The 57,671-nt window shown below is 64.9% G+C and carries 49 protein-coding genes (2 of these 49 only partly in view); 16 read left to right on the forward strand and 33 right to left on the reverse strand.

Annotated features, from left to right (window positions below; all coding sequences use genetic code 11):
• The 21 genes from fabG to BLV04_RS15155 all read right to left on the reverse strand — a co-directional run.
• Positions 1-437, reverse strand: the 5' portion of a protein-coding gene (gene fabG / locus BLV04_RS15055) for a 3-oxoacyl-ACP reductase FabG (RefSeq protein ID WP_093033793.1). It extends 304 nt beyond the left edge of the window; 437 of the gene's 741 nt are visible here — the first part of the coding sequence; it begins with the start codon at positions 435-437; its stop codon lies beyond the left edge, outside the window.
• Entirely contained in the window at positions 424-1,374 is a 951-nt protein-coding gene (fabD, locus tag BLV04_RS15060) for an ACP S-malonyltransferase (RefSeq protein WP_093033796.1), read from the reverse strand. The genes fabG and fabD overlap by 14 nt, the downstream gene beginning before the upstream one ends.
• Positions 1,375-1,420: 46 nt before the next feature.
• Positions 1,421-2,377: a beta-ketoacyl-ACP synthase III gene (locus BLV04_RS15065; RefSeq protein ID WP_093033799.1), complete on the reverse strand. Its 957-nt coding sequence runs from the start codon at positions 2,375-2,377 to the stop codon at positions 1,421-1,423.
• On the reverse strand, positions 2,377-3,405 hold the full coding sequence (plsX, locus tag BLV04_RS15070) for a phosphate acyltransferase PlsX (protein ID WP_093033802.1): 1,029 nt from the start codon (positions 3,403-3,405) through the stop codon (positions 2,377-2,379). Before plsX ends, BLV04_RS15065 begins: the two co-directional genes overlap by 1 nt.
• Positions 3,406-3,467: 62 nt before the next feature.
• Positions 3,468-3,644 carry a 50S ribosomal protein L32 gene (gene rpmF / locus BLV04_RS15075; RefSeq protein ID WP_007194663.1) on the reverse strand — a complete coding sequence of 59 codons (177 nt, stop codon included), beginning with the start codon at positions 3,642-3,644 and terminating at the stop codon, positions 3,468-3,470.
• Positions 3,645-3,792: 148 nt separating this feature from the next.
• Positions 3,793-4,404: a YceD family protein gene (locus BLV04_RS15080; protein ID WP_093033805.1), complete on the reverse strand. Its 612-nt coding sequence runs from the start codon at positions 4,402-4,404 to the stop codon at positions 3,793-3,795.
• Between the two features lie 176 nt (positions 4,405-4,580).
• Positions 4,581-5,714, reverse strand: coding sequence for a sodium ion-translocating decarboxylase subunit beta (locus tag BLV04_RS15085; RefSeq protein ID WP_093033808.1), 1,134 nt, complete (start codon positions 5,712-5,714; stop codon positions 4,581-4,583).
• A 5-nt stretch (positions 5,715-5,719) separates the two neighbouring features.
• Complete coding sequence (gene oadA, locus BLV04_RS15090) at positions 5,720-7,501, reverse strand: sodium-extruding oxaloacetate decarboxylase subunit alpha (protein ID WP_093033811.1); 1,782 nt, start codon at positions 7,499-7,501, stop codon at positions 5,720-5,722.
• A 183-nt stretch (positions 7,502-7,684) separates the two neighbouring features.
• Positions 7,685-7,945, reverse strand: a complete 261-nt coding sequence (locus BLV04_RS15095; RefSeq protein ID WP_093033814.1) for an OadG family protein — start codon at positions 7,943-7,945, stop codon at positions 7,685-7,687.
• 15 nt (positions 7,946-7,960) lie between these two features.
• Positions 7,961-9,256, reverse strand: a complete 1,296-nt coding sequence (locus BLV04_RS15100) for an adenylosuccinate synthase (RefSeq protein ID WP_093033816.1) — start codon at positions 9,254-9,256, stop codon at positions 7,961-7,963.
• Between the two features lie 10 nt (positions 9,257-9,266).
• Positions 9,267-10,451, reverse strand: a complete 1,185-nt coding sequence (locus BLV04_RS15105; protein WP_093033818.1) for an ATP phosphoribosyltransferase regulatory subunit — start codon at positions 10,449-10,451, stop codon at positions 9,267-9,269.
• 55 nt (positions 10,452-10,506) lie between these two features.
• Entirely contained in the window at positions 10,507-10,689 is a 183-nt protein-coding gene (locus tag BLV04_RS15110) for a DUF2065 domain-containing protein (protein ID WP_245731913.1), read from the reverse strand.
• A gap of 238 nt (positions 10,690-10,927) precedes the next feature.
• The gene (gene hflC, locus BLV04_RS15115) at positions 10,928-11,797 is read right to left on the reverse strand and encodes a protease modulator HflC (RefSeq protein WP_093033824.1); all 870 of its coding nucleotides are present in this window, start codon (positions 11,795-11,797) and stop codon (positions 10,928-10,930) included.
• Positions 11,797-12,954, reverse strand: coding sequence for an FtsH protease activity modulator HflK (gene hflK / locus BLV04_RS15120; protein WP_093033826.1), 1,158 nt, complete (start codon positions 12,952-12,954; stop codon positions 11,797-11,799). The genes hflC and hflK overlap by 1 nt, the downstream gene beginning before the upstream one ends.
• A gap of 479 nt (positions 12,955-13,433) precedes the next feature.
• Positions 13,434-14,720 (reverse strand): ribosome rescue GTPase HflX, encoded by a 1,287-nt coding sequence (gene hflX / locus BLV04_RS15125; RefSeq protein WP_093033829.1) that lies wholly within the window; start codon positions 14,718-14,720, stop codon positions 13,434-13,436.
• Positions 14,721-14,779: 59 nt separating this feature from the next.
• Positions 14,780-15,031 carry an RNA chaperone Hfq gene (hfq, locus tag BLV04_RS15130; protein ID WP_007194652.1) on the reverse strand — a complete coding sequence of 84 codons (252 nt, stop codon included), beginning with the start codon at positions 15,029-15,031 and terminating at the stop codon, positions 14,780-14,782.
• Positions 15,032-15,628: 597 nt separating this feature from the next.
• A complete protein-coding gene (gene miaA / locus BLV04_RS15135; protein WP_093034004.1) occupies positions 15,629-16,552 on the reverse strand; it encodes a tRNA (adenosine(37)-N6)-dimethylallyltransferase MiaA in 924 nt (307 codons plus the stop codon).
• Between the two features lie 105 nt (positions 16,553-16,657).
• Entirely contained in the window at positions 16,658-18,499 is a 1,842-nt protein-coding gene (gene mutL, locus BLV04_RS15140; protein ID WP_093034007.1) for a DNA mismatch repair endonuclease MutL, read from the reverse strand.
• 229 nt (positions 18,500-18,728) lie between these two features.
• Positions 18,729-20,087, reverse strand: a complete 1,359-nt coding sequence (locus tag BLV04_RS15145) for an N-acetylmuramoyl-L-alanine amidase (protein ID WP_371828646.1) — start codon at positions 20,085-20,087, stop codon at positions 18,729-18,731.
• Between the two features lie 85 nt (positions 20,088-20,172).
• Positions 20,173-20,682: a tRNA (adenosine(37)-N6)-threonylcarbamoyltransferase complex ATPase subunit type 1 TsaE gene (tsaE, locus tag BLV04_RS15150; protein ID WP_175534648.1), complete on the reverse strand. Its 510-nt coding sequence runs from the start codon at positions 20,680-20,682 to the stop codon at positions 20,173-20,175.
• Positions 20,679-22,226 carry an NAD(P)H-hydrate dehydratase gene (locus BLV04_RS15155; RefSeq protein WP_093033834.1) on the reverse strand — a complete coding sequence of 516 codons (1,548 nt, stop codon included), beginning with the start codon at positions 22,224-22,226 and terminating at the stop codon, positions 20,679-20,681. The genes tsaE and BLV04_RS15155 overlap by 4 nt, the downstream gene beginning before the upstream one ends.
• Before the next feature lie 134 nt (positions 22,227-22,360).
• Between BLV04_RS15155 and queG the strand changes: the two genes are divergently transcribed.
• Positions 22,361-23,407 (forward strand): tRNA epoxyqueuosine(34) reductase QueG, encoded by a 1,047-nt coding sequence (queG, locus tag BLV04_RS15160; RefSeq protein ID WP_093033837.1) that lies wholly within the window; start codon positions 22,361-22,363, stop codon positions 23,405-23,407.
• A 187-nt stretch (positions 23,408-23,594) separates the two neighbouring features.
• Here the strand turns inward: queG and orn are convergent, their stop codons facing one another.
• Complete coding sequence (gene orn, locus BLV04_RS15165; RefSeq protein WP_093033841.1) at positions 23,595-24,143, reverse strand: oligoribonuclease; 549 nt, start codon at positions 24,141-24,143, stop codon at positions 23,595-23,597.
• A gap of 142 nt (positions 24,144-24,285) precedes the next feature.
• Between orn and BLV04_RS15170 the strand changes: the two genes are divergently transcribed.
• From BLV04_RS15170 to BLV04_RS15180, 3 genes are all read left to right on the forward strand, one after another.
• Positions 24,286-24,609 (forward strand): c-type cytochrome, encoded by a 324-nt coding sequence (locus BLV04_RS15170; protein WP_093033844.1) that lies wholly within the window; start codon positions 24,286-24,288, stop codon positions 24,607-24,609.
• Positions 24,610-24,613: 4 nt separating this feature from the next.
• A complete protein-coding gene (rsgA, locus tag BLV04_RS15175; RefSeq protein WP_093033847.1) occupies positions 24,614-25,627 on the forward strand; it encodes a ribosome small subunit-dependent GTPase A in 1,014 nt (337 codons plus the stop codon).
• A gap of 227 nt (positions 25,628-25,854) precedes the next feature.
• On the forward strand, positions 25,855-26,334 hold the full coding sequence (locus tag BLV04_RS15180; RefSeq protein WP_093033849.1) for an EVE domain-containing protein: 480 nt from the start codon (positions 25,855-25,857) through the stop codon (positions 26,332-26,334).
• A 150-nt stretch (positions 26,335-26,484) separates the two neighbouring features.
• Here BLV04_RS15180 and BLV04_RS15185 read toward each other — a convergent pair whose 3' ends face one another.
• The 4 genes from BLV04_RS15185 to BLV04_RS15200 all read right to left on the reverse strand — a co-directional run bounded on the left by BLV04_RS15185 (position 26,485) and on the right by BLV04_RS15200 (position 32,363).
• A complete protein-coding gene (locus BLV04_RS15185) occupies positions 26,485-26,841 on the reverse strand; it encodes a hypothetical protein (protein ID WP_093033851.1) in 357 nt (118 codons plus the stop codon).
• Between the two features lie 230 nt (positions 26,842-27,071).
• On the reverse strand, positions 27,072-28,370 hold the full coding sequence (bioA, locus tag BLV04_RS15190) for an adenosylmethionine--8-amino-7-oxononanoate transaminase (RefSeq protein ID WP_093033853.1): 1,299 nt from the start codon (positions 28,368-28,370) through the stop codon (positions 27,072-27,074).
• A 118-nt stretch (positions 28,371-28,488) separates the two neighbouring features.
• Positions 28,489-29,922, reverse strand: a complete 1,434-nt coding sequence (locus BLV04_RS15195; protein ID WP_093033858.1) for a GTPase/DUF3482 domain-containing protein — start codon at positions 29,920-29,922, stop codon at positions 28,489-28,491.
• Positions 29,922-32,363: a DUF2868 domain-containing protein gene (locus BLV04_RS15200; RefSeq protein ID WP_093033861.1), complete on the reverse strand. Its 2,442-nt coding sequence runs from the start codon at positions 32,361-32,363 to the stop codon at positions 29,922-29,924. Before BLV04_RS15200 ends, BLV04_RS15195 begins: the two co-directional genes overlap by 1 nt.
• Before the next feature lie 369 nt (positions 32,364-32,732).
• On the opposite strand from BLV04_RS15200, the gene BLV04_RS15205 reads away from it, so the two are divergent.
• From BLV04_RS15205 to BLV04_RS15250, 10 genes are all read left to right on the forward strand, one after another.
• On the forward strand, positions 32,733-33,104 hold the full coding sequence (locus BLV04_RS15205) for a hypothetical protein (protein ID WP_093033864.1): 372 nt from the start codon (positions 32,733-32,735) through the stop codon (positions 33,102-33,104).
• Between the two features lie 248 nt (positions 33,105-33,352).
• Positions 33,353-35,443 (forward strand): glycogen debranching protein GlgX, encoded by a 2,091-nt coding sequence (glgX, locus tag BLV04_RS15210; protein ID WP_093033867.1) that lies wholly within the window; start codon positions 33,353-33,355, stop codon positions 35,441-35,443.
• Between the two features lie 120 nt (positions 35,444-35,563).
• Positions 35,564-36,583, forward strand: a complete 1,020-nt coding sequence (gnd, locus tag BLV04_RS15215; RefSeq protein ID WP_093033870.1) for a phosphogluconate dehydrogenase (NAD(+)-dependent, decarboxylating) — start codon at positions 35,564-35,566, stop codon at positions 36,581-36,583.
• Positions 36,584-36,746: 163 nt separating this feature from the next.
• Entirely contained in the window at positions 36,747-38,237 is a 1,491-nt protein-coding gene (gene zwf, locus BLV04_RS15220; protein ID WP_093033872.1) for a glucose-6-phosphate dehydrogenase, read from the forward strand.
• Positions 38,224-38,421, forward strand: coding sequence for a CPXCG motif-containing cysteine-rich protein (locus BLV04_RS15225; protein WP_093033875.1), 198 nt, complete (start codon positions 38,224-38,226; stop codon positions 38,419-38,421). The genes zwf and BLV04_RS15225 overlap by 14 nt, the downstream gene beginning before the upstream one ends.
• 376 nt (positions 38,422-38,797) lie before the next feature.
• A complete protein-coding gene (locus BLV04_RS15230; protein ID WP_093033877.1) occupies positions 38,798-39,736 on the forward strand; it encodes an ABC transporter ATP-binding protein in 939 nt (312 codons plus the stop codon).
• Positions 39,729-42,665: a Gldg family protein gene (locus BLV04_RS15235; protein ID WP_093033880.1), complete on the forward strand. Its 2,937-nt coding sequence runs from the start codon at positions 39,729-39,731 to the stop codon at positions 42,663-42,665. Before BLV04_RS15230 ends, BLV04_RS15235 begins: the two co-directional genes overlap by 8 nt.
• A gap of 223 nt (positions 42,666-42,888) precedes the next feature.
• The gene (locus tag BLV04_RS15240) at positions 42,889-43,944 is read left to right on the forward strand and encodes a DUF4340 domain-containing protein (RefSeq protein WP_093033883.1); all 1,056 of its coding nucleotides are present in this window, start codon (positions 42,889-42,891) and stop codon (positions 43,942-43,944) included.
• A gap of 272 nt (positions 43,945-44,216) precedes the next feature.
• Positions 44,217-45,740: a fused MFS/spermidine synthase gene (locus tag BLV04_RS15245; RefSeq protein ID WP_093033886.1), complete on the forward strand. Its 1,524-nt coding sequence runs from the start codon at positions 44,217-44,219 to the stop codon at positions 45,738-45,740.
• Positions 45,741-45,867: 127 nt separating this feature from the next.
• Positions 45,868-46,365 carry a hypothetical protein gene (locus BLV04_RS15250; RefSeq protein ID WP_093033889.1) on the forward strand — a complete coding sequence of 166 codons (498 nt, stop codon included), beginning with the start codon at positions 45,868-45,870 and terminating at the stop codon, positions 46,363-46,365.
• 39 nt (positions 46,366-46,404) lie between these two features.
• Here BLV04_RS15250 and BLV04_RS15255 read toward each other — a convergent pair whose 3' ends face one another.
• The 6 genes from BLV04_RS15255 to BLV04_RS15280 all read right to left on the reverse strand — a co-directional run bounded on the left by BLV04_RS15255 (position 46,405) and on the right by BLV04_RS15280 (position 52,859).
• The gene (locus BLV04_RS15255; protein WP_093033892.1) at positions 46,405-47,721 is read right to left on the reverse strand and encodes a homoserine dehydrogenase; all 1,317 of its coding nucleotides are present in this window, start codon (positions 47,719-47,721) and stop codon (positions 46,405-46,407) included.
• 59 nt (positions 47,722-47,780) lie between these two features.
• A complete protein-coding gene (gene alaC, locus BLV04_RS15260; RefSeq protein ID WP_093033895.1) occupies positions 47,781-48,983 on the reverse strand; it encodes an alanine transaminase in 1,203 nt (400 codons plus the stop codon).
• Positions 48,984-49,060: 77 nt separating this feature from the next.
• Positions 49,061-49,681, reverse strand: a complete 621-nt coding sequence (locus BLV04_RS15265) for a thioredoxin family protein (protein WP_093033898.1) — start codon at positions 49,679-49,681, stop codon at positions 49,061-49,063.
• Between the two features lie 78 nt (positions 49,682-49,759).
• Entirely contained in the window at positions 49,760-51,940 is a 2,181-nt protein-coding gene (locus BLV04_RS15270; RefSeq protein ID WP_093033901.1) for a protein-disulfide reductase DsbD family protein, read from the reverse strand.
• On the reverse strand, positions 51,940-52,350 hold the full coding sequence (locus BLV04_RS15275; protein ID WP_093033903.1) for a hypothetical protein: 411 nt from the start codon (positions 52,348-52,350) through the stop codon (positions 51,940-51,942). Before BLV04_RS15275 ends, BLV04_RS15270 begins: the two co-directional genes overlap by 1 nt.
• Entirely contained in the window at positions 52,347-52,859 is a 513-nt protein-coding gene (locus BLV04_RS15280; RefSeq protein ID WP_093034013.1) for an MOSC domain-containing protein, read from the reverse strand. The genes BLV04_RS15275 and BLV04_RS15280 overlap by 4 nt, the downstream gene beginning before the upstream one ends.
• Before the next feature lie 199 nt (positions 52,860-53,058).
• On the opposite strand from BLV04_RS15280, the gene BLV04_RS15285 reads away from it, so the two are divergent.
• Positions 53,059-53,940, forward strand: a complete 882-nt coding sequence (locus BLV04_RS15285; protein WP_093033906.1) for a DUF6279 family lipoprotein — start codon at positions 53,059-53,061, stop codon at positions 53,938-53,940.
• Positions 53,941-54,148: 208 nt separating this feature from the next.
• Here the strand turns inward: BLV04_RS15285 and BLV04_RS15290 are convergent, their stop codons facing one another.
• Positions 54,149-56,575 (reverse strand): penicillin-binding protein 1A, encoded by a 2,427-nt coding sequence (locus BLV04_RS15290; protein WP_245731909.1) that lies wholly within the window; start codon positions 56,573-56,575, stop codon positions 54,149-54,151.
• Positions 56,576-57,135: 560 nt separating this feature from the next.
• Between BLV04_RS15290 and BLV04_RS15295 the strand changes: the two genes are divergently transcribed.
• A protein-coding gene (locus BLV04_RS15295; RefSeq protein WP_093033909.1) for an efflux RND transporter periplasmic adaptor subunit crosses the window boundary here: on the forward strand, positions 57,136-57,671 show its 5' portion. 490 nt of this gene lie beyond the right edge of the window; the window shows 536 of its 1,026 coding nt (coding positions 1-536); it begins with the start codon at positions 57,136-57,138; the stop codon falls past the right edge of the window.

Here is a 57,671-nt window from a genome sequence, read left to right on the forward strand (position 1 = left end):
CCCATGGCGCCGACGACGGAAGCGATGTTGATGATTCGGCCTTTGCGTGCCTTCGTCATCGAACGCAGACATGCCTTGGTGACACGGTAGAGCGAGCTGAGATTGGTCTCGATGACCGAATCCCACTCCTCGTCCTTCATCCGCATCAGGAGGTTGTCGCGTGTAATTCCCGCGTTGTTCACGAGAATCCCCGGCGCACCGAGGCGCTCGGTGATCTCCGCGACGGCGGCCTCGACCGACGCCGGATCGGCCACGTCGAGCACGATCCCGATACCCCGGTAACCCGCCTCGTTGAGCGCCTCCTCGATCGAGCGCGCGCCGGGAGCCGTCGTGGCGGTACCGGCAACGGCGGCACCCTGCTCGGCCAGGGCCATGGCGATGGCCCGACCGATTCCCCTCGAGGCACCCGTGACGAGCGCGATTTCATCTCTCAGCATTGTCTATCGCCTCCAGTGCCGCTTCGAGTGACTTCGGGTCGAAGACCGGCAGTGTCGTCAGATTGTCGTCGATACGTTTGTTCAGGCCGGTCAGCACCTTGCCCGGGCCGCACTCGATCGCGATCCGAATACCTTCGGCGGCAACGGCACGCACCGTCTCCACCCAACGCACCGGGCGATAGAGCTGCTGGGCCAGTTGATCGCGCAGCGCGGCACTGTCGGCGGCGCTCTGCACGCTGGCGTTGTGCAGTACCGCGACCTCCGGGACTCGGATCTCGATCGTGGCCAACTGCTCGGCGAGGCGATCCGCCGCGGGGCGCATCAGGGCACAATGCGAGGGAACGCTGACCGGCAGGGTCAGGGCTCGTTTCGCACCGGCGCCCTTGGCCGCGCCGATCGCACGGTCCACCGCGGCGGCCTCGCCTGCGATCACCACCTGACCGGGCGAGTTGAAATTGACGGCCTCGAGCACGGCGCCTTGCGCCTGCTCGGCGCAGAGTGCAATGACCTCGGCGTCGCCCAGACCCAGCACGGCCGCCATCGCACCCTCTCCGGCCGGAACCGCTTCCTGCATGAAGCGCGCACGTTCGGCCGCCAAACGCACGCCGTCGGCAAAGCTCAGCGCGCCGGCAGCCACCAAGGCCGAATACTCGCCAAGGCTATGACCGGCCATCATGCTCGCGGGCGGCCCGCCGGCCTGAAGCCACGCACGCCAGACCGCAATGCCGGCGCTCAGCATGACGGGTTGGGTGTTCCTGGTGAGATCGAGATCTTCTTTCGGACCCTCGTGGACCAAACGCCAAAGGTCGAAACCCAAGGCGTCCGAGGCTTCATCGAAGGTCCTGCGGACCTCCGGATAGGACTCGGCGAGTGCGTCGAGCATCCCGATCGACTGGGAGCCCTGACCGGGAAAGAAAGCGGCAATCATGTGTGTCATCCGTATCGGCAGGGACCCGGCAGCAAACCAATCAGCAACAAAGCAATCAGTAACGAACCAAGACGGAACCCCAGGTGAAACCGCCTCCGAAGGCTTCCATCAGGAGGAGCTCGCCACGCTGAATACGCCCGTCGCGCACCGCTTGATCGAAGGCCAGCGGAATGGATGCGGCCGAGGTGTTGCCGTGCTCCGAAACCGTCACGACGACACGCTCCATCGGCAGATCCAGCTTACGCGCGGTCGCCTGAATGATACGGATATTCGCCTGGTGCGGGATCAACCAGTCGATGTCCGACTTGGCCAGACCGGCCGCATCGAGGGTCTCGTCGACGATGCGTCCGAGCGTGGTAACCGCTACCCGGAAGACCTCGTTGCCCTTCATTTCCATGAATCGGGCATCGGGGTGCCCGTTGCCGAGGCCGCCCGGGACCTGAAGCAGATCCTTGTAGGCACCGTCGGCATGCAGATGCGTGGAAATGATGCCCGGCTCGTCCGCCGCCTCCAAGACCACCGCCCCTGCGCCGTCTCCGAAGAGCACGCAGGTCCCGCGGTCCTCCCAGTTGAGGATGCGCGAAAGTGTCTCGGCCCCGACCACCAGCGCCCGTTTCGCCGCGCCGGTTCGGATGAATTTATCGGCAACCCCGACGGCGTAGACAAAACCCGTGCAGACCGCCTGAAGATCGAATGCCGGACAGCCGTGCACGCCGAGACGCTGCTGCAGAAGACAGGCGGTGCTCGGGAAGAATTGGTCCGGCGTGGTCGTGGCGACAATGATCAGATCGATGTCGGACGGCTGGAGACCGGATGCATCGAGCGCTCGGCGGGCAGCCGCTTCGGCGAGATCGCAACAGGTCTCGCCCTCGGAAACCAAATGGCGCTTCTCGATACCGGTGCGCTCGAAGATCCAGGTCGCCGTGGTGTCGACGATCGACTCGAGATCGGCATTCGTCACCGTCCGGGCCGGGAGGTGGCTCCCGGTCCCCAGGATGCGCGAGTAAATCATCAGGCGATCGCCTTGTATTGTCCGCTGTCGAGATGTCGGCCGACTTGCTCGCCGATCCGCTTGGGGATGTTCGCGTGAATCTCTTTCAGCGCGATGTGGATCGCGTTCTCGAACGCCATCTCGTCCGCACCTCCGTGGCTCTTGATCACGATTCCGCGCAGGCCGAGAAGACTGGCACCGTTGTAGCGGCGCGGGTCCATCGTGCGACGAAACTGCTTGAGAATCGGCATCGCGGCAAGCCCGGCAAGCCGGCTGAACCAGGTCCGCTTGAACTGTGTGCTCAAGGAATGCCGGACGAACTTGGCTACCCCTTCACTACATTTGAGGGCCACGTTCCCGACGAATCCGTCCGCCACGACCACGTCGATATCGTCGAGAAAGATCCCGTCGCCCTCGATGTAGCCGACATAGTTCAAGCCGCTGCGCAGCAGCAGCTCGTTGGCCTGCTTGACCTGCTCGTTGCCCTTGATCTCTTCCTGTCCGATGTTCAGGAGCGCCACGCGCGGTGCAGCGACGCCTTCGACGGCCGTCACCAACTCGCTGCCCATCACGGCAAACTGGAAGAGATGCTCGGCCGTGCAATCCACGTTCGCACCCAGGTCGAGCATGTGGGTATGCCCGTGCAGAGAGGGTACGGCGGTGATGATCGCCGGGCGATCGACACTCGGCAGTGTCTTGAGGACGAAACGCGCGGTCGCCATCAGGGCTCCGGTGTTGCCGGCGCTGACGCAGGCGTCGGCGTCGCCGCTTTTCACCAGGTCGATGGCCACACGCATCGAGGAATCCTTTTTTCCCCTCAGCGCCTTGGAAGGCGACTCGTCCATCCCGACCTCCTGAGTCGTCGGACGAATCGTCAGCCGGGTTCGATCGGCGTTTCCGAGGTGCTCGGCGATCTTAGCCTCGTCGCCGACAAGGATTAGATCAACGCGCTCGGAGGCTGCGAGAAAACGCAGCGCGGCCGCCACCACGATACCCGGGCCATGATCACCGCCCATGGCGTCAAGCGCGATTGTCGAGACAGATCCCATCCCGAGTATGTTCGAGCTGCGGCTGTGCGCTGGCTTGAGAGCTCCAAGGCGACCGCGTGCGATCACTCAGAGCGATCCAGAACCTTACGGCCGCGATAGAAACCGTCCGGCGTCACATGGTGGCGAAGATGGGTCTCGCCACTAGTGGGATCCACCGACAAGGTCGGCTTGCTCAGGGCGTCATGGGAGCGACGCATGCCGCGCTTGGACGGGGTTTTTCGATTTTGTTGAACGGCCATCTTTGATCTCCGAATGAAGCGCGGCCGCCGCTTGAGCGGGAGCGCAATCTGTTTTTAAGTCCATCAATAGCGTTGGGTGCCGCACCCAGGCTCCGCGTACGGTTCGACCGTTACCTCCCCTTGGGCCATGCCAATGTACGCTATGGTCTCATGTCTGCGGCGGTCGCTTGAGTGCCGCGAGAATCTCGAAGGGCCGGCGTCTCGCACCCGACCCCGCTGCCTCGTCTCCCGGCGATGCTGCCGCCTCGCCAGGCTCGATCGGCCCCGCCGCGCAGTCCCCGAGAGGATGGCGCGGGATCGCAGGAAACGCCAACAGAAGCTCGTCCTCGACGAGATCCATGGGATTGAGCCGCTCATCGGCGACTATCCAAGGGTCGAGATCCTCGGGCAAGTCGCGCGCGTCTTCCTCCCGGCGAATCAGCGCCAACGCAATCGGAGCATCAACCGGAACCCCGACCTCGTCGAGGCAGCGCTGGCAACGCAACCGTAAGGTCGCTCGCACGCGCCCCGTCACAATGCACCGACCCTTTTGATCCCGAGCGAACAGCAGCTCATAGCTCACCACGTCGGCGATCGCGGAACCTTCGAGTGCCGAGCCGGCCTCCGGCCGAGCACGGTCCAGACCTTCCATGGCGGCAGCAAGCCGCGGCATCTCGCTCAACAACACATCGCCGTTGAAGGCTAGGTCACGGCGACATGCCCGCCAGGGGTCGATCAGTTCAAGAGGTGCGCCCGACATAAGCGCGCAAAAGTAGCGCATAAAGGATCGCAGCGTCAACCTAAACCGTGCCGCGCGATCCGGCAGGCCGCGGTTGCGCTGATCCTGGGCCCGGCAGACGAACGACCGGCAGCCGGGGCAAGTCGTCGGACGACCGCGGTGTCGAGGCCGTCAATCCCTCGAGGGAAATACGAGGCGATCGGCTGTCGGATCGAGCGCTACGGACCCACGAGGGCGAGCAAGACGCCGGCGGCGACCGCCGAGCCGATCACACCGGCAACATTCGGACCCATGGCATGCATCAGCAGGAAATTGTGGTGGTTTTCTTCCAGCCCGACCTTGTTCACGACCCGCGCAGCCATGGGGACCGCCGAGACGCCCGCCGCACCGATCAAAGGGTTCACCTTCCCTCCGCTGAGACGACACATGATCTTGCCCATGATGACTCCCGCGGCAGTCCCGATGCTGAAGGCAATGGCACCTAGCACCAGAATCCCCAGCGTCTGCGTCGTGAGAAAGAGCTCGCCCGAGAGCTTGGAGCCGATCGCCAAACCCAAGAGGATGGTGACGACGTTGATGATCTCGTTCTGAGCCGCCCGACTAAGGCGCTCCACGACGCCGCTTTCGCGCAGAAGATTGCCCAAGGTGAGCATGCCGATCAGCGGGGCTGCCGAGGGCAACAGCAAGGCGCAGAGAAAGAGCACGGCGAAGGGAAAGAGGATCCGCTCCAAGCGCGAGACGGGGCGCAGCTGCTCCATCACGACACTGCGCTCTGCCTTGGTCGTCAGCGCACGCATGATCGGCGGCTGAATGATCGGGACCAGCGCCATGTAGGAGTAGGCAGCCACCGCGATCGCGCCGAGGAGATCGGGCGCAAGGCGCGAAGCCAAAAAGATGGCTGTCGGCCCGTCCGCCCCGCCGATGATGCCGATGGCGGCGGCATCGGCCAGACTGAAGTTGAATCCGGGCAGCAGGTTCAGAGCGAGCGCACCAATTAGGGTCGCAAAGATCCCGAACTGCGCCGCCGCGCCGAGGAGCAGTGTCGAGGGCCTGGCGATCAGGGCGCTGAAATCGGTCAAGGCGCCGACGCCGAGGAAGATGAGCAGGGGGAAGACGCCGGTCTCGACTCCGACGTGATAGATCATCCCGATCATCCCCTCCGGTCCGGCCATGCCCGCGATCGGGATGTTCGAGAGGATCGCACCGAAGCCGATGGGCAGCAGCAGGAGCGGCTCGAAGCGTTTGGCGATCGCCAGGTAAATGAGACCGATCCCGACTAGGAGCATGAGCAGCTCGCGCCAGGTGATGTTGGCGATGCCGGTGGACTGCCAGAGGGTGAGAAGGGCCTCCATACCGCTCAGCCCAGGGTCAGTAGCGTCTGGCCGACTTGGAGGCTATCGCCTTCCTTGACCGACACGACAAGCACGGTGCCGCCTTCCGGGGAGCGGACCTCGGTCTCCATCTTCATCGCCTCGAGCAGCATGATCAGGTCTCCGGAGGCGATGACCTGCCCCGGTTTGACCTTGACCGCCACCACGGTCCCGGCGAGCGGGGCCGGCACGCTCCGGCCGGCGACGGGGGGCGGCAAAGCGACGCTCGGCACGCCGGCGACCTGCTGGACCGCGCCTTCCGGGGAGACCATGACATGGTAGCTATGGCCGTCGACCTCCACCCGATAGCGCTCGGCGACGGCGGCGGCCGCAACCGGCGCAGTCTCGACGACGGCCGGGCTGACGGGATCTTTCCACGGCGGTGGCTCGAAGGCACTCGGATTCCCGCGATGTTCAAGGAACTTGAGCCCGACCTGAGGAAACAGAGCATAGGTCAGGACATCGTCCACGACATCCGAGGCAAGCGTGATGGAGCGCTCCTCGGCCAGGCGCTGAAGCTCCCCCGTGAGCACATCGAGCTCAGGCGTGAGATTATCGGCCGGACGGCAGGTGATCGGCATCTCGCCTTCGGCCAAGACGCGCTGTTGGAGCTCGAGGTTCACCGGGGCCGGCGTGACACCGTACTCGCCTTTGAGGACGCCGGCGGTCTCGTTGGTGATGCTCTTGTAGCGCTCGCCCATCAGGACGTTGAGCACGGCCTGGCTTCCGACGATCTGGGATGTCGGCGTCACCAAGGGCAGGAAGCCCAGGTCCTCGCGCACGCGCGGGATCTCGGCAAGCACCTCGTCGAGCCGGTCGGTGGCCCCCTGCTCGCGCAGCTGGTTCTCCATGTTGGTGAGCATGCCGCCGGGAACCTGAGCGACCAGGATGCGCGAGTCCACACCCTTGAGCGCCCCTTCGAACTTGGCGTATTTCTTACGGACCTCGCGGAAATAGGCCGCGATCTCTTCGAGCAGGAAGAGGTTCAATCCGGTCGAGCGATCCGTGTCTTCCAGGATGGCGACCACCGACTCGGTCGGCGAATGGCCATAGGTCATGCTCATCGAGGAGATGGAGGTATCGACCATGTCGATCCCAGCCTCGGCCGCCTTCAGGATGGTGCCGGTGCTCATTCCGGTCGTCGCATGGCTCTGCATGGCAATCGGAACGCTGCAGTTCTCCTTCAAACGGGTCACCAGCGACTCGGCGACATAGGGTTTGAGCAGACCCGCCATGTCCTTGATGCAAATCGAATGGCAGCCCATGTCTTCGAGTCGGCGACCCATGTCGACCCAGTATTCCAGATCGTGCACCGGACTGACCGTGTAGGACATGGTGCCTTGTGCATGCTTACCGGTGGCCAGGACGGCCTTGACCGAGGTGTCGAGGTTGCGCACGTCGTTCATCGCATCGAAGATGCGAAACACATCGATCCCGCCGAGGGCCGCGCGCTCCACGAATGCCTCGACCAGGTCGTCGGCATAGTGCCGGTAGCCGAGCAGGTTTTGCCCTCTCAGCAGCATCTGCTGCGGCGTCTTGGGCATCGCGGCCTTGAGCAGGCGCAGGCGCTCCCAGGGGTCTTCACCGAGATACCGGATGCAGGCGTCGAAGGTCGCCCCGCCCCAGCTCTCGAGCGACCAGAAGCCGACTTCGTCGAGCTTCGGCGCGATGGGGAGCATGTCCTCGATGCGCAGGCGGGTCGCGAGCAGCGACTGGTGTGCGTCGCGCAGGACAACATCGGTGATCGCAAGTCGGTTGGATTGCTTCATGCGGGACTCGATCTCGGGTTTGGGTGATGCTCGGTCAGCGGAGCGTGCGCCGATCGCTGCCTCGGCTCGTTGCCGGCAAGACCGCGAGACACGTCGCGCTCGGACAGGCGGGCAACGGGTCGACGCGATACGGGAGGCGAGCGAAATGATGTGATTGCGGCAGGACTCGGCTCGATCGACACGTCAAGGGCGGTGGCGTCGACGATGCGCCTGGATCGCAGCGCCGATGACCGCGATCAATCGCTTGTCATCCTGCGTGCGCGCAAGCGCATGACCGCCGGCCGTCGCCGCCGGGAGCGGCTCCTCGGGGGCCCAGCGGGCGACCGCCTTCGACATCAGGGTGAGGACCCCGACCAGCAGCACGAGAAAGGCATAGACGATGGTCATCCCGATGACCATCAGCCAAAGCCCCTCGATAACAAGCTCAGTTCCGACGGTATCCATTGTGTCGGCGCGGCATCAGACGTCGAAGGGGTGGCGACGGATCAGGGTCTCGACCCGGTCCGGTCCGGTGGACACCAGATCGATCGGCAGCCCGCTCATCCGCTCGATGGTGTCGAGATAGTGGCGCGCCTGCGCCGGGAGCGCATCGAACGAGGTCACCCCGAAGGTCGATTCCTCCCAACCGGGGATCTCGGTGTACCGCGGCTCGCAGCGTGCCAGGGCATCGGCGCCGACCGGAGGCGTGACGACCTCCTCGCCATCGATGACATAGCTCGTACAGATCTTGATGGTCTCCAGGCCGTCGAGCACGTCGAGCTTGGTGATGCAGATACCGGTGACGCTGTTGATGGCGAGCGATCGCTTGAGTGAGACCATGTCCAGCCAACCGCAGCGACGCTTGCGCCCGGTGGTCGCGCCGAACTCGTTGCCGCGCTTGCCCAGAGCGTCGCCGACCTCGTCGAACAGCTCGGTCGGGAAGGGTCCGGCGCCGACGCGCGTGGTGTAGGCCTTCACGATCCCCAAGACATAATCCAGGTCGCGCGGGCCGACGCCGCTGCCGCTTGCCGCCCCGCCGGCCGTCGTCGTGGACGAGGTCACGTAGGGATAGGTGCCGTGGTCGATGTCGAGCAAAGAGCCTTGGGCGCCCTCGAACAGGATGTCATTCCCTTCGGCGCGACAGGCATGCAGATAGCCGGGCACATCCATGACAAGCGGGCGCAGCACCTCGGCGTGCCCAACGAACTCGTCGAGCACAGCAGAATACTCGACCGGTGCGACCTTGAAGTAATGCTCGAGCATGAAGTTGTGGTACTCCATGATCTCGCGCAGGCGCTCCTTGAAGTGTTCTGCGTCGAGAAGCTCGCCGAGGCGGATACCTCGACGCGCCGTCTTGTCTTCATACGCAGGGCCGATGCCTCGGCCGGTCGTCCCGATCGCCTTCACGCCGCGCGCAAGCTCGCGCGCCTGATCGAGGGCAATGTGGTAAGGGAGAATCAGCGGACAGGCCGCGCTGATGCCGAGCCGCTCGCGCGCCGGCACGCCGGAGGCTTCGAGCATGGCGAGCTCTTCCTGCAGCGCCGAGGGCGAGAGCACCACGCCGTTGCCGATCAAGCAATGCACGCCCTCGCGCAGCACGCCGGACGGGACCAGATGCAGCACGGTCTTCACACCGTCGATGACCAGGGTGTGCCCGGCATTGTGGCCCCCTTGAAACCGCACCACGACCGAAGCCCGGTCGGTCAGCAGGTCCACCACCTTACCTTTGCCTTCATCACCCCATTGGGTGCCGATTACAACGACGTTGTTGCCCATCTTGAGTCATCTACTCCGCGAGGATATCGTCTAGTTCCCAACGCCCGTCACGTTCGACCAGCACCTGCCGGCAGCCCGGATCGCGCAGATCCTGCTCGAGCCCGGGGAGCGCATGGATCACGCGCCGTCCCGAGGCACGGAGCCGATCGACGGCCTCCTGCAACGCCGGCGCGCTCGACCAGGGCGCGTAGATCGCCGCGTCGCTCGTATCGGACCTTCGCCCGTGGCGCAGCAGCTCTTTCAAATCCGTACTGAATCCGACCGCGGGACGTGCGCGACCGAAAACCCGCCCGATGTCGTCGTAACGGCCGCCGCGCGCGATCTCCAGCCCCCAGCCGGGAACAAAGGCGGCAAAAACCGCCCCCGTCTTATACCGGTAACCGCGCAGCTCCGCCAGATCGTAATGGATGGAAACGTCCGGGAGCCAGCGACCGAGCTCGTCGGCGAGTCGGCGAAGGTAGTCGACCGCCTCGCGTACCGGGCGGTCGGCCTCGCGCAGCAGCGCCTCGGCACGCGCGAGTGCATCGGCCCCGTTGAGCTCCGCCAAGGCGGACAACATTCGCGCCGGTGCGCCGCCGAGGCCGAGCTCCGCGATCAGTGCCTCGATCTCCGGCACGGCCTTGCGCTGCAGTGCATCGAACAGTGCATGCTCGCCGGCCGGCGACAATCCGGCTTGCCGGGCCAGCCCTCGGTAGATGCCGACGTGCCCCAGATCCAGATAGCTCTCCCGAATCCCGGCTGCACGCAAGGTCAGCATAATTAGCCGCAGGATCTCGGTATCGCTCTCGATCCCGGAGTGTCCGTAGATCTCGGCGCCGATCTGCAACGGACTGCGCGTACCGGCGAATCCGTCGCTGCGGGTATGCAGAACGGTCCCGAGATAGCACAGCCGCGTCGGAGCGTCCCGTCTGAGATGGTGCGCATCGATCCGGGCGACCTGCGGGGTCATATCGGCACGCACGCCGAGCAGGCGTCCGCTGAGCTGGTCGGTCAGCTTGAAGGTCTGAAGGTCGAGATCTTGACCGGTTCCGGTCAGGAGGGATTCCAGATAGTCGATGAAGGGCGGGATGACGAGCTCGTAGCCCCAGCTCGCGTAGAGATCCAACAGCTCGCGCCGCAGCGTCTCCATGACCCGCGCCTGAGCAGGCAGCACCTCGTCGATCCCGGCCGGCAGCAGCCAGCGTTCCTCGTTCATGCGTTCAGTAGCCCCGGTTATTCAGTCGCGATCGACGCGCCTCGGTCGAGAGGCATCAGTTGACCAGATACAGCAGGCCGACGCCGGACAGCATGCTGAGCAGGCCGGCGATCCGCAGTGCGCGTTTGTCCTCGGCGGCGATCAGCAGGAGAGCACGTCGAAACCCGTCCGGACTCAGAAAAGGCCAAATGCCTTCGATGACCAGCACAAGCGCAACCGCGACCAAGACATCTTGCAGCAACACGTAACTCCGAAACACCCGATTCGGATCCGAGTGGGCCCCGGACGTGCGCATCGGTCAAAGGCGGGCATCTTTTCAGACGACGGCGCATTTGTCCAACGCTTGTCGGATGCCTGCGCTCCTATCGACGTCGTGCGAGTACGTACGAACCTTTGCGGGCGGCAACACGAAAACGCCTCGGAAATCCGAGGCGTTTGGTTAAGCCGAGGCTTCGGTCAGACCCGAGAGCCCGGGATCATTGCCCGGCCGGATCGCGGAAGAATCGGAAGAAATCCGAGTCCGGCTCCAAAACCATCACGTCACGCTCCTGCCCGAGCGACGATCGATACGCGCTCAAACTGCGGAAGAAGGCATAGAATTCGCGATCCTGGTTGAAGGCGTTGGCGAAGATCTGCGACGCCCGCGCGTCGCCCTCGCCTCGCGTCTCTTCGGACTCGCGAAACGCCTCGGCGACGATCACGGTCCGCTGACGATCCGCATCGGCTCGGATCCGCTCGGCAGCCTCGCCACCCTGTGCCCGAAGATCCCTGGCGACCCGCTCACGCTCGGCACGCATCCGCGAGTAGACGGATTCGCTGACCTCGGGCGGCAGGTCGATCTGCTTCACACGTACGTCGACGACCTCGATTCCGAGATCCTGAGCGTTCTCGTTCACCTCTTTGGTCAACAAGGCCATCAGAGCGAGGCGATCGTCCGAGACGACCTCCTGGATCGTGCGCTTGCCGAACTCGTTGCGCAGGCTCGTGTTGACCCGTTCCGACAGCAGCCGGGAGGTCCGCGCAATGTTGCCCCCCGTCGAACGGAAAAACTGCGCCGCGTTGGAGATGCGCCACTTGGTGTAGGAGTCGACGATCACATCCTTCTTCTCGATCGTCAGGAAGCGTTCCGGTCGCGAATCCAACGTCTGGACTCGCCGATCGAATACCTTGATGTTATTGAGCACCGGCACCTTGAAATGAAGGCCGGGCAGGTAGTCGTCGCCGACGATTTGACCGAGTCGCAGCTTGATTGCCACCTCGTACTGCTGCACGACGAAGGTGAAGGCGTAGATCGCGATCACGAGACCGGCCAAGCCCAGCGGCAGGAAGGTTTTCAGCTTATTCATTACCGCACCCTCCGATCACGATCGACCGAGCGCTGAGGACGATCGGTTGCCTCCGATGCGACGGCGGGGGCCGACGGTTCGGGCTTTACGAGGGCTGACGTGTCCGGCCGCTGCTTGATCAGTTGGTCGATCGGGAGGTAGAGGAGACTGTCGCCGCCGTCTTCCACATCGATGATGACCTTGTTGCTATCACCCAAGACCTGCTCCATCGTTTCCAAGTAAAGGCGCTGTCGCGTGACCTCCGGGGCCATCAGGTACTCGGTCAGGATCGCCGTGAAGCGCGCCGTCTCACCTTCGGATCGGGCGATGACCTGATCGCGGTAGGCGCGAGCATCGGCGATGATCCGGGCGGCCTCGCCGCGTGCCTGCGGAAGCACCTCGTTGGAGTAGGCCTCGGCCTGGTTCTCCAGCCGTTCCTTGTCTTCGCGGGCCTTGATGGCATCGTCGAAGGCGGCCTTGACCTGCTCCGGCGGTTTCGCCGGCTGCATGTTCACGGACGTGACCAAAAGGCCGGTTTGATACTGATCCATCAGGGCCTGAATTCGCTCCTGGATGGTGACGGCAACCGCGCCGCGGCCTTCCGTCATGACGAAGTCGAGCTTGCTCCCGCCGACGGTGACGCGCACGACCGTCACGGTGGCGTCGCGCAAGGTCTGATCCGGGTCGGCAACCTGGAACAGGTAGTCCCCCGCGTCCTGGATGCGTGATTGAACGGTCAGCTCGACATCGACGATATTCTCGTCCTGCGTCAGCATGGAGGCGGAGTGGCTGAAGGTGGAAATCTCGTCGACGTTGACCTTGACGACCGACTCGAATGGCCAGGGAACATGCCAGTGCGGACCCGGGCCGGTGGTGTCGACATAGGCGCCGAAGCGCGTTACGACGCCTCGTTCGGCGGGTTCGACGATATAGATACCGGTCGCAAGCCAGATGACCAGCAGGATGCCGACGATGATTCCGATGGCTCGCGAGCTGAAATCCCCGCCCGGCAGATTAAACCCGCCGCCACCGCCGGAGGGCTTGTTGCCTCCGAACAGCCCGCCGAGTCGCTCCTGGAGCTTTCGCACGACCTCGTCGAGGTCGGGAGGACCTTGCTCGCCGCCGCCCTTGCCGCTCCAAGGGTCTTTGTTACCGCCACCTGGCTCGTTCCAGGCCATAGCTTCTCCGTCTGTCGAATTCGACTGTTGATGTTGGGTTGAGAGGCGCTCCCGCACCAAGTGTGCGGGTTGCGAGGAAGGCGCGCACGCTGGTCGTTACGCGGTCCGGACGCTTAAGCCCTCGGATGACCTCTCCAGAGTGCCGACGAAGCGCGACGATATCAAGCAAAGATGCGACCTAAACCGCGCCCGGTGCGGTATGCGTCATGTTTTGGAGTGGCTTGGCCGCGCCAGCTCCGACGACTGTCGGAGCTGGCGCGGTTTAAGGTATTAATAATTAAACTTTAAGCCGCGCCCTACCGAGATCGAGGACATCTCCAAAGCCAAACGCAACATGACAACGACGCATGTCGCTCAAGACGCGGTTTATGTCGATCGGCACGATTCATGATTTTAGGTGAACGAGACGGCCGAGGGCAAACGGCGCACGGCGGTCGGGCGGGTCGAAACGAACGCCGCTGGGGTCACCGATTCCTCCGTCAAACACCCTCTTTGTCCTCAGAGAACCGCGTATTCCTGGCCGCAAGACGCTCCCGATCCGGTCGCCCGATGATGAGATCCATCGACCACCCCCCCGCAGGTTTAGGCACGTCCGAGATGATCTGTGCATGCTCGAACAACCAAGCACGCAGGCGCCCTTCATCCGGCTCGAGATCCAGCGAGCAGCGAATCCGATCGCGTCCCAGCCACTCGGAGATCGCCTGCAAGAGCAGATCGACCCCCGCACCCGTCTGCGCGGACATCCAGACACGGCTCGGCAGTCCGGCCGGATCCCGCTCGATGCGCGGCGACTCGTCGGGGAGCAGATCGATCTTGTTGTAGACCTCCAGACGCGGGATCTCGTCGCTGCCGATCTCGGCGAGCACCTGCTCCACGTCGGCCGCGAGACGCGCCCGATGCGGCGCCGAGGCCTCCACGACGTGAAGCAGCAGCGCGGCGCTGCGCGTCTCTTCGAGGGTCGAGCGGAACGCCGCCACCAACTCATGCGGAAGCCGACCGACGAAGCCGACGGTATCGGCCACGAGCACCCGTCCGCCGTCCGGAAGTGTCAACCGGCGCAAGGTCGGATCCAAGGTCGCGAAGAGCTGATCGGCCTGAAAGACGCCGGCTTCGGTCAAGCGGTTGAAGAGTGTGGACTTGCCCGCGTTGGTGTAACCCACGAGCGAGAGCACCGGCAGCTCGGCCTTGTCGCGCGCCTTGCGCCCTTGGGCTCGCTGCACCTGGATACGGTCCAGGCGCCGATCGAGCACGGTCATCCGTTTGGAGAGCAGCCGGCGGTCGGTCTCGAGCTGGGTCTCGCCGGGTCCGCGCAGACCGATACCGCCCTTCTGGCGCTCCAAGTGGGTCCATCCGCGCACCAGCCGGGTCGACATGTGCTTGAGCTGCGCAAGCTCGACCTGCAGCTTGCCTTCGAAGGAGCGCGCACGCTGCGCGAAGATGTCGAGAATCAGGCCGGAGCGATCCACGACGCGGCATTTGACAAGGCGCTCGAGATTGCGCTCCTGGCCGGGCGAGAGCGGATGGTTGAAGATCACCAGCTCCGCTCCCGTGCCCGCGACCAGCGCGATCAGCTCGTCGCACTTGCCGGTTCCGATGAAGAGTTTCGGATCGGGCGACGAGCGCGAGCCCCCCAGGGTGCCGACGACCTCCGCGCCCGCGGCAACCGCCAGGCGCCGAAACTCCTCGCGCTCGTCGGGCTCCGCGGTCGAGCCGATGTCCAGGTGCACCAAAACAGCGCGCTCGCCGGCGCTCGGGCGCTCAAACACGGCAACCTCCTTCGCGGCGACGACGATCCGCGCGCGGACCGATTACGGCTGCCTCCCGATCATGTGTTGCCCGGCTCCGGCAGCGCACCTTCCGCCGGTGGGAGCTTGACGTTTCTCGCGGGCACGACGGTCGATATCGCATGCTTGTAAATCATCTGGCTGACGTTGTTTTTCAACAACACGACGAACTGATCGAAGGATTCGATCTGGCCCTGCAATTTAATCCCGTTGACCAAAAAGATGGACACGGGGACGCGTTCCTTCCTCAGGGCGTTCAGAAAAGGGTCTTGGAGGCTTTGGCCTTTAGACATGGAGTGACTCCTTATTGTTGTGGTCGGCAAGTGTTGCCCGGCAAAAAGGTCTGGCTATGATCGCTGCCAATCAAGCCGGGGTGGAGCAGGCGGGACAGCAGCCGGGACAGGCATACCCGCCGAAAAAAGCCTCGTTTAAACCGCGCCCGGTGCGGCATGCGTCATGTGCTGGACTGCTTTGGCCACGCCAGCTCCGACGATTGTTGGAGTTGGCGCGGTTTAAAGTATTCAAAAATATCAAATTCTAAACCGCGCCTCACCGGGATCGAGGATGTCTCCGATGCCAAACGCACAATGAAAACGACGCATGTCGCTCTGGACGCGGTTTAGTGTCGTCGAAACGCTGCACTTTCACCATACCGCCGCGCATCGCCCCGATCCTTGCCGGAGCAACACGGCCAATCGGCGCGGTCTCAGCATGACGCGGACGTCTCTGAAAGCAAGGTCCAGCAAATAGAGTGCCACGCATCGGACACCAACGCCAGATAGCCCCCAAACAGCCCCGCGATCAGACCGACTGGATGGAGACACCGGAACGCGCTGCGCGTTCAATACATTCAATGGGTTCGCACCGAGAAGACGTATCCGGGCTGCGTCTTAGTGCGGGTGACGCGCCGTCGATCGGGCCCTCCGGATCAGGCGCAGCGCCGCGTCGAGCGGATCCGGGTCGTCGGCGAGCCAATGGGTCGCCGTCTCGGCACGCAGCCAGGTAAGCTGGCGCTTGGCGAGTTGCCTGGAGGCGACGATGCCTTTCAGACACATCTCGTCGGCATCGAGTGCGCCGTCGAGGTAGCTCCAGACCTGGCGATACCCGACCGAGCGCATCGACGGCAGGTCCGCGGTGAGATCGCCGCGCGCCCGCAGACGCGCGACCTCATCCACCAAGCCCTGCTCCAGCATCACGCGGAAGCGCCGGGCGATGCGCTCGCGCAGCACCTCGCGATCCGCCGGGGCACGCACCAACTTGAGGAGACGATACGGCAGATCGGCGCTCTCGCCTGCCGACGCGATCAGCGCGCTCATCGACCAGCCCGTCAGGGCATGAATCTCCAACGCACGCTGAATGCGCTGCGGATCGTTGGGGTGGATGCGGGCCGCCGCCTGCGGGTCCAGTCGCTCCAGTCGCGCGTGCATCGCGGACCAGCCGATGACGGCGGCCTCGTCGGACAAGGCTTGGCGGAGCACCGGATCCGCACTCGGCAGTCTCGCCAGACCCTGTTGCAGCGCTTTGAAATAGAGCATGGTGCCGCCGACCAGAAGCGGAATCCGGCCCTGCGCGCTGATCTGCGCCATCGCCGCGAGTGCATCCTCGCGGAAGCGCGCGGTCGAGTAGGCCTCGGTGGGCTCCAGGATATCGATCAGGCGATGCGGCGCACGGGCCAGCACATCGGGTGTCGGCTTGGCCGTGCCGATGTCCATGCCGCGATACACCATCGCCGAATCGACACTGACGATCTCGCACGGCAGCCGCTGAACCAGCTCGACGGCCAGATCGGTCTTGCCGGACGCGGTGGGACCCATGAGCAGGATGGCGAGAGGCCGCTGCGTGGACGCGTCGCTCGATTCCGCCGCAGCAGCTTCGGGCGCGGGTCCGTGGGGTGAGTCGGTCAAACGGGTCTCCCTCGATCAGCGCCCACGCGAGAACCAACGATCGAGCTCGTCGTAAGCCACGCGGATCCAGGTCGGGCGACCATGATTGCATTGGTCGATCCGCTCGACACGCTCCATGTCGCGAAGCAATCCGTTCATCTCATCCAGAGTCAGGCGTCGATTGGCCCGCACGGCGCCGTGGCAGGCCATGGTGGAGAGGACCGCGTTGACGGCCTCGTCGAGTCGGGCGCTGCTGCCGTGGACGGCCAGGTCCGAGAGAAGATCGCGTACCAGACCCTCGTGATCGGCCTGTCGCAGCAGTGCCGGGACCTCGCGCACCACCAAGGTGCCGGCGTCGATGCGGTCGATCACCAGGCCCAGCGCGGCCAGGTCATCGGCCCGGGATGCGATCAGCTCGGCCTCGCGCGGGGCCACCGAGACAGGTACCGGAACCAGCAGCGGCTGGCGAATCACGGCGCCGGAGCGCCAGCTCGTCTTCAGCCGCTCGTAGCCGATCCGCTCGTGGGCCGCATGGATATCGACGATGATCAGACCGTCCGGGGTTTGGGCCAGGAGATAGACCCCGTTGATCTGTGCGACGGCGTAACCGAGCGGGTGCGCCTCGCCGTCTTCGCGGCTTGCTCCGTCCGCCGCGCCGTCGATCCGCCCCCCCGGAGGCGGTGGTTGCTGAAACGCCAGATCTGCACGCAGACGCTCGGCGTAACCGCCGCGCCCTTCGCCGACGCCCAGCGGCAGATGCAGCGTAGGCCCCGAAACGCCCCCGAGACGGGCCACCGGCTCGTCCTCGGCAAACCGCTCCCGACCCGGCATAAACGCGCTCGCCATCTCGGTCGCTGGTTGCGGCTCGCCGAGCACCCCGACCGAGAGACGCCGCTGAAGCACCCGAAAGATGAAATCGTGGACCTGCCGACCTTCCCGGAAACGCACCTCGTGCTTGGACGGATGGACGTTGCAGTCGACCGTCCGGGCGGGCAGCTCCAGGAACAAGAGATAGGCGGGATGCCGCCCGCGATGGAGCAGATCGCTGAAAGCCTGGCGCACGGCGTGACTCACCAGCTTGTCGCGCACCATGCGACCGTTGACGTAGAAAAACTGCTGATCGGCCTGACTGCGGGAGAACGCCGGACGCACCACCCACCCCCGCAGACGCAGATCCACGGCCTCCTCGTCCAGGGTCAGTGCCTGATCGGCGAATGCACTTCCGAGCAAGGTCTCGAGACGGGCGCGCTGCTCCGCAGCGTCGGCCGCGGCCGGCAAGTCATAGAGCGTCCTGCCGTTGTGGCGCAACTGAAAGGCAATCTCCGGCCGTGCCAAGGCGATGCGTCGCACCACCTGCTCCAGATGGCCCAGCTCGGTCTTCTCGGTGCGCAAAAACTTCCGGCGTGCCGGGGTGTTGTAGAAGAGATCCTGCACATCCACGCTGGTCCCCGGCGGATGCGCCGCCGGACGCGGCTCTTCCAAGGCCCCGTCGCTGCCGACCGTGACCTCGAGGGCCGTCGGCTCGTCACGGTGGCGCGAGATCAGACGCAGCCGACTCACCGAGGCGATGCTCGGTAGTGCCTCGCCGCGGAATCCGAGGGTAGCGACCGCCTCCAGATCGCTCAAATCAGCGACCTTGCTGGTGGCATGGCGCGAGAGCGCCAACACCAACTGATCCGGCGGAATCCCACGCCCGTCGTCGCGCACGCGCAGCCGCTTGATCCCGCCGCGCTCCACGTCGATCTCCACCCGCGTGCACTCGGCGTCGAGACTGTTCTCGATCAACTCCTTGGCGACCGAGGCCGGACGCTCGACGACCTCGCCCGCCGCAATCTGATTGACGAGATGACTGGAGAGGATGCGGATCGGTTTGGACATGCGAGGATGGAAACAGAAGCGCGGGGCGCGGGCAAGGGAGAGCTTCCGGCGGACCTGCGGCGTGCCTACTGCCGCCAGCCGCCAGAAGTAGGTTGTGCTGACGACAGGAGGCACAACTTGCGCCGGCGGTGCGTTGTACCTCGCACGGCTCGGCACAACCTACGGCTGATAGCTGGAGGCTGGCGGCAGGCGGCAGGCGGCAGGCGGCAGGCGACTGACAGCTCCCGACTTACGAATCCTCCGGAATCGCCAACACCTGCCCGACCCGGATCATGTCGTCGTTCAGGCCGTTGCGGGCTCGCAGGGCGGAGATGCTCACGCTGTGCTGCTTGGCGATCCCGGAGAGTGTATCGCCCGGACCGATGACGTATTCGCGCGCGCCTCCGCCTCCGCCCTGCGGGGAGGCATCCACAAGCATTCCGTGAGGCGGATACTTGCGGAAGTATCCCAGCACGCCGGCCAAGATCGCCTCGGCGAGCTCCCGCTGATGGCCCCGGTCGCGCAGGCGCTTTTCCTCGTCGGGGTTGCTGATGAAGGCGGTCTCGACCAGGATCGAGGGCACGTCCGGCGCCTTGAGAACGGCGAACCCGGCACGCTGGACATCGCCGCGATGGACCACGCCCAATCGACCGAGATTGGCAAGGACCATGGCCGCGGCCTCGGTACTGTGCTCGATGGTCGCGTTCTGCGTCATGTCCATGAGCACATTCGCCAGAAGATCGTCGCCGGTCGAGAGATCCACACCGCCGATCAGATCCGCGCTGTTCTCGCGACTCGCCAGCCATTTAGCCGCCTCGCTGCTCGCCCCGCCGTAGGACAGGGTATAGACCGAGGAGCCCTTGGCGTTCGCGCTGGAGAAGGCATCGGCATGGATCGACACGAAGAGGTCGGCCCGTCGCTCGCGCGCGATCGCGATGCGTTCCTGGAGCCCGACATAGTAATCTCCGTCGCGGATCATCAGCGCCTCGAGACCCGGCTCGCGGTCGACCAGCTTGGCGAGCTCGCGCGCGATCGCAAGGGTGACGTCCTTCTCCAATGTCCCGCCGGAACCGATCGCCCCTGGATCCTCGCCGCCGTGACCGGCGTCGATGGCGACGATGACTGCAGGACCGCGACCGGGCCGCCCCGCCCCTTTGCGAACGGCCGAATTCGGGAACGAGGGAAGCGCGACACGCCGGACGCTCGAACCGTCCTTCGGTGTCAAATCGATGACCAGCCGATGTCCGTAGCGCTCGTTCGGGCTCAGCGCGAAGCTCTTCGCGCGTACCGGTTGCTTGAGATCCAGGACGATGCGCAGGTGCGACCCACCGCGCACCCCGCCGCGCAGGCCGACCAGCAAGGGGTCGCCGAGGTCGACCTTCGGCAGATTGCTCTGCATGACGGCATCGTCGAGGTCGATGACGAGACGATCGGGATCGTCCAAGGGAAAGACCCGGTGTGTGATCGCCGAGGAGGTCTCGAAGACCAACCGGGTCTTTGCCGGATCGGTCCAGACCCGCGTACCCTGAACCGATGCCTGCTCCGCGCAGACGCACTGCGCCGAAACAGCGAGCAGAAGGAGAAGAAGCGGCGAGATCAGCCTATTCACGAGCACGGCCTTCCGGTTGCTCCCGATCCGATCGATGGTGCGTTGAAAGATAGCATGCCGAGAAACGGCTTTCCACGTTGCATCATTACATTACATCCGACTTCTCAGGCGATGCGGAACGCGCCGAGTCCCCGGAGCCGAGCCCGGCCAGCGCATCCAGCACGGCCTCGCCCGACGCCGTCCGGGCCGACAGACGCAGACGGCGGCCGTCCGCGGCGTACTCGATCGCAATCACCAGGTCAGGCAGCGGCAGCATCCCGAGACCACGCTCGGGCCACTCCACCATCCAGACGGCATCCTCGGCGAGCAGATCGCGCAGGCCCAGATACTCGAGCTCCTGCGGATCCCCGAGACGATAGAGATCCAGATGGTTGATGCGTCTGTCCGCCAGCTCGTAGGGTTCGAGCAGGGTATAGGTCGGGCTGCGCGCCGCACCGCGATGACCGAGTCCCGCGAGAACGCCTCGGGTCAGGGTCGTTTTGCCGGTCCCCAGATCGCCCTCGAGATAGACGATCAGACGCGGTGGCAAGCGCGCCGCGAGCCGCGCTCCGAAGGCGAGCTGCGCCTCGGAATCGGGCAGCCAATGCTCGATCATGAGTCCTCCTGCAATGCGGGCACGCGATTGGCCACCGGGCGAAGGGCGGCGATGATATCGCCCGCAACGAGGCCGCGCTCGCCCATCCGCGCGGCCCGATCGCCCGCCGCCGCGTGCAGACAGACGCCGGCGCAGGCGGCATCCTCCGCGTCGAGACCCTGAGCGCGCAAGGCGCCGATGACGCCGGTCAAGACATCCCCGGAGCCGGCAGTCGCCATCCCGGGGTTGCCGTCGCTGCAGACCGCAAACGGGCGCAAAGGATCGCTCCGGATCAGCGTCCCGGCGCCCTTCAGGACGACGACACCGCCGTAGCGACCCTGCAAGGCGTGCACAGCGGCCGGACGATCCTGCTCGATCGCAGCGATGTCGGTCCCGAGCAGGCGTGCCGCCTCCCCCGGATGCGGCGTCAGCACCCAATCCGACCCCGAGCGGGGCGACTCGGCGAGGAGGTTCAGTGCGTCGGCATCGACGACCATCGGCAGGTCGAGGCCAAGCACGGACTCCCAGAGATCGCGGCCCCATGCCTCGCGACCCAACCCGGGGCCGATCGCGACGACATCGGCCCGCGCGATCAGAGGATCGAGGTCCGCCGAGGTCTCGACCGCAGAGACCATCAGCTCGGGACGCGAGAGATTCAGCCAAGCGGAATGTGCCGGATGCGTCGCGATCGTGACCAATCCGGCACCGGCCCGCAGCGCGGCCTCGCCGGCGAGACGCACGGCACCGGACAAGCCGGGCGCGCCGCCGATCACCAGCAGGTGTCCGAAGGTACCCTTGTGGGCGGTGCGCGGACGCCGCCCGAAACGTGCCGCCTGCTGATCCCAGTCGATGCGCCGTGCCGACGCTACCTCGCCGGCATAGACCCGCGCCGGGATCGAGAGCGCACTGAAACGGATCTCGCCGCAGTACTCGGGTCCAGCCCCGATGAAGAGACCTTGTTTGAGTCCGATGAAGCTGACGGTGACATCCGCCCGCACCGCCACGCCCATGACCCGTCCGGTATCGGCATGCAGACCCGAAGGGATGTCGACGGCGAGCACGGGCGCGCGCTGCCGGTCGAGTGCCTGAATCGCCTCGGCCCACAACCCCTCGACCGGGCGTTCCAGCCCGGTCCCGAGAAGGGCATCGACCAGGACATCCGAGCGCCGCGGCAGTCCCCGATAAGGCTCGATCGTCCCACCCGCGTCGCGCCAGGCGTCGCGACTGATGGCCGCATCGCCCGTCACGCGCTGCGGATCCCCGAGCTGCAGCAGGCGCACGGCCAGACCCTCGGCTCGCGCCAAGCGCGCGATCACGTAGCCGTCCCCGCCATTGTTGCCGACACCGACGAGTACCGTGAGATCGCGGGCATCCGGCCAGCGTTCACGCAGGATCCGATAGGCGACCTCCCCGGCCCGGTTCATCAGCTCGATGCCCGGGATGCCGTACTGCGCGATCGCGCAGCGGTCGAGGTTGCGCACCTGCTCGGCGCGATAGAGCGCATGCGGCAGACGATCGCTGTCGGGCATCGGGTTGATCGGTATCGTCAGGCGCTCGGCGTTCATGGTTCCCGATGTGCTCGATGGGTCGACGCGATGGGTTGTTTCGAGGGCGCCGCCCCCGAACAAAGCGTTCGAGTCGGCTTCGGATGCGGTCTATCCTTCGGGGATCCGCAATCGCCGAGGCACGACGACCCGGAATGATACCGCCCGACGAGATTGTCGCCCGCATCAAGCGCCGGGGTTTGGAGCTCGGCTTCCAGCAGGTCGGGATCACCGACACCGACCTCGCCTCGGCCGAGGCACGCCTCCTGAGCTGGCTCGACGAGGGCCGTCACGGCACCATGGACTACATGGCCCGTCACGGGCTGAAGCGCTCGCGCCCGGCCGATCTGGTGCCCGGCACGGTCCGGGTGATCTCGGTGCGGATGGACTATCTGCCCGAGTCGCACCGGGCGATGCAGGCCGCGCTCGATGATCCGCCGCGCGCCTTCATCTCACGCTACGCGCTGGGTCGCGACTATCACAAGGTGCTCAGAGCGCGGCTGCAGCGCCTCGCCGAGAATATCCTCGCCGAAATCGGCCCCTTCGGCTACCGGGTGTTCGTCGACTCCGCACCGGTGCTGGAGAAACCGCTGGCCGCGAAGGCCGGACTCGGATGGATCGGCAAGCATACCAACCTCATCCACCCCAAGGCCGGCTCCTGGTTCTTTCTCGGCGAGATCTACACCGATCTCGCGCTGCCCATAGACTCCCCGATCGCCGATCACTGCGGCCGCTGTCGGGCCTGCATCGAGGTCTGTCCGACACGCGCGATCGTCGCGCCCTACGCGCTGGATGCCCGCCTGTGCATCTCCTACCTGACGATCGAGCACGCCGGCGGCATCCCGGAACCGCTGCGGCCGCTGATGGGCAACCGCATCTACGGCTGCGACGACTGTCAATTGGTCTGTCCCTGGAATCGCTTCGCGCGGCTCGCGGCCGAACCGGATTTCCAGGCTCGCCACGCACTGGATACGGCCTCGCTCGTCGAGGTCTTCGGCTGGGACGAGCCGACCTTTCTCGACCGCACGCAAGGCTCCGCGATCCGTCGGATCGGCCACAGCCGCTGGCTGCGAAATATCGCCGTCGCGCTCGGCAACGCGCCCTCCTCTCCCGCGATCAAACAAGCCCTGAACGCCCGTGTGGACCATCCCGACGCCCTGATTCGGGAGCATGTCGGCTGGGCGCTCGGGCGGATCGGTTAAACCGCGTCCAGAGCGACATGCGTCGTTTCCATTGTGCGTTTGGCTTCGGAGATATCCTCGATCCCGGTGAGACGCGGTTTAGAATTTAATATTTTTGAATACTTTAAACCGCGTCAGCTCCGACTGTCATCGGAGCTGACGCGGCCAAACCACTCCAACACATGACGCATACGGCACCGGGCGCGGTTTAAACCGCCCGCAAAAGATGCGTGCGATAATGCTTGAGCTCATCGATGGACTCGCGGATGTCGTCCAGGGCCAGATGTCGCGACTCTTTCTTGAAGGCACTCGCAACGTCGGGCGCCCAGCGTTGCGCGAGGATCTTCAGAGTGCTCACGTCCAGATTGCGATAGTGGCAGTAAGCCTCGAGCTTCGGCATCCAGAGCGCGAGGAAGCGTCGGTCCTGACAGATGCTGTTTCCGCACAAGGGCGAGGCGCCGGGCGGGACGAAATCGGCGAGGAAGCGCAGGGTCGTCGACTCGGCATCCGATACGCCCTGGGTGCTCGCGCGCACCCGATCGAGCAGGCCGGAGCGGCCGTGATGGTCGCGATTCCAGTCGTCCATGCCGGCAAGAACGGCCTCGGGCTGATGGATCGCAACGACGGGACCCTCGGCCAGGATGCGAAGATCGCTGTCGGTGATCATGGTCGCGATCTCGAGGATGCGATCGGTCGCGGGGTCCAGCCCCGTCATCTCGAGATCGAGCCAGATCAGATTATTCTCGTTCTTGGTCAAATACCTGCTCTCCTGCAATCCGCAAACGGGTGAGCCGGCCACCTGGTCTTACCCGGCGGTCGACACCATGATCGGCTAGGGTAGCGGCGTTTTCGCCTGCTGGCGACCTTGCGCATTCCAACCATCCTTCGGAGTCTCATCCATGAAGATCCAGTCCATACTCCTCGGCGCGGGCACGGCCGCGCTTCTCGGCCTCGGGTCGGTCACGGCACAGGCACAGGCACAGGCACAGGCACAGGCACAGGCACAGCCTACCGAGAACGCCGAGGAACTTTACGAAGAGAACTGTCTCAGCTGCCACGGCAGCGAGATCTACACACGCGAGGGGCGCATGGTCACCTCGCTCGACGGACTCGAGCGGCAGGTACAACGCTGCGAGACCGCGCTCGGGTTGCGTTGGTTCGATGAAGACATCAAAGACGTGGCCAGCTATCTGAACCATCACTTCTACAGTTTCGAGCGTTGAGCCTGTGACGAAACGGCGGCTGTCCGGACGCCAGATCGAGCGGATCCAAACCATCCAGGACCGCCGCCGCCAACGCCTCGCTGCGCGCGTCGACAACGCCCTCTCGGAGATCGAGGGCGAGCCGTCGCCCGTGGAGGGCCGGGTGGTCGTGCGCCACGGGGCCAATCTGGCGGTCGAGGATGCCGACGGCGACATCACCCATTGTCTGTCGCGTCAGAACATCGGTCATCCGGTCTGCGGGGATCGCGTGGTCTGGCAACGCACCGCGGACAACCAGGGTGTCGTCACCGCCATCCTGCCGCGGCAAACGCTGCTCAGCCGCCCCGACTTCGGCGGCCGCGACAAACCCTTGGCGGCCAATCTCACACGCCTGGTGATCCTGATCGCGCCGCGACCCGAGCCGAGCGACTATCTGATCGATCAATATCTGGTTGCGGCCGAGACCATGGGTGTGGAGGCCGTCATCGTGGCCAACAAGATGGACCTGCTCGACGCGGACGAGCGTGCGGCGTTTCAGGAACGCTTCGCCTATTACGCGGCCATCGGATATTCACTCCTCTGGACCAGCCTGCGCGAGCCGGAGACCCTGGTCGAGCTGATCCGTCATCTCGGCGCGCAAACGAGCATCCTGGTGGGCCAGTCCGGCGTCGGAAAATCATCCTTGGTCAAAGTGCTGCTGCCGGATCGCGAGATCCAGATCGGTCGACTCTCCAAGGCCACCGGACTGGGGCGCCATACCACTTCCGCGGCAACCTGCTATCGCTTGGCCGACGACGGCGCCTTGATCGACTCGCCCGGCGTGCGCAGCTTCCGCACCGGCCCGCTCGACCGCGATGCCCTGCAGCAAGGGTTCCGCGAGCTACGCCCCTACATCGGACACTGCCGGTTCGCCGACTGCCGACATGACCAGGAGCCAGACTGCGCGATCCGCGGCGCCGTCGCAGAGGGCCTGATCGCCCCGCAGCGGCTCGCCAACTTCAAACATCTGCTGGCTGAAGCGGAGCAGGCACGCACCTAAACCGCGCCCGGTGCGGTATGCGTCATTTGTTGGAGTGAATCGGCCGCGCCAGCTCCGACGACTGTCGGAGCTGGCGCGGTTTAAAGTACTAAAAAATATTAAATCTTAAACCGCGTCTCCAAAAAGGTCGGAAAAATCCTTATGCCCGACACAACATGAAAATAACGCATGTCGCTCTGGACGCGGTTTAAGCCCCGTCACGCACTGCCGAATCAGGACACGACAGGATGAAATACTGGTTGATGAAATCCGAGCCGGACGCCTTCGGTCTCGAGGACCTGGCCGCGCGCCCGAACCGGACCGAGCCCTGGGACGGGGTGCGCAACTACCAGGCCCGCAACATGATGCGCGACGCGATGCGCCCGGGCGACCGGATCCTCTTCTATCATTCCAACTGCGCCGTGCCGGGCGTGGTCGGGATCGCCGAGGTAGCGAGCGAGGCCTATCCGGACAGCACCGCCTTCGATCCCGAAGCGAAGTATTTCGATCCCAAGAGCGACCCGGAAAAACCCCGGTGGTATCTGGTGGAGGTCCGGTACGTACGCCACCTGAAGCGGACCATCTCGCTCGCCGAGCTCAAGGCCCATGCGGACTGCGCACTCGCCGGGTTCCCGCTCGTGCGCAACGGCAATCGGCTCTCCGTCATGCCGGTGACGTCCGAGCAATGGGACTTCATCCTCGGTCTCGAGTCCGAGGCCGATTCTTAGGTCGACGTGGAGCGGTCGGGGAAGAATCCAGTCACTTTCGCGCCGCCGAGGCATGCCATGCACCGCCGTAAACTGCCGATCGGGATCCAGACCTTCGCCAAGATTCGGGAGGTCGAAACGCTGTAAATCGCCGTCCGCAGGGCGCGCGGATCACATCAATCGGGCGACGGAGGCATGCTGCAGCCCGAGTGCCTGCTGGCCCAGCTTGAGTGCCTGCTCGGCGAAGGCGTCGAGATCGCCCCAGCGGTCATCCGTATCCACCACCTCCGACATGACCTCGCCGACGATACCGAGCCGGTAGGCCCCGTCGGCGCGCTCCGCGGGCGGGCTTGGCTCGACACAGACATAGAAGATGGGCTCGCGTTGCCCGGACGGCACGAAGGCGAGGATGTACCGATAGGTACGGCCATCCCCGCTCTCGATCTCGCCGAGCAGCGAGGCGCTGTGGGTGCCGACCTGATAGCGGCGTTTCGGGATGGCGGTCTTGATGACTGGGCGGTCTTGCATGGCACGGCTCCTGAAGCATGTCGAATCGGGCGCGGTATCCTCGCCCTGCCCTGCAGGTGGGGACGTTTTTGCGTCAACGCAGGCCGAAGCAACAAGCCTCCGTCCATTCTCCGGGCGTCTATTGGAGCGGTGCAGCGATTCCGAGAGCGCCCGAGACCATTGTCGTTGTCGGATCGATGGTCGATTACGACAACGACAACGAACAGTCTCGACACATCTGCGGTGCTGCACTATCCAGATGACTCCACCGCCATCTCGCCGAGGACGGAGACAACCGATGTGCAGAGTGTCGCAAGCTCCTCGTCGCCGATGATGTAGGGCGGCATCAGATAGACGAGTCGGCCGAACGGGCGCACCCAAACCCCTCGCTCGACGAAACGGCGCTGGATCTCGCGCATGGACACGGGCGTGGACATCTCGACCACGCCGATCGCGCCGAGCACGCGCACCTCGGCCACGCCGGGAAGGTCCCGGCAGACCGCCAGTCCGGCGCCCAGACCGCGCTCGATCCGCGCGATGTTGGCTCGCCAATCGGAGGCGAGCAGGAGATCGATGCTGGCATTGGCGATCGCGCAGGCGAGCGGGTTGCCCATGAAGGTCGGGCCGTGCATGAAGACGCCGGGGTCGCCCGATGAGATGGTCCGGGCGACCCGATCGGTCGCGAGCGTCGCCGCGAGCGTCAGATAGCCGCCTGTCAGGGCCTTGCCGAGTGTCATGATGTCGGGAGCAACCCCGGCATGCTCGCAGGCGAAGAGCGCACCGGTGCGACCGAAGCCGGTCGCGATCTCGTCGGCGATCAGGAGCACCTCGAAGCGGTCGCAGAGCCGCCGGACTTGCGCGAGATAGTCCGCGCTGTAGAAGCGCATGCCCCCGGCGCCCTGCACGATCGGCTCGAGGATGACCGCGGCGAGCTCGGCGTGATGTCGCTCGATCAAGGCTGCAAACTCGGCGATCTGCTCGGGCCGACAGGGCTCGCCGAATCGGCATGCGGGCGCCGGTGCAAAGACCTGCTCGGGCAACACGCGGCTGAAGAGATGGTGCATCCCGGTCACGGGATCGCAGACCGACATGGCTCCTTGGGTGTCCCCGTGATAGCCCGAGCGGATCGTCATGAGCCGGTGCCGCTCTGGTCGTCCGGCGGCCTGCTGGTATTGGATGGCCATCTTGATGGCGACCTCGACCGACACCGATCCCGAGTCGCAGAGAAAGACCTGCTGCAGCGGCTCCGGCGTCAGCTTCACCAGGGTGTCGATCAGGCGTACCGCCGGCTCGTGGGTCAGCCCGCCGAACATGATGTGCGACATGGCATCGAGCTGATCGCGCGCCGCCTGATTCAGGACAGGATGTTTGTAGCCGTGGATAGCACACCACCAGGAGGACATGCCGTCGATCAGCTCGCGGCCGTCCATGAGCCGGATCCGACAACCCGACGCCGAGCGCACGGCATAGACCGGATCGCGATCGATCGTGGAGGTGTAAGGATGCCAGGCGTGGGCCCGGTCGATCCCGAGCAGCTCGTCGTCGTTCAACGTGGGTTCACGTAATGGTTCACTTTCGGTCGTCGCCGCTATCGTTGTCGTTGTCGATTACGACAACGACAACGATTGGATTTGGTGCTTCACGGACTTCCGAGACGTGTCGAAGCGATTACAGATCCGCACGACTGTCGATCTCGCTCACCGCCAGTCCATGCAGGATATCTCGGATGATGGCGCGACACTCCTCTTCGCGCTCGGACTTGCCCTTCCTGGCTGCGTTGAAGAAACGCGCCAGATCGCGCTGCTGCGCGGCGGGCAACTCCTCCGTAAAACCGGCCCGGCGGATCTCCTTCTCGGGGACCTTGTCGGGCGCGTCCTCCTCGGCGGCTTGGCGACCGTGCGACCAGTTCATGGCTCGCGCACTGTAGAGTACGATGCGATCCAGCAGGACGAAGGGGAAGCGCGGATTGTGCACCGGTCCGACCGTGAAACGTTGCGTCCCCGAGGCGCGCTCGATGTTCAGCTTGGCCAGTGCCTTGCTCCCCATGAACCCCAGGACGCCGCCCGTCGCCGCACCGATCAACGCGCCCGCTCCGAAGGTGTGCCCGGCGGTGGAGAGGTCGATGGTCGCACCCGAGGCCGCGCCCGCCGCCATGCCGACCAGTGCGAGCTGGCGTTTGGACAGACCGAGCGCCTGATTGACCTCCTCCGAGAGCAGATCCTTGCCGAGGATCGAATCCGGGGGCATGTGCCAGACGTGATGGCGAAAATTCGCGCGAATCTGCTCCTGCGCCTTCGTCTCGAGCTGGCGCAGGCCGTCTTCGAACGCCCTCATCACCTCCTCTTTGACGCGCTCGCGACCGCTTTCGAAGACCAGCTTGCTCTCCTTCACGGTCTTCGATGCCTTGTAGGTGAGCGCCTCCTTGAGCAGATCCAGGATGGTGGTGACGGCCTGATCGGTGCGTCGATTCCAGTCATGCTCGAAGGCATGGATCGCCTCTTCGACGAGCGGCTCCCAACGCTGATCGATGCTCTTGAGCGCCTGCAGCAAGCGCACGCGCTCGCCGTAGGTGGCGCGGTGGGCGTTGAAGTCGCGTACCGAATTGAACGCCTTGCAGAGCGCATCGCGCCACTGGGTCATGTAGCGCGTGTTGTTGGTGAGATTGTTCAGGATCGCCATGCGCGGGCGGGCGGTCAGACGCAACAGCTCGATCTCGACCCGATCCTTCTCCTTGATGCGCTTGGAGCCGTCGACCACCAGGATGATGGCCGCACCCTCGGCAACCGGCTCGAGGAGCTCGCAGTCGTGCGTGAAGAGGGGGTCCGCCCGATGCGCAGCCACGAACGCCCGTGCCAGCTCGCGCTTGCCGCTCTGGGCCTGAAACCATTCCAGGATCGCGTTGGGATTCTGGAAACCCGGGGTATCGATGAATTCGATCACCGGCCGCCCGTCGATGATGACCGGGTAGACGTTCGATTCAGTCGTGGTGCCCGCGCGTTTATCGATCTGAATCAGGTCGTTTTCGGTCAGGGTCGCGACCACGGAGGACTTACCGGCATTCGGGTGCCCCATGATCGCCAGTCTTGGAATCTTCCCGGACATCAGTCGTCTCCATCCTCGTGAGGCGGCGCAAGCATTTCCAAGCGCAGGTAGGGGTCGGCCATCTGATCGATCTTGCGCTGCCAATCCGTGTAGTCGAACGGGCGCATCGGCGGCAGACGGTCATCGTCGGTCGGATCGCCCACCAGTGCGAGCATGATCTGGGCGCGCGTCCCGGCCGCGGCGCGCAGCTCGCGCAGGAAGCGCAGGCTCTCCGTGATCGGGGGCTGCGAGCCGTCCTCGATCAGGACCACACGAGGCGGCGGCGCCTGCCAGTCGCCGCGCTCGAGGATGCCGAGCGCCTCCTCGGTCATCGCGCTGCCGGCGCCGACGGTCGCCGTCGCCGCAACCCGCCATCCGCTCAGATGCATGAGCATCTCCTCGAGCCGCGGGCGGTCCTCGTCCTCGAGGATGTCGTCGATGTCGACGTGCAGCAGAAGCAAGCAGGCGTCGGGGGCAAAGCGGGTGCCTTGTGCGGGGATCGACTTCGGCGGTGTCGGAGTCGCGGCCGCCGGTTTCGGAGCCCGAGTTGGAGCCGGCTCGGGGGGTGGCGTCGGAGTCTCCGTGATCCGCGGCTGGGCCGGGGCTTGCACGAGCGGCTTCTCCGGCACCTTCAAATCCGAGCCCGTCGAAGCCGCGGGCTTTGCCTTCGCCTTCTTCGGCTCGCCCGGCGGCATCGCGGGGGCCGCAGGCGTCGCAGGCCGCTCAGTGGGGCGCGATTGTGTCTCGGAAGGCCTTTGCGCGGCCTCTTCGGGCTTTGGCTCGGGCTCGGGCTCGGGCTCGGAGATGGCCGGTGCAGCAGGCGCGGGCTCCGGCACGGCTGGCGGCTCGGGTTCCGGCTCACGCTTAGATTCGAATTGACGAACCGAGGGTGCCGCCGTGCGGTCGGTTTTGCTTGACTCGGGTGTGTCGACCGCACGCTCGGCGACACCCGGAATTTCTTGCTCGGGAACCGTCGAAGGCGCCTCGGCCTCGCGCGGCAGCATCGGTCTTTGCACGGGCTCCGGAGCAGGAGCCGTTTTCGGTGCATCGACAGGGGGCGCCACGACTGGCGGGATCACCGGCGCCGGTGCGAGCGGGGGCGGCGGGGCCGGGGGCGGCGCCTCGTCGCCCGGCTCGACACGCCGAACCAGGGCGTTACGCCAAGGACGTGCAGAGGTCGTCGGTGCCGACTCGGCCGGACCATCCGCCCCCTCGGGACGCGGCTTGCGCGAGGTGGATGCGGCCGGGATCGGCATCTCGGTGCCCCTCTCGCCGCCCGGGCGTCCCCCGCTCGGTGTCGTCTCGAGGCGTGGGGAGAGCATGCGGGCATAGAGCGCCTGGGTGCGACTGTGCGTAAAGGGCAAGCGCGCCAGAATCAGGCGCCGGGCCACAACGGACCCGCCCCACAGCAGCAACCGGGGAAGGAGCCCGTAGGTCGTGACGGCCAGGACCAGGAACGAGCCCCATGAGCGCAGATGCGCCGGATCCGGCTTCACGGTCGGCGTGATGCTCGCCCAGTGCTCGAGGAAGATACGCGAGCCGGCTACCTGCTCCAGGCTCGGGTAGCCGATGCCCTCGCCGAGCAGCCAGCTCCAGGGCAGCGCGATCAATCGGGTCATGTCGAAGATCGTCTGCGGATGGACGTTCAGGGTCGAGCCCCAACCGAAGGCGAGGTCGGTAAACCATTCCAGCATCAGGGTCGTCAGGATGACGCCGACATTGAAGGCGACCCCGAAGATCTGGGCCGGGATGATGAGCGGCAGATAGGAGACCGGGCCATAGACCACGTATTGCGACTTGAAAAGCCCCTGCCGAGCACGCGCCTGATCCTGAATCTCGGCTGCGGCATGACCGATCCGTTGGCGCTGAAGCCAGCTCGCGGCCTTGGTCACGAGCGGACGCACGACGTGCATCAAGAGGCCGGGCGCCGCGCCGTCGCCGCGCCCGCGCGCCTTGCGCAGCGCCCAAGCCGTCGCGAGCGAAGCCACAAGTAGAAACTGCACGATGACCAACAGAAATAGATACCAGGAGACACTGACCGGGCGGGTTCCGTCGTAGCTGAGCAGCGCGGAGGCCACGCCGATCCCGGCGATGAATCCGATGACCACGAGCAGCAGGGTGACTAAACGCTCCGCGCTCGCGAACGCCGCTCCCGGCAGAACCCCGAGCATCTCCGGGCGCTCCGCATTACGGCGAGCCGCGAGCCATCGGCGCAGGCTGAAGCGCCGATGCGCCGGCGTATGCGGCGGCTGATCGCCGATCTCGGGCGCAATCGTGTCGAGATAGAGCGAGCGGTCGCGCTCGGCCATGCCCTTGCGCGCCGACGGATGTTCGCGCAGCTCGCGCTCGTCGGCATCCAAGTAGTATTCGAAGTCGATCAGATCGGCGACCGTCCAGTCGCGCGCCTCATCGGACGCTGCGTGGACCTCGGTCGAATCGGCCGGATGATGTCTGAAATCCATAGGGATGCGTCAAGACTCCTCGGTGCTGGTCCTTCGGTGCTGTCGGAGCACCCTTCGATGCTTGTTTCGGCGGCCTGTTGCTGGCGCCTGGAGCCGACGCACCGAGCATGACGGAGGGCTCGGACGCGACCCGTCCGTTATTCTTATACGTGATGTCGACTCGGGTCGAGCCTAACGACTGCCGACCATTGCTCGAAATATCCCACAGTCCGGCCGTCAATTCACGTTTACAACTGCGACGCCCGAGCATACACCCTCGGCGCGGGCGAGCGGCGCTCTCGTCGTCCCGGGCAATCTCGTGCAATCCGTGCAAACAGGTCCCCGAGCATGGCATCATCGAGGCTCGTCGGTGAGTCACCGGAGCATGCCATGACACGCGATTCGAGCCCCGCTACGCCGCGCCTCGCGGTCCTCGCTGCAGCACTCGTTGCCGGTGTCGCATTCCTGTACATGGTGAAGTTGATGCACGACATGTCCGCAAACGTCGCCCTGATGGCGGGCGAGATGGCATCCATGTCGGCCGACATGGGCCGGATGCGTCAGGACATGACCTCGCTCGCCCGAGACGTCTCCACCATGAGCCAACAGGTCGCCACCCTACCCGCCATCGCCGAGGATATGGGTCGGATGCGCATCGGTATGGAGCGCCTCTCGGGCATCGTCGGCGGCGGCGATCAGATCCCGGCGGTCAACCCGATGGGCGTGATTCAGCAGATGATCCCCGGCAGCGATCGGCGCTAAAACGCGCCAAGCGCGGTATGCGATGGCTTTGGATGGGATCGGCCCCGGCAGACTTGACGAACGTTGGAGTCGGCGCGGTTTAAAATATTAAAAAATATATCGTTTTAAACCGCGTCCCCGCTAAGCGTCATGGATGCACCAAACGTCGAGCTCACTCGAATTTTGAGCATCTCGCTCAGGCCGCGGTTTAGATACGATCGGCGTCCCTTCGGGCGACGTACGGATGGCCTCACGTCAGGAGAACGACGATGGCGAAGGCGAAGGCGAAGGCGAAATATTCGGTCCAACCCGGCAACTGGGACAACGCCGGTGCCAGGGCGACGGATGAGGGGGTGAACTTCTGCATCTTCTCGCGCCATGCCGAGCAGATCGAGCTGTTGCTGTTCGAAACCGCAGCCAGCCCCGAGCCCTACGAGATCATCACGCTGGATCGCCAGGTCAATCGAACCTTCTTCTTCTGGCACATCTTCGTCGAGGGTTTGGGCGAGGGAATCTTCTACAACTGGCGCATCCGCGGGACCTGCGACACTCGCGTGATCGGGTGTAGGATCGACGGCGAGAAGGCACTCCTCGACCCCTGGGCAGTCACGATCGACGATCGGCTGTGGAATCGCGAGATCGCCGCTCGTCCGGGCGACAACGTCGCCACCGCGATCCGCGCGCAGGTTGTGCGCGACCGCTACGACTGGGAGGGCGACACGCCCCTGCACATCCCGCTGAACGCCGCGGTCATCTACGAGATGCACGCCGGCGGCTTTACGCGCCATCCCTCGTCCGGGGTCGCACACCCCGGCACCTTCGGCGCCCTGATCGAAAAGATCCCCTATCTGCAGGATCTGGGTATCACCCATGTCGAGCTGATGCCGATCATGGCCTTCGATCCCCAGGACGTCCCGCCGAAGACCGCCGCCATGGGCATGGAGAACTATTGGGGCTACAGCACCCACAGCTTCTTCGCGCCGCATCCCGGCTTCGCGCTCGATCCGGCGCGCGCCCGCGACGAGTTTCGCGATCTGGTCAAGGCCCTGCACCGCGCCGGCATCGGCGTGATCCTGGATGTCGTCTTCAACCACACGGCCGAGGGCGGCGCCGACGGACCGACGATCAGTTTCAAAGGCATCGGCAACGAGGTCTTCTATCACCTTGATTTCTTGGATCGGCGCATCTACCGCGACTACACCGGCTGCGGCAACACGGTGAACTGCAACCACCCGATCGTCACGCGCTTTCTTATCGATGCCCTGCTCTACTGGGTGCGGCAGATGCATGTGGACGGCTTCCGCTTCGATCTCGCCAGCGCCTTGGCGCGCGGGGAGGACGGCCATCCCCAATATCACGCGCCGATCCTCTGGGCGACCGAGCTTTCACCGGCGCTCGGTCGTTCACATATCATCGCCGAGGCTTGGGACGCGGCCGGGCTCTATCAGGTCGGCGACTTTCCCGGCTTTCGGTGGGCCGAGTGGAACGGACGGTATCGCGATCTGATGCGCAGCTTCGTCAAAGGCGATTCCGGCTTGGTCGCCGAGGTCGCAACTCGGATGACCGGCTCGAGCGACATGTATCAGAGCCGTGGGCGGCTACCGAGCAATTCCGTCAACTTCATCACCTGCCACGACGGCTTCACCCTATGGGACCTGGTGAGCTACAACCTCAAGCACAACGAGGCCAACGGCGAGGACAACCGCGACGGCCACAACGACAATCTGAGCTGGAACTGCGGTGTCGAAGGCCCGACCGACGATTCGGCGATCCTCGCGTTGCGTCGACGCCAGGCCCGCAACTTCATCGCCATTTTGATGCTGAGCCAGGGCGTGCCCATGTTGCGGAGCGGCGACGAGGTGCTGCAGAGCAAACAGGGCAACAACAACAGCTATTGCCAGAACAACGCCATCTCCTGGTTCGACTGGACCCTGCTCGACGACAACTGCGGTATGCATGACTTCGTCCGGGGTATGATCGCCTTTCGTCAACACCACCCGACGCTGCATCGCCGCCGCTTCTTGACCGGCGAGCCCGCCAACGGCCAGCCATTGCCGGATATCGCGTGGCACGGGGTCGGACTGAGCTCCCCGGAGTGGGACGACCCGGCGGCGCAATCCTTGGCCTTCACCCTTGCCGGGGTCACCGCCGAGGAACCGCCACTGCACATCATGCTCAACATGGGCAAGGCTGCGTTGGAGTTCGCGGTTCCGCAGATCCCGGGATGGTCCTGGTCTGTCGCGATCGACACCGACCGTGAACCTTCGATCATGGAGCATCCCGATCCAAGCCTGTCGCCCGGATCGCGTGTCCGGGTCGCACAGCGCAGCCTGACGGTGCTCGAAGGGCGCGCCTCTTAAACCGCGCCGACTCCAACGGCCGTCAAGTCTGCCGGGCCCGATCCCATCCAAAAACATCGCATACCGCGCCGAGCGCGGTTTAATCTCCGACCCTACAGCCGCCAACAGGGGAATCGCCTCATGCAACTCGCAATGATCGGCCTCGGCCGAATGGGCGCCAACATGGTGCTCCGACTCATGCGCGCCGGCCATCGGTGCGTCGTCTATGATCGCGACCCCGCCGCAGTCGCTGCGCTGGTCGCCGAAGGCGCCGTCGGCGCCCGGGACATGGCCGATCTCTGCGCCAAGCTCGAAGCACCGCGCAACGTCTGGATCATGGTCCCGGCGGCCGTCGTGGACCGCGTCATCGACGACTTGAGCCCCCATCTCGCCGCCGGCGACACCATCATCGACGGGGGCAACTCGAACTACCGCGACGACATCGCCCACGCGAAGCGCCTTGCACCGAAGGGGATCCACTTCGTCGACTGCGGGACCAGCGGAGGCGTCTGGGGTCTGGAGCGGGGCTACTGCCTGATGATCGGCGGGGAGGACGAGGCGGTGGAGCGGCTCGATCCCGTCTTCGCCGCCCTCTCGCCCGGCCCGGGCGAGATCGAGCGCACGGCCGGTCGGAACGGCGACTTCAGTCGCTCCGAGCAAGGCTATCTGCACTGCGGCCCCAACGGTGCGGGCCATTTCGTGAAGATGGTCCACAACGGCATCGAGTATGCGCTGATGGCCGCCTACGCGGAGGGCTTCAACATCCTCAAGCACGCGGGGGTCGGACTGAATGAGCACGCGGTGGATGCCGAGACCGCTCCGCTGGCCAATCCCGAGCATTATCAGTATCGCATCGACGTCGGCGAGGTCGCCGAGGTCTGGCGTCGCGGCAGCGTGGTCGCCTCCTGGCTCCTGGATCTGACGGCGACGGCACTGCGCGCGGATCCGCAGCTCGAAGGTTTCGGTGGCCGGGTCTCGGACTCGGGCGAGGGCCGCTGGACCTGCCTTGCGGCGATCGAGACCGGAACCCCCGCGCCCTTGCTCACCACCGCACTCTTCGAGCGCTTCAGCTCGCGCGGCGAGGCGGATTTCGCCAACCAGATCCTCTCGGCGATGCGCTACCAGTTCGGCGGTCATCACGAGAAGCCCGAAAAAAGCTAAACCGCATTCGGTGCTGCACGCCTTGTCCGCGCCCGGGCGCGGCATCGCATCGGTCAACAACCGTCGCCGTCGATGCGGTTTAGCTTGACGAATATCCAGGAGAAATAGCTTGCCCACTCAACGTCTGAGCGCCGAAACGACACCGCCCGCCCCGCCGAACGCCATGATCATCTTCGGTGCCGCGGGCGATCTGACCAAACGCAAGCTGATCCCGGCACTCTTTCATCTGTGCCACGGGAATCTGCTCCCCGACACCTTCGCCGTCGTGGGGCTAGACCGGATGGAGATGGACGACGCGACCTTTCAGTCGATGATGGCCGAGGAGGTCAAACGAAACGTCGGAAGCGCATGGGATGCAGAGACGTGGGCGCGCTTGTGCGAGCGTCTTCACTATATGCAGGGCAACATCACCGACCAAGCCACCTATGTCGAGCTCTGCGAGCGCCTGTCCGGGATCGATGCAGATCGTGGAACAGACGGGAACTATCTCTTCTATCTCGCTGTTCCGCCTTTGCTCTTCGGCGACATCACACGACTCCTCGGTGCCGTCGGTCTAACCGCCGAGAGCGAGAACGATTGGCGTCGCGTCATCATCGAAAAACCCTTCGGCATCGATCTGGACAGCGCCAAGGCGCTCAACCGGATGCTCCACGAGACCCTGGACGAGGACCAGATCTACCGTATCGATCATTACCTGGGCAAGGAGACGGTCCAGAACATCATGGTCTTTCGATTTTCCAACGGTTTCATCGAACCGCTCTGGAATCGTCAACACATCGATCATATCCAGATCACGGTGGCCGAGTCCGTCGGCGTGGAGCATCGCGGCCCCTACTACGACTCGGCCGGCGCCTTGCGCGACATGATCCCGAACCACCTCCTGGTTCTACTCGGCTTTCTCGGGATGGAGCCGCCCAACTCCTTCGACTCTCAAGCGGTCCGCGACGAGATCAACAAGGTTCTGGACGCTGTCCATCCCTTGACCCCCGAGCAGGTCCTCACCAACGCGGTGCGGGGGCAATACGGCGAGGGCGTGATGCCGAACGGCGAGAAGGTGCCCGCCTACCGTTCATCCCCCGGGGTTGACCCCAATTCGCGCACCGAGACCTTCGCCGCACTCAAGCTGACGATGGACAACTGGCGCTGGGCCGGGGTGCCCTTTTACCTGCGCACCGGCAAACGCCTGACCGCGCAATACACGGAGGTCGTCATCCAGTTCAAACGCGCACCCAAGATCATGTTCAAGGACGCCGACACCGCGCAGATGAATCCGGACATGCTGGTGCTGCGCATCCAGCCGAACGAAGGCATCCAGATGAGCTTCGGCGCCAAGATCCCCGGGCCGCGGATGCGTGTGGGCACGGTCAACATGGATTTCTGCTACGCCGACTACTTCGGCAACGCCCCCGCAACAGGTTACGAGACACTCATCTACGACTGCATGAACGGCGACGCCACGCTCTTCAAACACGCCGACACGGTCGAGAAGGGCTGGGAGATCGTCGAATCGGTCCAGGACGTCTGGTCCGCCCTGCCCGCCCGCGACTTCCCCAATTATGCCGCCGGCACCTGGGGCCCGGCCGCCGCGGGGAATCTGCTCAAGAACGACGGGCGGTTGTGGCGGCGGATTACGACTCCCGATGAATCCACTTGAGACCCGCGATGCGCGTTGTCCCTGGTGCGACGCTCCGATCGAGCTGACGATCGACGTCAGCGCCGTTCCCCAGACCTATATCGAAGACTGCCAGGTCTGCTGCGCACCGATCGTCGTCCAAGTCGCCATGGATCCGGACCTGGAAGACGACCTGGTCATCACCCTGGAGCGTGACGGCGATTGACGCCTTGCTCACACAGGACAGGAACTGTATCGAGACCCTTCGAGTTCGTTGTCGTTGTCGTAATCGACGATCGATCCGACAACGACAACGAACGGTCTCGACAGGTCTTGCATCCCGCGCCCGCCTCGGGTGAAATTCGCGCCCGAGCAGCGTCCGAGACCCGACAGACGCTCAACCGCGCCAAGATCCGATAAGCCGAGGTTTTCCCCTCACGGGACCGGCGGTCCAGAATCGCTCGATCCTCGACGCGGTTTACATTCTCAACCATTCAAAGTCCTGAACCGCGTCTGCTCCGACGCGCCCGGAATCGCCGAGCGCCGAACCCGGGTATCGCCGGCGAAAAGCGGCACCGGACACGGTTCAGCAGGGAGACAGCATGATCGAGGTTCGCGAGCTGAGTCGCAGCTACGGCGAGCTCAAAGCGGTGCAAGCGGTGTCGTTCGACATCGGCCGCGGCGAGATCGTCGGGCTGCTCGGCCACAACGGGGCCGGCAAGACCACCATCATGAAGATGATGACCGGTTATCTGGAGCCGAGCAGCGGCTCGATCCGGATCGACGGACTGGACATCGCCGAGCAGCGGCGCGAGGCGCAGCGGCGCATCGGCTATCTGCCCGAGAACTGCCCGCTCTATCCCGAGATGCGTGTGATCGACTACCTGGACTATCAGGCGGCATTGCACGGGATGGCCGGCAACCGCCGTCCCGCGGCCATCCGGCGGGCGATCGAGCGCACGGATCTCGGTCCCAAGGCGACCGCGATCATAGGCACCCTCTCGCGCGGCTATCGCCAACGCGTGGGCGTGGCCCAGGCGATCCTGCACGAGCCCGCCATCCTCATCCTGGACGAGCCGACCAACGGCCTGGACCCGTCGCAGATCCAGCACATGCGCAGCCTGGTCCGCGAGCTGGCGAAGGACGCGACCCTGATCATCTCCACCCATGTCCTCCAAGAGGTCGAGGCGGTGTGCAGCCGGGTGCTCATCATGCGGGGCGGCCAATTGGCTTTGGACAGTGCACTGGACGCCATCGGACGTCCCAAACGCCTGCTCGTCACGCTCGACTGCGCGCCCGATGAGGCGCAGCCGGTGCTCGCCCGGATCGAGGGGGTCACCGACATCGAGGCGTGGGACGGCGATGCGGGGCTGCGGCACTACGCCCTGAGCGCGGCGGATCCGCAGGCGCTCGCACCGCTGGTCGCCAAGGCGCTCGGCGGACAACCCTGGAACCTCTACGGACTCGCGCCCGAGCGGCGCGACCTCGAAGACCTCTTCGGAGCCGTGACCCTGGAGCAGATGGAGGTGGCTCATGTCTGACATCCTGCGCGTCGCACGCCGCGAGCTCGGCGCCTTCTTCGGCTCGCCTGTCGCCTATCTCTTCATCGGCGCCTTCCTGGCGGTCTCGCTCTTCGTCTTCTTCTGGGTCGACGCCTTCTTCGCGCGCAATATCGCCGATGCCCGTCCCCTGTTCGACTGGATGCCCGTGCTGCTGATCTTTCTCTGCGCCGCCTTGACCATGCGGCTCTGGAGCGAAGAGCGACGCGCCGGGACGCTCGAAACACTCATGACCCTGCCGGTGCCGACACTGAATCTGGTCCTCGGCAAGTTTCTCGCGGGTCTCGCCCTGGTCGCGATCGCCTTGGCCCTGACGCTGCCGATCCCAATCACCGTATCGCTCCTGGGTCCGATGGACTGGGGTCCGGTGATCGGTGCCTATCTGGCCACCCTGCTGCTGGCCTCGGCCTACCTGGCGATCGGACTCTTCGTCTCGTCGCGCACCGACAACCCCATCGTCGCCCTGATCGGGACCACCCTGGTCGGCGCGCTCCTCTACCTGATCGGCACCCCGGCGCTGACCAATCTGGTCGGGCACGACGGCGGCGAGCTGCTCCGACTCATCGGCAGCGGCTCGCGCTTCGAGTCCATTACGCGCGGCGTGATCGATCTGCGCGATCTCGTCTACTACCTGAGCATCGTCGGCGCCTTCCTCGCCCTCACCCTCTACAGCCTGGAGCGCTTGCGCTGGGCCGAATCGGACGCCAACCGGCGGCATCATCGACGCTGGACCCTGGTGACCGGACTTGCGGTCGCGAACCTGCTGGCCGCGAACCTCTGGCTCGGCGCGATCGGCAACGCCCGCGTGGATCTCACCGAGGGTCGGGTCTACTCGATCTCGGAGGCCACGCGGACCTATCTCGGCCAGCTACAGGAGCCGCTCCTGATCCGCGGCTATTTCAGCGCGGACACACACCCCTTGTTGGCCCCTTTGGTCCCCCAGATCCGCGATCTGCTGCGCGAATATCAGATCGCCGGCGGCGGCCGGGTCCAGGTCGAGTTCGTCGACCCCGAGCGCTCGCCCGAGCTCGAGCGCGAGGCCGGAGAGCAATACGGGATCCGTCCCGTCGCCTTCCAGACCGCGACCAAGTATCAGGCCTCCGTGGTCAATTCCTATTTCGACATCCTGATCAAGTACGGCGATCAGTTCGAGACGCTCGGCTTTCAGGATCTGATCGACGTGAAGGTCCAGGGCGAGACCGATCTGGACGTGCGCCTGCGCAACCCGGAGTACGACCTCACCCGCGTGATCCGCAAGGCCCTCTACGGTTATCAAGGCGCCGGTGATCTCTTCGCCAATCTGACCGAACCGGTGCGGTTCCGCGGCTTCATCTCGCCGGCCGATCGGCTGCCCGAGCCCTTGCCTGCGCTGCGGGCCGACCTGGAGTCGGTCTTGTCGGAGCTTGCCGCAAAAGGCGGCGAACGTTTCAGCGTCGAGATCCAAGATCCCGCGGCCGGCGACGGCGCACTGGCCAAAACCATTGCCGAGCAGTTCGGCTTCGAGCCGCTGGTGGTCAGTCTGCTCGATCCCACGCCCTTCTATTTCTACATGGTGCTCGAATCCGGCGATCAGGCCGTTCCGGTTCCGCTCCCCGAGTCGCTCGATCGGGCGGGTCTGACACGCGCCATCGAGGCCGGCATCAAGCGGTTCGCGCCGGGCGTCTTGCGGACCATCGCGCTCTACACGCCGCCGTCGACGCCCGGGATGTTCGGCGAGCCGGCCGCTGGACCCGGCTACGGCCTCTTGCAGGAAACCCTGCGCACCGGATTCAATCTGCGTGAGACCGATCTCACATCCGGTCAGGTCGGCGAGGATGCCGATCTGCTCCTGGTGGTCGGACCCGCGGCCCTGGACGAGCGCCAGCAGTTCGCCATAGACCAGTTCCTGATGCAAGGCGGGACCGCCATCCTGGCCGCATCCAGCTTCGATCTGGATCTGGCCGGGGGCTCCATCGCGGCGCGGGCCGCCCCGACCGGGCTGGAAGACTGGCTCGCCCATCAGGGGCTGACACTTGAGCCCAGCCTGGTGCTCGACCCCAAGAACACGCCCTTCCCGATCCCGGTGCAGCGTGATCTGGGTGGCTTTATGGTCGAGGAGATCCAGACGCTCGACTATCCCTATTTCCCGGATGTCCGCAGCGACGGACTCGCGCAGGACTCCGGAATCACCTCGGCCCTCGGCCAGATCACGATGAACTGGTCCTCGCCGATTCAGATCGATGCCGAAAAGAACGCCGATCGGCGTGTGATCGAGCTGATCCGCAGCTCCTCCGGATCCTGGACCAGCGACTCGGAGAACATGCAGCCCGATTTCGAGGCGTACGGCAGCCTCGGTTTCCCGCGCGGCGAGGATCGCGGCAGCCGTGCCCTGGCCGTCGCGGTCGAGGGGCGCTTCGACTCGGCCTTCGCGGGGCGTCCCTCGCCGCTCCTGGACGATGCGTCCGAAGACGACGCATCCGAGGACGGCGGGCCCGACGACACCGACCCGCAGGCGATCGACCCGGAGACGGGCGAACCCGTCGAGGACAAGGCCCCGGTCATCTCGGGCGTCGTGGAGACCTCGCCCGCTTCGGCTCGACTGATCCTGATCGGCTCGTCGACCTTCCTTTCCGACACCGCGATCAGTTTGGCGACCGAAGCGACCCAGAGCCGCTATCTCAAACCGCTGGAGCTGATCCAGAACGCCGTCGACTGGTCGCTGGAGGATCGGGGTCTGCTCACCCTGCGCGGACGCGGTCAGTTCAACCGACTGCTCGAGCCGGTGGGCCGCGAGGGACGCATCTTCTGGGAGACCCTGAACTATGTCCTGGCGCTTGCCGGTCTGGCTTTGGTGTATTGGCTGTACCGACGCGCGAGGGCGCGGCGCGAGCGGGCCGACGAGGCGATTCTGGGCGATCTTCCGCGTGCTTGATCCAAGGTTAAACCGCGTCCAGAGCGAAATGCTGACTTTCGAGTCAATTCGACGTTTGGTGCATCGACAGCCCTTAGCAGGGACGCGGTTTAAAATAGTAAAATTTTTAATATCTTAAACCGCGCCAACTCCGGCGGTCGTCAAGTCTGCCGGGGCCGTTCCCATCCAAAAACATCGCATACCGCGCCGGGCGCGGTTTAAGTTTAAGACGAGAATAACCGACATGACTGTTCAATCCGACACCGGCTGGCGCCCGGACCTGCGCGCACCGATCGTAATGGGGCTGGCCGGGTTGCTGGTCCTGCAGATCCTGCTCGCTCTTGGCCTGAATCTCGGCGGCGGTCGCACACTCGTACCAAGCGGCGCCGATACGCCTCTGCTCGGTATCGCGCCCGATCAGGTCCAGGGCCTTCGCATCGATAGCGGAGACGGGACCGAGTCCGTGACCCTCGCGCGCCGCGGGGACACCTGGATTGTGGCGGACCTGGCCGACCTGCCGGTTCAGGGCTCCAAGGTCGAGCAGTTCCTCGGCGAGCTCGCCGCGCTGAAGCGCCCCCTACCGATCGCCACCAGCGAAGAGGCCCAGGAGCGCTTCAAGGTCGCCGACGACACCTTCGAGCGGCGCCTGACGCTCGAAGGAGAAACGGGACCGATCGCCGGGCTTCTGATCGGCGACTCTCCCGGCTTCAAGCGTGTCTTCGCGGGTATTCCGGGGGAGCCGGGCGTCTACGAGCTGAGGCTGGCCTTGTCCGATGTCTCCGCACGACGGGACGACTGGATCGACGTGGGACTCCTGCGCTTGGAGGGCGAGCAGATCAACCGCATCGCCACGAGCGATTGGATCCTGAACAAGGACCAGACGGGTGTCTGGACGCTCGCCGACAGCGATCGGCCCGTCGACGAAGAGACGGTCTCGGCCCTGATGCTGCGTATCGCCAATCTGGGTTACCGCGGCGTACTCGGTATCGCGGATGACCCGGCCTACAATCAGCAGGATCCGCTGATCGAGCTCCAGATCGGACTGACCGACGGCTCGAAGCGGCGCTATCGGATCTCACGAGCCAAGGACAGCGAGGACTATGTCCTCAAAGACCCCGAACGGCCCTGGTATTTCAAGCTCTCCGAATTCGACCTGGGAGAGCTGCTCGATATCGAGAGCGCGGATCTTCTTGCGGCCAACGACGCGGCCGATCCATCCGCGGGCGTCGAGCCCTCGAGCCCGTCGGAGATACTGCCGATGCCGGAGGAAATCAGCGAGGAGCCGCCAGCCGTGGAATGAGATATGGCGAACTCGCGTCCGACTGTCTCGACAGCACCGTTAGGAGCGGTCCAAAAGCAAGTAAAACAACTCGACGAGAGAATACCTTTGCCACGGTCGTCGTTGTCGTTGTCGTAATCGACAACGACAACGACAACGATTAGATTCGGTGCTCAGCTTATTTCTGAAACGTCACCTGAGATCCGACAGGCCAATACCGCGGGCGGTCCTCTGGTCGGCGCTCCGGCCCTTCGTTATCCTTGCGGACCGATCGTCCACTCCCGGAGTCCATCGTGTCCGACCGTCTGCGCATCACCTGGTACGGCGTCACCATCTTTCTCAGCTCGGCCTTCCTTCTGGTCCTGGAGATCCTCGCGGGCCGGCTGATCGCGCCGTATGTCGGGGTGTCGCTCTACACCTGGACCGCCATCATCGGCGTCATCCTTGCCGGATTGTCGCTCGGCAATTGGCTCGGCGGGATCTGGGCCGACCGCGGCGGCAACGAGCTGGCGGCCGGAATCACGCTGGCCCTGGCCGGGCTCTTCAGTCTCGGCATCCTCTTCCTCTTGACGCTGGTCGCGCCGCTCATCGAGGCGCGCGAGATGACCCTGCTGGGTGCGAGCTTCTTCTACGTCTTGACGCTCTTCTTCATGCCGGCCGTGCTGCTCGGCGTCGTGACGCCACTTCTGACGACCTTGGCACTGGGGCTGGATCGACGCACCGGCCATATCGTGGGGCGCATGCATGCGCTGGCGGCGCTGGGCAGTATCCTGGGCACCTTTGTCACGGGCTATGTGCTGATCCAGTATCTGGGAACGCGCGGCATCATCATCGGCACCGCGATCGGGCTTTTTCTGCTGGCACTGCCCTTTTTCAAAGGGCGCTCGCGTGCAGCGCCCATCGCCGTGCTTGTCGCGGCGGTCGGTCTGATCCTGGTGACGGATGCGCGCAACGGCTTCTCCAATCCGTGCGATCGCGAGAGCAACTACTTCTGCATCCGGGTCGTCGATGACTCCGAACGCGCGCCCTTCGGCGTCGCGCGCAGCCTGGTACTGGACCATCTGGTCCACGGCACCAATCACGACAGCGAGCCCGGCATGCTGATCTCGCCTTACGTGCAGTTGATGGACGAGCTCGCACTCGAGCATTTCGGAGAAGAGAAGGCCGAGACGCTACGCTGGTTCTTCGCGGGCGGCGGTGCCTACACCCTGCCACGCTCGGTCCGCTCGCGGACCCCGAACGCGACCGTCGCCGTCGCCGAGCTGGACCCGCTGGTCACCCGCACGGCCGAAGAGGGGCTATTCCTCGACACCGCGGGGATGCGGGTCGTCCATGCGGACGCGCGGACCGTCCTCACCCGCGAGCCATCCGAGCACTACGACGTGATCGTCTCCGATGCCTTCCACGACATCTCCATCCCCTATCACCTCGTCACCAGTGAGTACGCGGAGCTTGTAAGGTCACGCCTGGCTCCGGACGGGATCTACCTGCTCAACGTCCTGGACGCCTTTCCGGATCCGCGCCTGGTCAAGAGCATGATGAAGACCTTGTCCGAGTCGTTCGAGCACGTCCATGTCTGGATGGATATGGTCCCGCCCGAAGCGGAGCGCATGACCTTCGTCATCTCCGCGAGCGATGCCCGCGAGCCGCCCGAGACGCTCGTCGCCCGGCGTGGTTTCGATCATCGCTGGCTGCGCGTCACCGAGCCCATGATGCAGACTGGAACCGCCTTCGACGCTCTGCCGCTCTTGACCGACGACTATGTCCCCGTCGAGCGGTTGGTCTCGGAGTTCTATTTCGAGGATCTGGGGCGGTGAACATGGACACGGCGGCGCGGTCGAACGGAGGCTGGAGATACAGGTCGGCTCGGCGTCGGACCGACACCGCGAGCAAGGTGGTTTAAACTAGGACGCATCTCCGAACGGAGCACGACTGGAGGGACGCATGGCCCTGGCACGGGAAGACATCGAGTTCATCAAGGCCCATCTCGGCGAATGGCTGGCCGAGCAGTCATTCGCCAAGCCGCCGGCTGTCTACGAGATCGAGCTGCGCGAGCGCATGGTGCGGGTCGAGGAGGAGCTCAGGCACCAGCGCGAGTTGATCCAAACCATTCTGGTGCAGATGGACAAGCGCTTCGACGCGGTGGAGAAGCGTTTCGAGCAGATGCAGCTGAATATGGACAAACGCTTCGAGGCCGTTGATAAACGCTTCGAGCAAATGCAGCTGAACATGGATCAGCGCTTCGAGGCCGTCGACAAACGCTTCGCTCAAATGCAGCTGAACATGGATCAGCGCTTCGATGCCGTCGACAAACGCTTCGAAGCCATGGATAAACGCTTCGAAGAGCTGACACGGCGGCTCGACCGCTTCATGTTCTGGTCTCTCGGTCTGACGATCAGCGTCGGCGCACTGGTGGTAGCCGCCATTCGACTGTGGCCTTGATCCAGGCTGGCGCGGGGTTCCGACCGCCGAACCCCGACCTCAGCCCGACAAGGTCTCCATCCGAATCCGCGTGACCTCGCCCTGCACCGAATCCAACGCCTCGATTCGGGCGATTGCCTCGTTCATCTGACGCTCGATCACACGATGGGTGAGCATGACCAGCGGCACGTGCGTCTGGCCTTCCTCCGGCTCCTTCTGCTTGATCGCCTCGATGCTGATGCCCTGCTCGCCCAGGATGCTCGCGATCCGGGCCATGACGCCGGGCTGATCGAGTGCCGCAAGACGCAGATAATAGGCGGTCTGCACCGCCTCCATCGGCATCACCGGGGTGTCGGCCAACTCGTCGGGTTGGAACGCGAGATGCGGGACCCGGTTGTTGGGATCCGTGGTCAAGGCGCGCGTCACATCCACCAGGTCCGCGACCACCGCCGAGGCTGTCGGCAGCGCGCCCGCGCCGGCGCCGTAATAAAGCGTCGGTCCGACTGCATCGCCCTTGACCAGCACCGCATTCATCACGCCGTCGACATTCGCAATCAAGCGGCGCTCCGGGATGAGCGTCGGGTGCACCCGCAACTCGATACCGTCCTCGCTGCGACGCGTTATCCCGAGGTGTTTGATCCGGTAGCCCAGCTCCGCGGCGTAGGCCACGTCCAACGCACCGACCTTCGAGATGCCCTCGGTGAAGCACCGCTCGAACTGAAGCGGAACACCGAAGGCCAGCGAGCTCAAAATCGTCAGCTTGTGCGCGGCATCGATGCCTTCGACGTCGAAGGTCGGATCCGCCTCCGCGTAGCCCAACGCCTGGGCCTCGGCGAGGACATCGGCGAAATCGCGACCCTTGTCGCGCATCTCGGTCAGGATGAAGTTGCCGGTCCCGTTGATGATGCCGGCGATCCATTCGATATGGTTTGCCGCCAAGCCTTCGCGCAGGGCCTTGATGATGGGAATCCCGCCGGCGACGGCCGCCTCGAAGCCCACCATGACGCCGCGCTCGCGCGCCGCAGCGAAGATCTCGTTGCCGTGCCGCGCGATCAGCGCCTTGTTGGCCGTGACCACGTGCTTGCCGTTCTCGATCGCCCTGAGCACCAGCTCAAGCGCAGGCGAGTAGCCCCCGATCAGCTCGACGACGATTTGGACCTCGGGATCTTCGACCACGGCGAAGGCGTCCGAGCCGATCCGCCCGATCGCCTCCAGACCTTGAATGCGCTCCGGATCATAGTCCCGTGCCGCTGCATGCGAGATCTCGATCCCGCGACCGGCGCGACGCGCGATCTCCGCGGCGTTGCGCGACAAGACCGTCACGGTGCCGCCGCCGACCGTCCCCAAGCCCAGAAGTCCGACCTTCACCGGTTCCATTCATGCACCCCTTATTCGCAAATCGGTTCGCCGACGCGTGCGTCAACCTGTTCGAAAGCTCAGCTCCCGGCGCGCGACTCGCGACGGAACATCTCTTTGATCCCGCGGATCGCCTGGCGGGTGCGATGCTCGTTCTCGATCAGCCCGAAACGCACGTGACCGTCGCCGTATTCGCCGAAGCCGATGCCGGGCGAGACCGCGACCTTGGCCTCCTGCAGGAGCTTCTTGGAAAACTCGAGCGAGCCGAGCGCGCGGTAGGGCTCGGGAATCGGCGCCCAGGCGAACATGGTCGCCTTCGGCGGCTCGATCGGCCAGCCCGCGGCGTTCAGTCCGCTGCACAGAACATCGCGCCGACTCTCGTAGGTGTCGCTGATCTCGCGCACGCACTCCTGCGGCCCCTCCAGCGCAGCGATGGCCGCAACCTGGATCGGCGTGAAGGTCCCGTAGTCGAGATAGGACTTGATACGCGCGAGTGCGGCGACCAGGGTCCGGTTGCCGCACATGAAGCCCACGCGCCAACCCGGCATGTTGTAGCTCTTGGACATCGAGAAGAACTCGACGGCGATATCCTTCGCCCCGGGGATCTGCAGGATCGAGGGGGCACGATAGCCGTCGAAGACGATGTCGGCATAGGCGATGTCGTGGACCACCCAGATCCCGTGCTCGGAGGCGATGTCGATGACCTTCTGAAAGAAATCCAGCTCCACGCATTGCGTGGTCGGGTTACCCGGAAAATTCAGCACCAGCATCTTGGGCTTCGGCCAAGAGTCCTGGATGGCGCGTTGCAGCTCCTCGAAGAAGTCCACGTCCGGGGTGAGGCGCACATGGCGCACGTCCGCGCCGGCGATGATGAATCCGTAGGGATGGATCGGGTAGGCCGGATTCGGCACCAAGACCGAGTCCCCGGCCCCCATGGTGGCGAGCGCCAGATGGGCGAGTCCTTCCTTCGAGCCGATGGTCACGATCGCCTCGCTGTCCGGATCCAGATGGACATCGAAGCGATCGCGATACCAATGACAGATGGCGCGGCGCAGTCGCGGGATCCCGCGCGAGACCGAGTAGCGATGCGTGTCCTTGCGGACGGACGCCTCGACCAGCTTGTCGACGATGTGCTGCGGGGTCGGCTGGTCGGGATTCCCCATCCCGAAGTCGATGATGTCCTCGCCCCGGGCTCGCGCTTCGGCCTTCAACTCGTTGACGATGTTGAAGACATAGGGCGGCAACCGCTTGATGCGGTGGAAATCGGGCTCGGGGGCGACCACTGGACAACCTCTTGACGCTGGGAGTGGGGAAAACGCTGAAGTCTACAGTCCCGACCGCCAGATTCAAAGCAGACGAATCAGTACTTCACCGAGCACCCGTAGGGCCGAGTCACCGGTGTGGCGACCGGATTGCCGGCAGCCAGATCGGCCATGGCGAGACGCACATAGTTGCTCGCGCCCGCGATGTCGGCCTGATCGGTCGTCGGCTTATCGTCGATGCCGCCCATGTACACCAGTGTACCTTCCGGATCGATGACGTACATGTGCGGCGTGGTCTTGGCATCGTAAGCGCGCCCCATGTCCCCGGAGGTGTCGAGTAGGACCGCGGTCGGCGCAGCGCCTCGATCGTCGGTGAGATCATCGGCCTGCGCCGGACTCACATGCCCCTGCTTGCCCGAGGCCGAGGAGATGACCGACAGCCAGACATAACCGGCTGCGGTCGCCTCCTTCTGCAGGGCCTGCATGTTGTCCGAGGCGTAGTGTTTGACCACGTACGGGCAGTCGTGATTCGTCCATTCCAGGATGACCTTTTTGCCCGCGAGACCGCCGAGGCTCCAGGTCTCGCCCGCGGTGTCCACGACGCTGAAATCCGGAGCCGGAGCTCCGACCTTGGGGGCCGCGACGGCGACGCCGAAGCTCAGCGTCGCGGCCAAGGCGACAGCGCCCACGACAAAGGTCTTTGGAAAAGCATGCTTCATGGTTTTCTCCTTCTCTCTGGTGGGTGATCGGTCATGCGTATGCTCGGGGCCATGCAGACGCGACGTCTCGGGCTCGACTCATCCATCGCGCCCCGACGACCCCGACGTCGAAGAGCGGATCGCGCTCAGCACCATGTCCCGGGTCAGGATCTGCGGCAGGACCTGCGGCTCCCCGTCGGGCGGATAGAAGACATAGAGCGGGACGCCGTTGCGCCCGTGATCGGCGAGATAGGCGGTAATTGCAGGGTCGCGATTGGTCCAATCGCCCTTGAGATACAGCACCCCGGCATCCGAGAAGCTCCGCGCAAGGTCCGCCGTGCTCAAGGCGACGCGCTCGTTGACCAGACAGGTGATGCACCAAGCGGCCGTCATGTTGACGAAGACAGGTCGGCGCTCGTCACGCGCCGCGGCGAGACGCTCCGGCGAATAGGGCTCGCTCGCGAGTCCGCTCGCGGACTGCTCGCCCTCGGACAGCGTAGGCGCCGCGAGCCGATCGGTCGCCACCCCGAGATAAAGGGCACCGACGAGCGCCGCCGAGGTCGCGGCGAGAACCCAGCGGCGCCGTGCCGAGTGCAGGCCGCGCGTGCGCTCGCGCAGCCAGAGCCCGAAGGCCAACAAGACCAGACCGCCGAGGACCAGCGCGACCCCGGCCGATCCGGTCTGCACGCTCAGGACCCAGACCAACCAGGCCGCAGCCGCGAACATCGGAAAGGCGAGCGCCTGCTTGAGGGTCTCCATCCAGGCCCCCGGCTTCGGCAGCAAACGAGCCAACCGCGGGACCAGAGACAAAAGCAGGAAGGGCAGCGCCAAGCCGAACCCCAGGGTGAGCATGATCGCCAACGCGAGCGGCCAGCTCAGGGTGACGGCATAGCCCAAGGCGGCGCCCATGAAGGGCGCGGTGCAGGGTGCGGCGACCAAGGCCGCGAGGGCGCCGGTTCCGAAGGCGCCCGCGGTGCCCGATCCCGTTCGGGCGCCACCCAGGCTCATCAGCCGGGAACCGATCGTGACCGCGCCCGCGAGGCTCAGACCGATCACGAAAAAGACGTAGGCCATGAAAACGACGAAGGGCGGATACTGGAGCTGAAAACCCCAGCCGACGGCCGCCCCGCCGGCACGCAAGGCCAACAAGAGCATCGCGAGCACCGCAAAGAACAGGAGCACCCCCGCCGTATAGGCCAGGCCGTGGAGGACACGCTCGCGCGCCGCCTCCGGACCTTGCCCGGATAGGCCATTGATCAGACTCAACGCCTTCATCGCCAGGATCGGGAAGACGCACGGCATCAGGTTCAAGATCAGGCCGCCGAGCAGGGCAAAGAGGAAGGCCAGCGGCAGCTCGATCGGGCCATCCGGAGCCATGGCGCCGGGGAGCGGCCCGCGCACGGCCGCGACCTCGTAGGAGCGCACCTCACCGCCCGCGTCCGCGATCACGAGCAGCCCCTCCGGCGAGGCTTCGTCCGACATCGCACCGGGCGACAGATCGATCCGCAGTAGGCCGTCGGCCAATCGCCAGGGTTGCTCCGCCGCGTGCTCGATCAGGCCCCATTCGCCGGCAAAGAACCAGGCCCCGTCGATCTCCTCCGGCAGCCCATCCGAGGGGATGACGAGACCGAGCAACGCGTCCGTGACGCCAAGCACGGCACCCTCGATCCGCCCGTCCGGCAACCCCGCGCGGGCGGCGGCAAAGACGTCCGCCTGCAACGGATCGATCGGGCCCGGTCCGACCGCGGCTCCGGTCGGGAGCGTCAGATCGAAGCGGCCCGATTCAGGTATGCATTCCTCCTCGCACACCAGCCAGTCGACATCCGCGCGGATGTGCACAGGCTCGCCGATCGGCCATTCCGCCGGCACGGAGAGTGCGACCAGATGAACGGCCCGCTCGGAGTATCCGTAATTGGCCAACGGCCCGACCGGGATCACCTCGGGTCTCGGCCAGCGCAGCGGACCGGCTTCGACACCCTCCGGCAGGGACCAGTGGATGCGCGGCGGATCGCCGGAGTCGCCCGGATTGCGCCAGTAGGTGTGCCAGCCCGGTCGGATCTCGAACACCAGGGCCAGGTCGAGCGTGTCGCCCGGCGCAACCTCCATCCGCTCCGCGACCAAGCGGGCCGTCACGTTCTCGGTGGTGACCGGGTTGGCAGGGACCAATCCCGGCCAGAAAAGCGATAGGCCGAGGAGGACGATGCCCGTTTGAAAAGAACCGCGACACGCCGATCGGCGCTGAAGGATGCTCGCAGGCGTCTCGGTGGACTGCAGCATCATCACCGGCGTCGCCCCGCTCGCCGCTCGAGTTTGAAAGTGGTCATATCCTCTCCCAACGCCGCGTAGGGAATGCGATCGGCCCCGCCGAAGTTCGCCACCGCGCGTGTTACGAGGTCGCCGATATCGGCCACGCGTCCATCCGCGTCGGACTCCCCGAGCAAACGTCGCAGACCGATCAGCCCGCCGGACTGGATCTTCACCAGCAGGCTGTGGGGCATCTGTGTCGGATCGTCCTCGACGTCGGAGGCCGCCAGCGCGCACGCCTTCAGACTGGCGAAGACCTGCTCGCAGGAGGCATGCGCGGCCTCGGACAGGCAGTCGAACTCCGAGCCACCTCGGCGGACGACCTCTTGTGCATGCCGGCAGGCCGCCGTTGTCTTGATCAGTGGAGCGGCGAAGGGGCACTTCATCGCGGAAAAGTCTCCTCTGGATCGATCTCGGCAAGAGCGGGCACGACGGCATCGTCGAGCCGGATGATTCCGCCCGTGACCACCCGGGCGTTCAGGCCAGCGTGACCACGCATGACGTTGTAACCGCCGGGACCTAGTGTTTCCTCCATGCGCGAGCAAGGCGGGCATGGACCCGTTCCTTCGAGCACCGCCGTCCCGATGCGAAACCGATGGCCTTTCAGCGCCAAGAGGTTGACACCGGAGACGACCAGATTACGCCGCAGCAACGCAGGATCGACCGGATCCCGGCGCAAGAGCGCGCCCAAGACCGCGAGGTGCTCGGCCTGCACGAGTGTCACGCCGCGCGAGCCCGATCGGCCGGCATAATGATCGCCTTCCAGGCCGCCCCCGACCAACGCCGTCACCTCGGTGCAGGGGATCACATCCGCCCGTCGCGCCGGCCGTCGGCCGATCCACACCACCTCGCCCGGATGCGGAAATCGGCCAAGCAGATCCGAAAGAGAATCCATACGATGCGCCTGCGGCTTGAAACTCATGTGTCGAGCCAAGATCGGGGCAGCGAGGATCAGGACAAGACGTTCGGCTGGCCCGTGGGATCCATTCGACCTCGATGCCGTCGAACCAGGGACAGCACATGCGCCGACTGGTAAGGTTCAGGTTCGCGCTTCCTTCAAGACGACGATTAACTCCCAACAGACGACACTCGTTATGCCCCGAATCTCTCTCCCGATCCGCCTCGCCGCGGCCATCCTCGCGACCGCACTGACGCTTGCGGGATGCAGCCGTGTCGGCATCGCCTACAACACCGGCGATTTCCTCGTGACCGCCTACGCCAAGGACTACCTTGACCTGGAGCAAAGCCAGCTCGAGCGCTGGAACCCCCTTCTCGACGCCGAGCTGACGCGCCATCGCAGCGAGGAGCTGCCCTATCTGGCGGCCTACTTCGATCAAATCCTCGCGGCAAGCGAGGCGGGTTTCGACGCAGACAACATGGACTGCCTGACCGAATCCTTTCGAGACCTCTACCGGCGCCAAGCCAGCTTTGCCGTAACCCTCGCCGCACCGCTTCTGGCCGAGCTCACGCCGGCGCAGATCGAGCGCCTCGACCAGCGCTTCCGCAAAGAAGCCGCAGAGGATCGCGCCGAGATTGCCGGGCGCAGCAGCACCCGCGAGAAAGAGAAACGCGCCCGGCGCTACATCAAATCCATCGAGGACTGGACCGGTCCGCTGAGCGTGGAGCAACAAGCGATCGTCGCGGACGTGACCGGTCGCATGCCCGACACCCAGGCAAGCCTGGTCGAGTATCGCACCGGCAAACGAGAGCGCTTGATGGCGCTGATTCGGGCCAAGGCACCCGAGCCCGAGATCAAGCGCTTCCTGACGACCTGGCTCGTCGACTTCGAGGATCTGCCGCCGGATCTCGAACAAGGAGGCCAACTGCTGGGCGAGCGGATCGGCGAGCTCTTTGTCGGCCTCGGCAAGACGCTGGACACGACGCAGCGCAACCGCTTGAACAAGCGCTTACGCAGCATTCGGGATGATTTCATGAAGCTGCAGAAGCAACCGAGGATGGCGCAGATGACCTGTTGAACCAGCATTGAACCGCGTCAGGTGGGACATGCTTGGATCGCATGAGCTTTCGGGCATTATCGGATCCAACAATCTCGGCGGTCGACGCAGTTCAAGAATTTCAAAATCTTAAAAATTTCTAAACCGCGTCCGGCACGACCCTCATTGGGTTCCGCACCCGCCCGTCAAACAGCCGAGCGCCCCCTAGCACTCGGGACGCGGTTTCGGTTTAGAAGAGGTCGTCCATTACCCTAGGCGCGGATCGGCGCACGGAGGTATCGGCCTTTCTAGTCGGACCCGCGATCCTGACCGGCTCGGGGCCGAGCAGGGCATTGCTGAATTCCTCGTTCACCATCTCCAAAAGACCGCTCTTGGCCTTGGTCTCGGTCCCGCGGGTCGGGTCGACGCGCACCTGCACCATGCCGGGAGGTGGATCGAGCTGCGCGATCGGGAGATCCTCGAGTGCCGTGCCCATGAAGTCGACCCACATGCCCAACGCGGCTCGACCGCCCTCTTCGCCCCGGCCCAGCTTCTCGAAGTCGTCGAAGCCCATCCAGGCGATGGTGACGAAGTCGGCCTGGTAGCCGGCAAACCAAGAGTCGCGCACATCGTTCGTCGTGCCCGTCTTGCCGACGATGTCTTCGCGATTCAATTGCTTAGCGCGTGTTCCGGTGCCGGCCTCGACAACCTCGCGCAGCAACGAGGTGATCTGATACGCGATCCGCGGGTCGATCACCTGCGGGGCCGCCGCGCCCGCTTGTGTGCCCTGCACCCGTGCCGAGTCATCGCCGTAGCGGTACCAACAGTCCGAGCAGGAGCGCGGTGCGTGCGACTCGAACAGGACCTGCCCGTCGCCGCTCTCGATCCGTTGAATGAAATAGGGCGTCACATGGAAGCCGCCGTTGGCGAAAACGGCATAACCTTCGGCCAGCTTCATCGGCGACATCTCGCCGGTTCCCAGCGCCATGGACAGGCCCAAGGGCATGGCATCCAGATCGAACCCGAATGCCCGGATGTAGTTTTGAGCGTCCTCCAAACCGACGCTCTGCAGCAGATTGATGGCGGCCAGATTGCGCGAGAGCGCCAAGGCACGCCGCATCCGAATCGGCCCCATCTCCTTGCGATCGGAATTGCGCGGGTTCCAATCCTGCGTGCCGGTCAGCTTCACCGCCTCGTCCTTGATCAGACTCGCCGGCGTCCAGCCCTCGTGAAGCGCCGCGGCGAAGATGAAGGGCTTGAAGCTCGAGCCCGGCTGACGGCGCATGTCGACCGCCCGGTTGAACTTGCTCGCGTTGAACGAATAGCCACCGACCAAGGCACGAACAGCGCCGTCCTGGGGTGCGATCGAGACCAACGCCCCCGCGACACTCGGCATCTGCCCGAGCTCCCAAGACACCCCGTCGCCCTGCCCTGGCCCGTCATTCCCTGACCCGTCATACCCTGGACCGTCGTGTTGGAGTCGAACGAGATCGCCGACCGCGAGGACATCCGTCACCCGTCTCGGCCGGGGACCGCGCCAATTCGCGTTGCGGAACTCCTGCGCCCAGGCGACCTGTTTGAGGCCCAGCTCGACGCGACGCCCGGAGCCGATATAGACCTCCGCCTCGCCGCCGGAGGCGCGCGTGACCAACCCGGGCGTCAGGTCAGGAATCGACGTGACGGTCTCCAGATAGGCGTCCATGTCTGCCTCCGTCGCGCCGTCGAGGTCGATCTTGGCCTCGGCGCCGCGGTAGCCGTGGCGTCGGTCGTATTCGCGCAACGCCCGGCGCACCGCCCCCTGCGCAGTGGTCTGCAGCCGCGCATCGATCGTGGTGGTCACCCGATAGCCTTGGCTGAGGGCGGCCTCGCCGTAATGCTCGACGATGGTTTGGCGGGTCATCTCGGCCACGTAACCCGCATCGAGATCCGGCTGACGGCGATGCAGTCGGGCCATATCGGGCGTCAAGACCGCGATCTCGTATTCCTCCCGGTCGATCTGACCGAGCTCGAGCATGCGCGAGAGGATGTAGTTGCGTCGCTCGAGCGCTCGCTCGGGATTGGTGACCGGGTTGTTGCTGGAGGGCGCCTTCGGGATGCCGGCCAACATCGCCGCCTCGGCAGGGGTAAGCTGGTCGAGCTCTTTGTTGTAATAAAGCGCGGCCGCAGCCGAAATCCCGTAGGCACGGTGGCCGAAAAAGATCTGGTTCAGATACAGATCGAGGATCTGATCCTTCGTCAGCGTCCGCTCGACCTGAAGCGTGAGCAAGACCTCCGCAAGCTTGCGCTGGAAGGTCTTTTCCGAGCTGAGCAGGAAGTTGCGGGTCACCTGCATGGTGATGGTGCTGCCGCCCTGGGTCTTTGTGCCGGTCGAGGCGAAGCTCAGCAAGGCGCGCCCGATGCCGACCGCATCCACCCCGCCGTGCTCGAAGAATCGTGCGTCCTCGGTCGCGAGAAAGGCGTTGACCACCAGGGGCGGGATGTCGTCGTAGGCCACCGGACGGCGGCGCTCGATTCCGAACTCGGCGATCAGGCCGCCGTCGCTGCTGAAGACCCGCAGCGGTTCTTCGAACTGGACCTGACGCAGACTCTCCACACTCGGAAGCTCCGGGGCATGGATCGAAACGAACACACCCGCTCCGAGCAAACCCAATGCGAGCAGTTGCAGGGGCGCGCCCAAGACGCTGAGAAATCCAAAAAACCAACCGAAAACGGAGCGGCTTCGCCGTGAAGCCCGCCGGCCGCTGCGATGTTTGGACCGTGCGACGCGCGCCGAGGGCTTCCCGGGTATCGGACGCGGAGGGGGCGGGTCTGCGCCCGCGTCCGGCTCAAAGCCAAGACCGAAGCCGAAGCCAGGCCCGAAACGGGAACGGCCCCCTTCGTGCTCCGTCGAGAGATTCTCGGGCGGCACACCGGCGTCGGATCCCGGCGTTGAGCTATCGGACTTTCGGTTCAAATGCCCCTCCGCCCGCCTCGCCCGGTCGACGCGGATGTCTCCCGGATGCAGCAAGTCTCGTCATCATTTTTGTCGGCTACGATTGTACACTAGGGCACTCTGAGCCCGCCGCGCTCGATCGGGCGTCGAATCCGATCCGATCGTTACGCCCTCGGCGGCGAGGCCAACGGTGTCGTAGCGTCCCAACACTGGAGAGCTTTCATGCGCGAACTGGATTCGACCCCCCGCGATGTCCTTCCTGGCCGGGGGCTGACGCGACACGATCGGCGCAAACCGCATCTCTCATGAGTTTTCTTCGACTCACCGCATCCGCGGCTTGTCTCTTGATCACCGCGCTCGAGGGCGTCGCCGCCGCCGACATCGCCGAGCCGACCTTGGTCACCGCAGTCCCGGCGATGCGTGAGATCGCACTCGTGGGATTCACCCGCGCCCTCGCCGAAGCACCCTTGGTCGCGGAGACGGACGGACGGGTCCAAGCGCTTTTCGCCGATGTCGGCGACCGAATCGACGACAGCGGGCGCTTCGCTCGCCTGGATACCGCCTTTCTGCAACTCGATCTCGAGGAGGTCGGCGTCCAGGAGGAGCGTCTGCGCTCGCAGGTCGAGTACGATCAGCGCGAGGTCGCCCGATTCCGCGAGCTGGTGCGCCAGAACAGCGCCTCGGCCTCCCAATTGGATACGCTCGAGCAATCCCTGCGCGACAACAGCCACGCCTTGAGAGCTTTGGATGTCAAACGGCGCATGCTCGAAGAACGGCTTGCGCGCGCGACCATCTCGGCCCCCGTCGGCTGGTCGATCACGGCCCGCGATGTCGAGCTCGG

This window comes from Thiocapsa roseopersicina, assembly GCF_900106925.1.
GTDB lineage: Bacteria > Pseudomonadota > Gammaproteobacteria > Chromatiales > Chromatiaceae > Thiocapsa > Thiocapsa roseopersicina.

Excerpts from the sequence above, each read along its gene's own strand:
- BLV04_RS15265 (WP_093033898.1), bottom strand. The coding sequence starts at position 49,681 with ATGAAGCATGCTTTTCCAAAGACCTTTGTCGTGGGCGCTGTCGCCTTG.
- gnd (WP_093033870.1), top strand. The coding sequence starts at position 35,564 with ATGCAACTCGCAATGATCGGCCTCGGCCGAATGGGCGCCAACATGGTG.
- BLV04_RS15275 (WP_093033903.1), bottom strand. The coding sequence starts at position 52,350 with ATGAAGTGCCCCTTCGCCGCTCCACTGATCAAGACAACGGCGGCCTGC.
- BLV04_RS15065 (WP_093033799.1), bottom strand. The coding sequence starts at position 2,377 with ATGATTTACTCGCGCATCCTGGGGACCGGGAGCCACCTCCCGGCCCGG.
- zwf (WP_093033872.1), top strand. The coding sequence starts at position 36,747 with ATGATCATCTTCGGTGCCGCGGGCGATCTGACCAAACGCAAGCTGATC.
- mutL (WP_093034007.1), bottom strand. The coding sequence starts at position 18,499 with ATGTCCAAACCGATCCGCATCCTCTCCAGTCATCTCGTCAATCAGATT.
- BLV04_RS15230 (WP_093033877.1), top strand. The coding sequence starts at position 38,798 with ATGATCGAGGTTCGCGAGCTGAGTCGCAGCTACGGCGAGCTCAAAGCG.
- fabD (WP_093033796.1), bottom strand. The coding sequence starts at position 1,374 with ATGACACACATGATTGCCGCTTTCTTTCCCGGTCAGGGCTCCCAGTCG.
- BLV04_RS15085 (WP_093033808.1), bottom strand. The coding sequence starts at position 5,714 with ATGGAGGCCCTTCTCACCCTCTGGCAGTCCACCGGCATCGCCAACATC.
- BLV04_RS15195 (WP_093033858.1), bottom strand. The coding sequence starts at position 29,922 with ATGTCCGGGAAGATTCCAAGACTGGCGATCATGGGGCACCCGAATGCC.
- queG (WP_093033837.1), top strand. The coding sequence starts at position 22,361 with ATGATACCGCCCGACGAGATTGTCGCCCGCATCAAGCGCCGGGGTTTG.
- BLV04_RS15200 (WP_093033861.1), bottom strand. The coding sequence starts at position 32,363 with ATGGATTTCAGACATCATCCGGCCGATTCGACCGAGGTCCACGCAGCG.
- BLV04_RS15205 (WP_093033864.1), top strand. The coding sequence starts at position 32,733 with ATGACACGCGATTCGAGCCCCGCTACGCCGCGCCTCGCGGTCCTCGCT.
- BLV04_RS15080 (WP_093033805.1), bottom strand. The coding sequence starts at position 4,404 with ATGCGCTACTTTTGCGCGCTTATGTCGGGCGCACCTCTTGAACTGATC.
- oadA (WP_093033811.1), bottom strand. The coding sequence starts at position 7,501 with ATGAAGCAATCCAACCGACTTGCGATCACCGATGTTGTCCTGCGCGAC.
- BLV04_RS15105 (WP_093033818.1), bottom strand. The coding sequence starts at position 10,451 with ATGAACGAGGAACGCTGGCTGCTGCCGGCCGGGATCGACGAGGTGCTG.
- glgX (WP_093033867.1), top strand. The coding sequence starts at position 33,353 with ATGGCGAAGGCGAAGGCGAAGGCGAAATATTCGGTCCAACCCGGCAAC.
- BLV04_RS15180 (WP_093033849.1), top strand. The coding sequence starts at position 25,855 with ATGAAATACTGGTTGATGAAATCCGAGCCGGACGCCTTCGGTCTCGAG.
- BLV04_RS15280 (WP_093034013.1), bottom strand. The coding sequence starts at position 52,859 with ATGGATTCTCTTTCGGATCTGCTTGGCCGATTTCCGCATCCGGGCGAG.
- BLV04_RS15285 (WP_093033906.1), top strand. The coding sequence starts at position 53,059 with ATGCCCCGAATCTCTCTCCCGATCCGCCTCGCCGCGGCCATCCTCGCG.
- hflC (WP_093033824.1), bottom strand. The coding sequence starts at position 11,797 with ATGAATAAGCTGAAAACCTTCCTGCCGCTGGGCTTGGCCGGTCTCGTG.
- miaA (WP_093034004.1), bottom strand. The coding sequence starts at position 16,552 with ATGGGTCCCACCGCGTCCGGCAAGACCGATCTGGCCGTCGAGCTGGTT.
- BLV04_RS15095 (WP_093033814.1), bottom strand. The coding sequence starts at position 7,945 with ATGGATACCGTCGGAACTGAGCTTGTTATCGAGGGGCTTTGGCTGATG.
- BLV04_RS15170 (WP_093033844.1), top strand. The coding sequence starts at position 24,286 with ATGAAGATCCAGTCCATACTCCTCGGCGCGGGCACGGCCGCGCTTCTC.
- BLV04_RS15240 (WP_093033883.1), top strand. The coding sequence starts at position 42,889 with ATGACTGTTCAATCCGACACCGGCTGGCGCCCGGACCTGCGCGCACCG.
- BLV04_RS15155 (WP_093033834.1), bottom strand. The coding sequence starts at position 22,226 with ATGAACGCCGAGCGCCTGACGATACCGATCAACCCGATGCCCGACAGC.
- tsaE (WP_175534648.1), bottom strand. The coding sequence starts at position 20,682 with ATGATCGAGCATTGGCTGCCCGATTCCGAGGCGCAGCTCGCCTTCGGA.
- BLV04_RS15250 (WP_093033889.1), top strand. The coding sequence starts at position 45,868 with ATGGCCCTGGCACGGGAAGACATCGAGTTCATCAAGGCCCATCTCGGC.
- BLV04_RS15100 (WP_093033816.1), bottom strand. The coding sequence starts at position 9,256 with ATGGGCAACAACGTCGTTGTAATCGGCACCCAATGGGGTGATGAAGGC.
- hfq (WP_007194652.1), bottom strand. The coding sequence starts at position 15,031 with ATGTCTAAAGGCCAAAGCCTCCAAGACCCTTTTCTGAACGCCCTGAGG.
- BLV04_RS15255 (WP_093033892.1), bottom strand. The coding sequence starts at position 47,721 with ATGGAACCGGTGAAGGTCGGACTTCTGGGCTTGGGGACGGTCGGCGGC.
- plsX (WP_093033802.1), bottom strand. The coding sequence starts at position 3,405 with ATGGGATCTGTCTCGACAATCGCGCTTGACGCCATGGGCGGTGATCAT.
- rpmF (WP_007194663.1), bottom strand. The coding sequence starts at position 3,644 with ATGGCCGTTCAACAAAATCGAAAAACCCCGTCCAAGCGCGGCATGCGT.
- BLV04_RS15235 (WP_093033880.1), top strand. The coding sequence starts at position 39,729 with ATGTCTGACATCCTGCGCGTCGCACGCCGCGAGCTCGGCGCCTTCTTC.
- BLV04_RS15225 (WP_093033875.1), top strand. The coding sequence starts at position 38,224 with ATGAATCCACTTGAGACCCGCGATGCGCGTTGTCCCTGGTGCGACGCT.
- hflK (WP_093033826.1), bottom strand. The coding sequence starts at position 12,954 with ATGGCCTGGAACGAGCCAGGTGGCGGTAACAAAGACCCTTGGAGCGGC.
- BLV04_RS15270 (WP_093033901.1), bottom strand. The coding sequence starts at position 51,940 with ATGATGCTGCAGTCCACCGAGACGCCTGCGAGCATCCTTCAGCGCCGA.
- BLV04_RS15185 (WP_093033851.1), bottom strand. The coding sequence starts at position 26,841 with ATGCAAGACCGCCCAGTCATCAAGACCGCCATCCCGAAACGCCGCTAT.